Annotated in this window: 65 protein-coding genes (1 of these 65 running past the window's edge); 15 read left to right on the top strand and 50 right to left on the bottom strand. The window is 62.0% G+C overall.

The annotated features are described in order from the left end of the window. The 4 genes in view from HMPREF2896_RS02820 to glmS are tightly spaced (at most 31 nt apart) and all read right to left on the bottom strand, a layout consistent with a single transcriptional unit that may run on beyond the window. Positions 1-1,200 carry the 5' portion of an aspartate:alanine exchanger family transporter gene (locus tag HMPREF2896_RS02820; protein WP_070717530.1) on the bottom strand. Its footprint begins 393 nt before the window's first position, so 1,200 of the gene's 1,593 nt are visible here — the first part of the coding sequence; the start codon lies at positions 1,198-1,200; its stop codon lies beyond the left edge, outside the window. Between the two features lies 1 nt (position 1,201). Then, positions 1,202-1,666, bottom strand: coding sequence for a tRNA (adenosine(37)-N6)-threonylcarbamoyltransferase complex ATPase subunit type 1 TsaE (gene tsaE / locus HMPREF2896_RS02815; protein ID WP_070717528.1), 465 nt, complete (start codon positions 1,664-1,666; stop codon positions 1,202-1,204). Beyond that, a complete protein-coding gene (gene alr, locus HMPREF2896_RS02810; RefSeq protein WP_210388732.1) occupies positions 1,656-2,753 on the bottom strand; it encodes an alanine racemase in 1,098 nt (365 codons plus the stop codon). The genes tsaE and alr overlap by 11 nt, the downstream gene beginning before the upstream one ends. 31 nt (positions 2,754-2,784) lie before the next feature. Then, on the bottom strand, positions 2,785-4,656 hold the full coding sequence (glmS, locus tag HMPREF2896_RS02805) for a glutamine--fructose-6-phosphate transaminase (isomerizing) (protein WP_070710840.1): 1,872 nt from the start codon (positions 4,654-4,656) through the stop codon (positions 2,785-2,787). Between the two features lie 118 nt (positions 4,657-4,774). On the opposite strand from glmS, the gene HMPREF2896_RS02800 reads away from it, so the two are divergent. After that, positions 4,775-5,596, top strand: a complete 822-nt coding sequence (locus HMPREF2896_RS02800; RefSeq protein WP_070717526.1) for a dienelactone hydrolase family protein — start codon at positions 4,775-4,777, stop codon at positions 5,594-5,596. A gap of 70 nt (positions 5,597-5,666) precedes the next feature. Here the strand turns inward: HMPREF2896_RS02800 and HMPREF2896_RS12935 are convergent, their stop codons facing one another. From HMPREF2896_RS12935 to eccCa, 10 genes are all read right to left on the bottom strand, one after another. Beyond that, positions 5,667-5,885 carry a hypothetical protein gene (locus tag HMPREF2896_RS12935; RefSeq protein WP_070717524.1) on the bottom strand — a complete coding sequence of 73 codons (219 nt, stop codon included), beginning with the start codon at positions 5,883-5,885 and terminating at the stop codon, positions 5,667-5,669. A 357-nt stretch (positions 5,886-6,242) separates the two neighbouring features. Next, positions 6,243-7,910, bottom strand: coding sequence for a zinc metalloprotease (locus HMPREF2896_RS02785; protein ID WP_070717520.1), 1,668 nt, complete (start codon positions 7,908-7,910; stop codon positions 6,243-6,245). Next, on the bottom strand, positions 7,910-8,221 hold the full coding sequence (locus HMPREF2896_RS02780; RefSeq protein ID WP_070717518.1) for a hypothetical protein: 312 nt from the start codon (positions 8,219-8,221) through the stop codon (positions 7,910-7,912). The genes HMPREF2896_RS02785 and HMPREF2896_RS02780 overlap by 1 nt, the downstream gene beginning before the upstream one ends. A gap of 139 nt (positions 8,222-8,360) precedes the next feature. Next, complete coding sequence (gene glmM, locus HMPREF2896_RS02775; protein ID WP_070717514.1) at positions 8,361-9,704, bottom strand: phosphoglucosamine mutase; 1,344 nt, start codon at positions 9,702-9,704, stop codon at positions 8,361-8,363. A 172-nt stretch (positions 9,705-9,876) separates the two neighbouring features. Then, positions 9,877-10,413 carry a 30S ribosomal protein S9 gene (gene rpsI, locus HMPREF2896_RS02770; protein WP_070717509.1) on the bottom strand — a complete coding sequence of 179 codons (537 nt, stop codon included), beginning with the start codon at positions 10,411-10,413 and terminating at the stop codon, positions 9,877-9,879. Next, on the bottom strand, positions 10,413-10,856 hold the full coding sequence (rplM, locus tag HMPREF2896_RS02765; RefSeq protein ID WP_010189505.1) for a 50S ribosomal protein L13: 444 nt from the start codon (positions 10,854-10,856) through the stop codon (positions 10,413-10,415). Before rplM ends, rpsI begins: the two co-directional genes overlap by 1 nt. 435 nt (positions 10,857-11,291) lie before the next feature. Further along, complete coding sequence (locus HMPREF2896_RS02760; RefSeq protein WP_010189507.1) at positions 11,292-11,579, bottom strand: WXG100 family type VII secretion target; 288 nt, start codon at positions 11,577-11,579, stop codon at positions 11,292-11,294. A 70-nt stretch (positions 11,580-11,649) separates the two neighbouring features. Beyond that, the gene (locus HMPREF2896_RS02755) at positions 11,650-11,967 is read right to left on the bottom strand and encodes a WXG100 family type VII secretion target (RefSeq protein ID WP_010189512.1); all 318 of its coding nucleotides are present in this window, start codon (positions 11,965-11,967) and stop codon (positions 11,650-11,652) included. A gap of 179 nt (positions 11,968-12,146) precedes the next feature. Continuing rightward, positions 12,147-13,277, bottom strand: coding sequence for a type VII secretion-associated protein (locus HMPREF2896_RS02750; protein WP_070717506.1), 1,131 nt, complete (start codon positions 13,275-13,277; stop codon positions 12,147-12,149). After that, positions 13,274-17,002, bottom strand: a complete 3,729-nt coding sequence (gene eccCa, locus HMPREF2896_RS02745; protein ID WP_246823979.1) for a type VII secretion protein EccCa — start codon at positions 17,000-17,002, stop codon at positions 13,274-13,276. The genes HMPREF2896_RS02750 and eccCa overlap by 4 nt, the downstream gene beginning before the upstream one ends. Positions 17,003-17,131: 129 nt before the next feature. Between eccCa and eccD the strand changes: the two genes are divergently transcribed. Then, complete coding sequence (gene eccD / locus HMPREF2896_RS02740) at positions 17,132-18,463, top strand: type VII secretion integral membrane protein EccD (protein ID WP_070717502.1); 1,332 nt, start codon at positions 17,132-17,134, stop codon at positions 18,461-18,463. After that, positions 18,460-19,635 carry a S8 family serine peptidase gene (locus tag HMPREF2896_RS02735; protein WP_070717499.1) on the top strand — a complete coding sequence of 392 codons (1,176 nt, stop codon included), beginning with the start codon at positions 18,460-18,462 and terminating at the stop codon, positions 19,633-19,635. Before eccD ends, HMPREF2896_RS02735 begins: the two co-directional genes overlap by 4 nt. Here the strand turns inward: HMPREF2896_RS02735 and eccB are convergent. The 12 genes from eccB to secY form a co-directional block, all read right to left on the bottom strand. Continuing rightward, on the bottom strand, positions 19,595-20,854 hold the full coding sequence (gene eccB / locus HMPREF2896_RS02730; RefSeq protein ID WP_070717495.1) for a type VII secretion protein EccB: 1,260 nt from the start codon (positions 20,852-20,854) through the stop codon (positions 19,595-19,597). The two genes, HMPREF2896_RS02735 and eccB, sit on opposite strands and share 41 nt — an antisense overlap. Positions 20,855-20,908: 54 nt before the next feature. Next, complete coding sequence (gene truA, locus HMPREF2896_RS02725) at positions 20,909-21,769, bottom strand: tRNA pseudouridine(38-40) synthase TruA (protein WP_070446552.1); 861 nt, start codon at positions 21,767-21,769, stop codon at positions 20,909-20,911. A 212-nt stretch (positions 21,770-21,981) separates the two neighbouring features. Continuing rightward, positions 21,982-22,476, bottom strand: a complete 495-nt coding sequence (gene rplQ, locus HMPREF2896_RS02720) for a 50S ribosomal protein L17 (protein ID WP_070644439.1) — start codon at positions 22,474-22,476, stop codon at positions 21,982-21,984. Positions 22,477-22,554: 78 nt separating this feature from the next. Beyond that, positions 22,555-23,565: a DNA-directed RNA polymerase subunit alpha gene (locus HMPREF2896_RS02715; RefSeq protein ID WP_010189530.1), complete on the bottom strand. Its 1,011-nt coding sequence runs from the start codon at positions 23,563-23,565 to the stop codon at positions 22,555-22,557. A 69-nt stretch (positions 23,566-23,634) separates the two neighbouring features. Beyond that, positions 23,635-24,240 (bottom strand): 30S ribosomal protein S4, encoded by a 606-nt coding sequence (gene rpsD, locus HMPREF2896_RS02710; protein WP_010189536.1) that lies wholly within the window; start codon positions 24,238-24,240, stop codon positions 23,635-23,637. Positions 24,241-24,261: 21 nt separating this feature from the next. Next, complete coding sequence (gene rpsK, locus HMPREF2896_RS02705; RefSeq protein WP_010189540.1) at positions 24,262-24,666, bottom strand: 30S ribosomal protein S11; 405 nt, start codon at positions 24,664-24,666, stop codon at positions 24,262-24,264. Between the two features lie 3 nt (positions 24,667-24,669). Then, positions 24,670-25,038, bottom strand: coding sequence for a 30S ribosomal protein S13 (gene rpsM, locus HMPREF2896_RS02700; RefSeq protein ID WP_039673764.1), 369 nt, complete (start codon positions 25,036-25,038; stop codon positions 24,670-24,672). Between the two features lie 185 nt (positions 25,039-25,223). Next, positions 25,224-25,442, bottom strand: a complete 219-nt coding sequence (gene infA / locus HMPREF2896_RS02695) for a translation initiation factor IF-1 (protein WP_003854422.1) — start codon at positions 25,440-25,442, stop codon at positions 25,224-25,226. Positions 25,443-25,665: 223 nt separating this feature from the next. Next, the gene (locus HMPREF2896_RS02690) at positions 25,666-26,457 is read right to left on the bottom strand and encodes a L,D-transpeptidase (RefSeq protein ID WP_070710830.1); all 792 of its coding nucleotides are present in this window, start codon (positions 26,455-26,457) and stop codon (positions 25,666-25,668) included. A 52-nt stretch (positions 26,458-26,509) separates the two neighbouring features. Continuing rightward, positions 26,510-27,304 carry a type I methionyl aminopeptidase gene (gene map, locus HMPREF2896_RS02685; RefSeq protein WP_070446558.1) on the bottom strand — a complete coding sequence of 265 codons (795 nt, stop codon included), beginning with the start codon at positions 27,302-27,304 and terminating at the stop codon, positions 26,510-26,512. 15 nt (positions 27,305-27,319) lie between these two features. Beyond that, a complete protein-coding gene (locus HMPREF2896_RS02680; protein ID WP_070717491.1) occupies positions 27,320-27,865 on the bottom strand; it encodes an adenylate kinase in 546 nt (181 codons plus the stop codon). Further along, positions 27,865-29,190, bottom strand: a complete 1,326-nt coding sequence (secY, locus tag HMPREF2896_RS02675) for a preprotein translocase subunit SecY (protein WP_070446562.1) — start codon at positions 29,188-29,190, stop codon at positions 27,865-27,867. The genes HMPREF2896_RS02680 and secY overlap by 1 nt, the downstream gene beginning before the upstream one ends. Positions 29,191-29,570: 380 nt before the next feature. On the opposite strand from secY, the gene HMPREF2896_RS02670 reads away from it, so the two are divergent. Next, a complete protein-coding gene (locus HMPREF2896_RS02670) occupies positions 29,571-30,878 on the top strand; it encodes a class I SAM-dependent methyltransferase (RefSeq protein WP_070717490.1) in 1,308 nt (435 codons plus the stop codon). A gap of 17 nt (positions 30,879-30,895) precedes the next feature. After that, entirely contained in the window at positions 30,896-32,377 is a 1,482-nt protein-coding gene (locus tag HMPREF2896_RS02665) for an FAD-binding oxidoreductase (protein ID WP_070717487.1), read from the top strand. Between the two features lie 253 nt (positions 32,378-32,630). On the opposite strand, the gene rplO is transcribed toward HMPREF2896_RS02665, so the two are convergent. From rplO to rpsH, 6 genes are read right to left on the bottom strand one after another with little or no spacing between them, the layout of a single operon-like run. Then, positions 32,631-33,080 (bottom strand): 50S ribosomal protein L15, encoded by a 450-nt coding sequence (rplO, locus tag HMPREF2896_RS02660; protein ID WP_010189563.1) that lies wholly within the window; start codon positions 33,078-33,080, stop codon positions 32,631-32,633. Positions 33,081-33,083: 3 nt separating this feature from the next. Continuing rightward, positions 33,084-33,269: a 50S ribosomal protein L30 gene (gene rpmD, locus HMPREF2896_RS02655; RefSeq protein WP_010189565.1), complete on the bottom strand. Its 186-nt coding sequence runs from the start codon at positions 33,267-33,269 to the stop codon at positions 33,084-33,086. A 3-nt stretch (positions 33,270-33,272) separates the two neighbouring features. Next, positions 33,273-33,899: a 30S ribosomal protein S5 gene (gene rpsE, locus HMPREF2896_RS02650; RefSeq protein WP_010189568.1), complete on the bottom strand. Its 627-nt coding sequence runs from the start codon at positions 33,897-33,899 to the stop codon at positions 33,273-33,275. Between the two features lie 40 nt (positions 33,900-33,939). Beyond that, complete coding sequence (gene rplR / locus HMPREF2896_RS02645) at positions 33,940-34,341, bottom strand: 50S ribosomal protein L18 (RefSeq protein WP_070717484.1); 402 nt, start codon at positions 34,339-34,341, stop codon at positions 33,940-33,942. Between the two features lie 3 nt (positions 34,342-34,344). Beyond that, positions 34,345-34,881 carry a 50S ribosomal protein L6 gene (gene rplF, locus HMPREF2896_RS02640; RefSeq protein ID WP_010189572.1) on the bottom strand — a complete coding sequence of 179 codons (537 nt, stop codon included), beginning with the start codon at positions 34,879-34,881 and terminating at the stop codon, positions 34,345-34,347. A gap of 14 nt (positions 34,882-34,895) precedes the next feature. Beyond that, entirely contained in the window at positions 34,896-35,279 is a 384-nt protein-coding gene (rpsH, locus tag HMPREF2896_RS02635) for a 30S ribosomal protein S8 (RefSeq protein WP_010189573.1), read from the bottom strand. A gap of 311 nt (positions 35,280-35,590) precedes the next feature. On the opposite strand from rpsH, the gene HMPREF2896_RS02630 reads away from it, so the two are divergent. Both HMPREF2896_RS02630 and fdhD read left to right on the top strand, forming a co-directional pair. Continuing rightward, positions 35,591-35,839, top strand: a complete 249-nt coding sequence (locus tag HMPREF2896_RS02630) for a DUF6457 domain-containing protein (RefSeq protein ID WP_010189574.1) — start codon at positions 35,591-35,593, stop codon at positions 35,837-35,839. Then, complete coding sequence (gene fdhD, locus HMPREF2896_RS02625) at positions 35,836-36,687, top strand: formate dehydrogenase accessory sulfurtransferase FdhD (RefSeq protein WP_070710826.1); 852 nt, start codon at positions 35,836-35,838, stop codon at positions 36,685-36,687. Before HMPREF2896_RS02630 ends, fdhD begins: the two co-directional genes overlap by 4 nt. Here the strand turns inward: fdhD and HMPREF2896_RS02620 are convergent. The 6 genes from HMPREF2896_RS02620 to HMPREF2896_RS02595 all read right to left on the bottom strand — a co-directional run bounded on the left by HMPREF2896_RS02620 (position 36,656) and on the right by HMPREF2896_RS02595 (position 42,540). Next, on the bottom strand, positions 36,656-37,441 hold the full coding sequence (locus tag HMPREF2896_RS02620) for a formate/nitrite transporter family protein (protein ID WP_070710825.1): 786 nt from the start codon (positions 37,439-37,441) through the stop codon (positions 36,656-36,658). The genes fdhD and HMPREF2896_RS02620 overlap by 32 nt on opposite strands. Before the next feature lie 132 nt (positions 37,442-37,573). After that, positions 37,574-38,125, bottom strand: coding sequence for a 50S ribosomal protein L5 (rplE, locus tag HMPREF2896_RS02615; protein ID WP_010189579.1), 552 nt, complete (start codon positions 38,123-38,125; stop codon positions 37,574-37,576). Between the two features lies 1 nt (position 38,126). Continuing rightward, on the bottom strand, positions 38,127-38,441 hold the full coding sequence (gene rplX / locus HMPREF2896_RS02610; RefSeq protein WP_005527724.1) for a 50S ribosomal protein L24: 315 nt from the start codon (positions 38,439-38,441) through the stop codon (positions 38,127-38,129). Between the two features lie 4 nt (positions 38,442-38,445). After that, complete coding sequence (rplN, locus tag HMPREF2896_RS02605) at positions 38,446-38,814, bottom strand: 50S ribosomal protein L14 (RefSeq protein WP_070446572.1); 369 nt, start codon at positions 38,812-38,814, stop codon at positions 38,446-38,448. Positions 38,815-39,104: 290 nt separating this feature from the next. After that, a complete protein-coding gene (locus HMPREF2896_RS02600; RefSeq protein ID WP_070717481.1) occupies positions 39,105-41,111 on the bottom strand; it encodes a sucrose-specific PTS transporter subunit IIBC in 2,007 nt (668 codons plus the stop codon). A 112-nt stretch (positions 41,112-41,223) separates the two neighbouring features. Beyond that, positions 41,224-42,540 (bottom strand): glycoside hydrolase family 32 protein, encoded by a 1,317-nt coding sequence (locus HMPREF2896_RS02595; protein ID WP_070717478.1) that lies wholly within the window; start codon positions 42,538-42,540, stop codon positions 41,224-41,226. A 21-nt stretch (positions 42,541-42,561) separates the two neighbouring features. Here HMPREF2896_RS02595 and HMPREF2896_RS02590 point away from each other — a divergent pair, with 21 nt between their 5' ends. Beyond that, positions 42,562-43,431 (top strand): carbohydrate kinase family protein, encoded by an 870-nt coding sequence (locus tag HMPREF2896_RS02590; RefSeq protein WP_070717550.1) that lies wholly within the window; start codon positions 42,562-42,564, stop codon positions 43,429-43,431. After that, positions 43,428-43,820: a hypothetical protein gene (locus HMPREF2896_RS02585; RefSeq protein WP_070717476.1), complete on the top strand. Its 393-nt coding sequence runs from the start codon at positions 43,428-43,430 to the stop codon at positions 43,818-43,820. Before HMPREF2896_RS02590 ends, HMPREF2896_RS02585 begins: the two co-directional genes overlap by 4 nt. A gap of 54 nt (positions 43,821-43,874) precedes the next feature. Here HMPREF2896_RS02585 and HMPREF2896_RS02580 read toward each other — a convergent pair whose 3' ends face one another. The 12 genes from HMPREF2896_RS02580 to rpsJ form a co-directional block, all read right to left on the bottom strand. Continuing rightward, positions 43,875-44,597, bottom strand: coding sequence for a hypothetical protein (locus HMPREF2896_RS02580; protein ID WP_070717474.1), 723 nt, complete (start codon positions 44,595-44,597; stop codon positions 43,875-43,877). A gap of 188 nt (positions 44,598-44,785) precedes the next feature. After that, on the bottom strand, positions 44,786-45,067 hold the full coding sequence (gene rpsQ / locus HMPREF2896_RS02575; RefSeq protein WP_010189641.1) for a 30S ribosomal protein S17: 282 nt from the start codon (positions 45,065-45,067) through the stop codon (positions 44,786-44,788). A 2-nt stretch (positions 45,068-45,069) separates the two neighbouring features. Beyond that, on the bottom strand, positions 45,070-45,300 hold the full coding sequence (rpmC, locus tag HMPREF2896_RS02570) for a 50S ribosomal protein L29 (RefSeq protein WP_010189642.1): 231 nt from the start codon (positions 45,298-45,300) through the stop codon (positions 45,070-45,072). After that, complete coding sequence (rplP, locus tag HMPREF2896_RS02565) at positions 45,300-45,716, bottom strand: 50S ribosomal protein L16 (protein WP_010189643.1); 417 nt, start codon at positions 45,714-45,716, stop codon at positions 45,300-45,302. The genes rpmC and rplP overlap by 1 nt, the downstream gene beginning before the upstream one ends. 3 nt (positions 45,717-45,719) lie before the next feature. Continuing rightward, on the bottom strand, positions 45,720-46,466 hold the full coding sequence (rpsC, locus tag HMPREF2896_RS02560; RefSeq protein WP_070717470.1) for a 30S ribosomal protein S3: 747 nt from the start codon (positions 46,464-46,466) through the stop codon (positions 45,720-45,722). Beyond that, positions 46,466-46,828, bottom strand: a complete 363-nt coding sequence (gene rplV, locus HMPREF2896_RS02555) for a 50S ribosomal protein L22 (RefSeq protein ID WP_010189645.1) — start codon at positions 46,826-46,828, stop codon at positions 46,466-46,468. Before rplV ends, rpsC begins: the two co-directional genes overlap by 1 nt. A gap of 3 nt (positions 46,829-46,831) precedes the next feature. Then, the gene (gene rpsS / locus HMPREF2896_RS02550; RefSeq protein WP_010189646.1) at positions 46,832-47,110 is read right to left on the bottom strand and encodes a 30S ribosomal protein S19; all 279 of its coding nucleotides are present in this window, start codon (positions 47,108-47,110) and stop codon (positions 46,832-46,834) included. A gap of 13 nt (positions 47,111-47,123) precedes the next feature. Next, positions 47,124-47,960, bottom strand: coding sequence for a 50S ribosomal protein L2 (gene rplB, locus HMPREF2896_RS02545; protein WP_010189648.1), 837 nt, complete (start codon positions 47,958-47,960; stop codon positions 47,124-47,126). Positions 47,961-47,995: 35 nt separating this feature from the next. Beyond that, positions 47,996-48,298: a 50S ribosomal protein L23 gene (rplW, locus tag HMPREF2896_RS02540; protein ID WP_010189649.1), complete on the bottom strand. Its 303-nt coding sequence runs from the start codon at positions 48,296-48,298 to the stop codon at positions 47,996-47,998. Then, positions 48,298-48,960 (bottom strand): 50S ribosomal protein L4, encoded by a 663-nt coding sequence (rplD, locus tag HMPREF2896_RS02535; RefSeq protein ID WP_010189650.1) that lies wholly within the window; start codon positions 48,958-48,960, stop codon positions 48,298-48,300. Before rplD ends, rplW begins: the two co-directional genes overlap by 1 nt. Beyond that, a complete protein-coding gene (rplC, locus tag HMPREF2896_RS02530; protein WP_010189651.1) occupies positions 48,957-49,613 on the bottom strand; it encodes a 50S ribosomal protein L3 in 657 nt (218 codons plus the stop codon). The genes rplD and rplC overlap by 4 nt, the downstream gene beginning before the upstream one ends. 35 nt (positions 49,614-49,648) lie before the next feature. Continuing rightward, a complete protein-coding gene (gene rpsJ, locus HMPREF2896_RS02525) occupies positions 49,649-49,954 on the bottom strand; it encodes a 30S ribosomal protein S10 (protein WP_003848085.1) in 306 nt (101 codons plus the stop codon). Between the two features lie 648 nt (positions 49,955-50,602). Between rpsJ and HMPREF2896_RS02520 the strand changes: the two genes are divergently transcribed. The 6 genes from HMPREF2896_RS02520 to HMPREF2896_RS02495 are packed head-to-tail and all read left to right on the top strand — an operon-like array spanning position 50,603 to position 53,666. Then, a complete protein-coding gene (locus HMPREF2896_RS02520) occupies positions 50,603-51,100 on the top strand; it encodes an Asp23/Gls24 family envelope stress response protein (protein ID WP_070717467.1) in 498 nt (165 codons plus the stop codon). Position 51,101: 1 nt separating this feature from the next. Then, positions 51,102-51,407, top strand: coding sequence for a hypothetical protein (locus tag HMPREF2896_RS02515; RefSeq protein ID WP_070717463.1), 306 nt, complete (start codon positions 51,102-51,104; stop codon positions 51,405-51,407). A gap of 32 nt (positions 51,408-51,439) precedes the next feature. After that, positions 51,440-51,634 carry a hypothetical protein gene (locus tag HMPREF2896_RS02510; protein WP_010189668.1) on the top strand — a complete coding sequence of 65 codons (195 nt, stop codon included), beginning with the start codon at positions 51,440-51,442 and terminating at the stop codon, positions 51,632-51,634. Continuing rightward, positions 51,634-52,536 (top strand): Asp23/Gls24 family envelope stress response protein, encoded by a 903-nt coding sequence (locus HMPREF2896_RS02505; RefSeq protein ID WP_070717462.1) that lies wholly within the window; start codon positions 51,634-51,636, stop codon positions 52,534-52,536. Before HMPREF2896_RS02510 ends, HMPREF2896_RS02505 begins: the two co-directional genes overlap by 1 nt. After that, positions 52,529-53,107, top strand: a complete 579-nt coding sequence (locus tag HMPREF2896_RS02500; protein ID WP_070717459.1) for a DUF6286 domain-containing protein — start codon at positions 52,529-52,531, stop codon at positions 53,105-53,107. The genes HMPREF2896_RS02505 and HMPREF2896_RS02500 overlap by 8 nt, the downstream gene beginning before the upstream one ends. Beyond that, positions 53,100-53,666, top strand: coding sequence for an Asp23/Gls24 family envelope stress response protein (locus HMPREF2896_RS02495; protein ID WP_070717456.1), 567 nt, complete (start codon positions 53,100-53,102; stop codon positions 53,664-53,666). The genes HMPREF2896_RS02500 and HMPREF2896_RS02495 overlap by 8 nt, the downstream gene beginning before the upstream one ends. Positions 53,667-53,819 lie beyond the last annotated feature (153 nt).

Genomic DNA, 53,819 nt, shown 5'->3' with positions numbered 1-53,819 from the left:
CGAGCGGCCCAGCGCGCCCAGGATGAGGCCGACGACGATGGGGCCGCCACCGAAGCCGAAGGAGAGCGTCGTGCCACCCGGCAACGGAATCGGGATAGCGCCGAAGAGCAGACCAATGAAGAGACCGAGGGCAAAGGGGAAGAGATCAACGTTGCCGAGTTTGGCTTCGGAGTCGCCGAGGAAACGGCGGACGTCGTCAAGCCTGCCCGGCGCGGTGATAACGCGCACGCGGTCCGAGTAATGCAGGACGGTTTCCTCGTTCGGTACAACGTCCGAGTCACCGCGGCGCACGCGCGCGATGAGGAAGCCTTCCTTCACAGTGTCCAAGTCCTTGAGCTGATAGCCCGCAACACGTGGGCTGGACACGGTCAGGCGGCGGTAGACCAGGCCATCTTCCTCGTGGAGGTTGAGGTGGATCTCCTCACCCAATTGGGAAATCGCGCTATCCAGCGCTGGGGCCGTGCCGTTGAGCAAAAGCTCCATGCCGGCGCGCAGCGGCAGCTCCGGGTAGGCCAGGTTGTGGTTGTGGGGATTGTTGACGTGGCGGGTAGCGATGACGCGCTCGCCAGTCACCTCCTGCAGCTGACCTACCGTTGCGTCAAAGTCGCGGGTCAGGCGCACCGCCCGCCACTCCAGTGGCTCCGCAATCATGCCCTCGGCGCGGGCGTCCTCAACGTGGTTCACACGCAGGACTTTCGCACCAATGGCGGCCACCAGAATGGTGCCGATAATGCAGCCTGGGTAGGCCAGCGAATAACCCACCACCGGGGTGCTATCGCCGCCCAGCGCCTCGACGACCGCTGCCATACCCGGCGTCGAGCTCAGCGAACCTGCAAGGGTACCCACGCTGATCGCGGGGTCCAGATCAAAGAGGCGCATCGCCAGGGTTGTCAGCCCCGCCAGAATGAAGAAGAAGACGATGACCACCATGGACATCTTCCAGCCGCGCCGGCGGAAATCTTCGAAGAAGCTACGGCCGAAGTTCAGGCCGATGACGTAAACGAAGATGGCCAGGCCAAATTGGTACACGAACGCCGGGACCACGATGTCCGGGTTCGCTGCGGACAAGCCCAAGGCCACGAACATCGCAGCCGCGGCGCCGAGCGAGATGCCGAAGACATTGATCTTGCCCACGGCCAGTCCCACCGCCATGATGAGAAAGAGCGTCAGCAAGGGCTGTTCAGCAAGAAAAGCCAGCACGTTAATTCACCCATTTCCATGTAAATACGCGGACATCATCGTCCGAGTCGCGGTTAATTGTGATAGCGAGGTACGCATCAGACAGGCGCTCCATGAAGCCCCCACCCCACTCGGCAACGACCACGGCGTCCTCTATTTCGGTGTCCAAGTCTAGACTGTCCAGCTCCCCCAACGGATCATCCGAATGATCGAGCAGGCGGTAGGCATCCACGTGCACCAACGTCGGCCCGCCCACGCGGGGAGGGTGCTCGCGGGCGATGACGAAGGTCGGTGAGGTCACCCGCCCCTTCACCTGCATCCCGCGGGCAATGCCCTGCGTAAAGGTGGTTTTCCCGGCACCTAAGGGGCCGTCGAGGATAACTAGGTCTCCTGCTTCCAGCGCCGCGCCTAGCTCTTCACCAAATGCCTGGGCATCCTCTGGCGTGGCGGCCTCACGGCGTCCTTCGTGTGGAAAATCACTGCGCATCGCTAGCTCCTTCGCGGTATGTACGCTCGGTGCGCCCGGTGGGGCGGCACACCACTTCATAGTTGATGGTCCCGGCTGTCTCGGCCAATTCTGTAGCGCTCATACCGCCGCGCCCGAAGATAACGGCAGTGTCTCCGGCGCGCACGCCGTGAGGGCTCGCGCCGAGGTCGACGACGATCTGGTCCATGCAGACCCGCCCCACCTGCGGGTAGAGCTCGCCGCCAATACCTACCTGCAGCGCCCCCTGAAAGGCGCGCGGTAGGCCATCGGCATAGCCCACGCTGACGGTGGCGAGCTCGCGGTCGCTATCCGCGGTCCAGGTCAGGCCATAACACGTGGACTCCCCCGCCGAAATCGGCTTCACTGCGACGACGGAAGCCTCCCACGTCATGGCGGGTTCCAGCCCATGGTCGCGCCCGGCGACCGGTTCGAGCCCATACAGGGCCACACCGACGCGCACCTGTTCAAAACGCGCCGAGGGGCGAGTCAAGGCCGCGGGCGAGTTAGCCAGGTGGTTCAGCGGGCACTCCAGCCCCACCTCACGGGCAAGCGTTAGGGCCTGGCGGAACTCAGATTCCTGATGATCATTGTGCGGGTGCGCCGGCTCATCAGCGCAGGCGAAGTGGGACATGAGGCCGAGGACGGTGATGTGGGGGGCGTCGGCAAGCAGGCGGAAGGTCTCCTCCCACGCATGCTTGTCGACGCCCGATCGGTGCATCCCCGTCTCCACCATCACGAAGACTTCGGTGGGAGTCTCAGCAGCAATGAGTGCTTGGGCGTGCGCCAGCGAAGGGATACCGATCTGGATACCAGCGGCGAGGGCCGGGGCGATGTCCTCTGTTGGCTCCCACAGCCAAGCAGCGATGGGGAGGGTGTCAATGACCTTCCGCAGTGCGACAGCCTCGGCCAAGGTGGCCACCCCGAAGGCGTCTGCCCCAGCCTTCGCCATGACCGGTGCGCAGCGCTCGATGCCGTGGCCATAGGCATCCGCCTTGACCACGCACATGAGGCGGGCCGGAGCCACCGCCTCCTTCACGCGAGCAACATTGTGGGCAATAGCGTTGAGGTCAACGGTGGTTTTTAACATACCCACCATTGTGCCACTTGAGGGCTCAGCGCTATTCGACGGTCACGGACTTCGCCAGATTGCGCGGCTGGTCCACGTCATAGCCCTTGGCGGTGGCTACACCGCAGGCGAAAATCTGCAGCGGAACGGTAGCCAGCAGCGGCTGCATCAGCGTCGGCGCCTGCGGGATGCGGATGATGTGGTTGGCGTAGGCCTCGACTGCCTCGTCGCCCTCTTCCGCGATGACGATGGTGATAGCACCACGGGCGCGGATCTCCTGGATATTGGAGACAACCTTGGCATGCAGGGAATCGCGGCCACGCGGGGAAGGCACGATGACGAAGACCGGCTGCCCTTCCTCGATGAGCGCGATGGGGCCGTGCTTGAGCTCACCGGCGGCGAAGCCCTCCGCGTGCAGGTAGGCAATCTCCTTGAGCTTGAGCGCGCCCTCCAGCGCGACGGGGAAGCCGACGTGGCGGCCCAGGAAGAGCACCGACTTGGCGTTCTCCATAGCGTTGGCTAGGTCGTAGACCTGCTGCTCGTTGTCGATGATTGCCTGGACCTTTTCCGGCATGCCACGCAGGTCTTCGAGGACCGAGTTGACCTCATCGGAGAACATGTTGCCGCGCAGGCGCGCCAGGTAGAGGCCCAGCAGGTAGGTCGCGGTGATCTGCGCCAGGAAGGCCTTGGTGGAGGCCACGGCGATCTCCGGGCCGGCGTGGGTGTAGAGGGCGGCGTCGGACTCGCGCGGAATGGAGGAACCCTGGGTGTTGCAGATGGCAATCACCTTGGCGCCCTGCTGGCGGGCGTGGCGCACGGCCATGAGGGTATCCATGGTCTCGCCCGACTGGGACAGGGCCACGACCAGGGTCTTCTCGTTGACGATCGGATCGCGGTAGCGGAACTCATGGGCCAGCTCCACCTCGCACGGGATGCGGCACCAGTGCTCGATGGCGTAGCGCGCGACGTGGCCGGCGTAGGCGGCGGTGCCGCAGGCGATGACGATGATCTTGTCGATGGACTTGAGCACCGATTCCTCGATGCGGATCTCATCGAGGATCAGGTTGCCGGTCTCATCGAGGCGGCCCAGCAGGGTATCGCGCACGGCTGCTGGCTGGTCGTGGATTTCCTTCTCCATGAAGGAGTTAAAGCCGCCCTTTTCAGCAGCAGCGGCATCCCACTTGATCTCGAAAGGCTTGCCCTGGGCGGGGTTGCCCTCATAGTCGGTGATTTCGATGTCATCCGCGGTGATGGTCACGACCTGGTCGTTGTCCATCTCCACGGCAGACTTGGTGTAGTCGATGAAGCCGGAGACGTCCGAACCCAGGAAGTTCTCCCCCTCACCCAGGCCGATGACCAGCGGCGAATCGCGGCGCGCAGCCACGATGCGATCCGCCTGCTCGGCGTGAATAGCCAAGAGGGTGAACGCACCTTCCAGACGCTTGCCGGTCAGCTGCATAGCCTTGGTGAGGTCACCGCTGGCTTCGTTGTGGAACACATCTGCCAGAAGGGTGGCGGCTACCTCGGTGTCGGTCTCGGAGACGAAGTTATGTCCCTTGCCCTCCAGCTCGCTTTTAAGCTCAGCAAAGTTCTCGATGATGCCGTTGTGCACGACGGCGAGCTTGCCGCCATCCACCACGTGCGGGTGGGCGTTCAGATCGGTCGGGCCACCGTGAGTAGCCCAGCGGGTGTGGCCGATGCCCAGGACGGAATCCTTCAGTGGACGCGCAGCGATTTCGGCTTCCAGCGCAGCGACCTTTCCGGCCTTCTTGCGCCAGCCGATCTCACCATCGGCGTACATTGCGACGCCTGCTGAGTCATAGCCGCGATACTCCAGTCGGCGCAGGCCCTCCAGCACAACGTCTAACGCAAAGTACTCACGGCCATCGGTATTTCGGCCAATGTATCCAACGATTCCACACATGGGAAAAAATTTTACAGCATGATTTATCATGCCGAATCTCAAGGATCGCGTTTAATTCTCCCCCCACTGCCTTATAGTGTCCACCGCTTTACCTACTCTTTGCTCTATTCTGTAAAGCGTGTCTGCGAATTTGAAGAAGCATCTCGGTACGTTGTCCAAGCGCGGCCCGCACCGCGTTCTCGTCGGGGACCTGTCCTATGCAGGGCTGGAAGGCAAGGTCTACACCCCAGCTGAGGGTAAAGGTCTGCCTGCCGTGGCATTTGCCCACGACTGGACGAAAAGCGTTAAGGACTACCACGCCACCCTGCGCCACTTGGCCAGCTGGGGCATCGTAGTGGTTGCTCCCGATACAGAAACAGGCGTCTTTGCCAAGCACCGCAACTTGGCTGCCGACCTCGAATCGGCGTTGCAGATTGCCGCTGGTGTCCGGTTGGGTGCCGGAAAGATTTCGGTGTCCCCCTCCAAACTGGGTGTCTTTGGACACGGCATGGGCGGCGGCGTAGCCACCTTGGCCGCCGTGGATAACCCAAAGGTCCGCGCCGTCGCTGCCCTCTACCCCGCCGATACTTCCCCCTCTGCAGTTCAGGCCGCCCACGCTGTTAAGGCCCGCGGGCTCGTTATCGGCGCAGGCCAGGATGATATCTTCCGCGCCGGTAATCCCGCGAAGCTAGCCAACGCCTGGGGCGGCCCGGTGGCCTACCGTGAGATTGCTAAGGGCACGCAGTCCGGTTTCAGCGAGGATAAATTCTTCAAGTTGGCGCTTGGTTCCGGCTTCTTCCAAGGATCCGCCGTTGAGACAGCCCGCGGCCTAGTCACCGGCTTCTTGCTGTCCACCCTGGCTGGTGAGTCCAAGTATGACGCCTTTGCGGCTGCCGACGCCTCCGCCAAGGGCGTCGAGAGCTTCCTCGGCGAGGACCTCACCAAGCGCGCGGGTTTCTAGCGACGGGAAAGGTTTCGACGAGCTAGCACCGCAAGGCGCACGTGTGCTCCGACTAAAGCAGGACGATCGTTTATTCGTCCTGCTTTAGTCTTTTTAAGCGGGGAACTTCAAGGAGAAGCCAGGCGATAAGGCCAATTCCTGGGAGAAGCAGCTGCGCGGCCGTCCACAGCTTTATGTGGGCCATATCTCTGTCGCATTTAATCTCAATGCCAAGCACGACAAAAGCCACCAAGAGGTACAGCATGGGAAGAACTCCCCACAAGACGTCATAACGCCAAGGAACTGTCATGTGGTCTTCCCCCAAACCTTGGTTGATACGTGCAGTGGCTACTCACGCCACAGTAACACCGGGAGCTGCTGGCGCACAGAGGAATTTCCCGGTTTCCGTGTCACCCGCGCCTGAGCACTGATTGCACTTGGCCGCGCGGGCGGCCTCGCCCCTGCCTTTGGCTTTGACTGTGCGCTCCGCTCCTAGAAGCAGGGTTCCGCCGCTGCGCCTCTGTAGGCGATTGGGCTTGGGCGGCACGCTGCGCAGACTTTTCCAATTCGTCCTGTGCTTTAGCCATGGCTTTCTCAAATTCCAGCAGCCGTGCGGCTGTGCGCTCGCGGAATCCGCGTGCGAACTCATCAAAATCATTGTGCGGCATTACCACTGCCCTGCCTTTCGTGCGTGTACGGAGGAGGTTTCTGAACTTTCTTGCGGGGGCATTTCTGGCGTGGCCTCAGCCCCAGCGGCCGGACCTGGTACTGGCCCAGGTGCAGGTGCTGGCGCCGAAGCTGGCTGTGGCGCCGGTGCCTCCGCTGCCTGCATGTGCGCAAGTTTCTCTGGCGGTGCCTCTGGCTCAGGAACGTTGTTCAGCTCCGGAGGCGGCGGCGTAACACCGTTGTCAGGAGCAGGCTCTGGTGCAGGCGGTGGGCAGGGTTCGGGCTCTGGCTGCGGTTCTGGCTCGGGTACAGGCTCCGGTACGGGCTCCGGCTCCGGCAGATTCTCCACGAAGTCCATAGCTGCCTCAGCCAACAGACCCAGCCCCAGAATGGCAACGCCCACGCCAAGCAGGCCTAAGCTTCCACAGCAGGCTTCTTCAGGCTTGCACTCACCTGCTTCCGCACCGGGTGGCTGCTCTGACTCTTCGCAATCATCGCTTTCTAACGACTCTTCAGGACACTTGGCCTCCTCAGCCACCGGCTCCTCGTCCTCTGGGCAGTCCACCACCTCCTGCGGCACAGGCTCGATGGGAACGTCAACTCCTGCATCAGCGGGCTTCGTGGTTCCTAGTTCTCGCTGATGCTCACCGCAGTCACAGGTGTGTGCCGCTTTCTCTTCTGTGCAGCGGCACGGTGTGTGCTCCTCTTCTGGTGCCGTTGAAGCGGGCTCAGTCGGCACATGGCTCGGCTCAGACGGCGTCGCCGGCTGTGGCTTCTCTTCAACCGGTGGGCAGTCTTTTTCAGGCACCGTGGCGGGCTGGGTGGGCTCCGGCTTTTCTAGTGGTGCCACCGGTGTTTCTGGTTTCGGCTCTACAGGTTGCTGCGGTGCAGCTGGCGCCGAAGGCTGAGCTGGCTGTGTGGGCTGAGACGGTGTGGACGGGGCCGGAGCTGGTGACGGCTGGGCCGGTGCACAAGGTTCAGGCTCAGGTTGCGGGCACTCTTTCCGCTTCTCCTCACAGCCGCATTCGGGCTCTGGCGGGGTTTCCGGCAGCTCCCGCTCGCACACCTCGGTGCAGCGCCGTTCAAACTCGTCATAGCAATTCTCAATGGCGGTATCGCGGTCCCGGCACGTTTGCGTGATGGTGTCATTCGTCTGATCGATAAGCTCCCCACCAATGCGCGATATCACCGGGATGATGACCTTTCCCAGAGGGTGCCGCTGCAACAGCATGGTCAAGATGTTAATCAGTGGAATCACAGCAGAGATAAGCTCTGCCACCGCGGAATCAGAAACATCAACGACGTCTTCGATGGCATCCGAACACTGCTGCGCGGATTCCACCAAATCACCGGCTTCGTCCCTTTCCTTTTCGAAATCGTCTTGCACGCCGCGCAAATGATCCATGATCGCTCCCCCGGCCAGCGATAGAACCGTGCCGAGAAGGAATTCCCGCAACCCGTTACCACCGCGCCCTGGGCGGCGAGCACCCATCGCCGACGCAGTGTTCGTAACCAAGTCGCCTGGGTTAATCCCATCGACCGACCCCACCATGTCCCCCAACAAGCCAATAGGCGTGCTGGGCCCGGAATAGCCTCCTTGGCTTGCCGCTTGGAACTGGGACACCGCTTGTGAATAATCACCCAAGAGTGACTTGACCATCGTGGACATCAATTCACCCCTACTTCTTGGTCACCGAGTTGCCCGGCGAGGCCGCGGTCCACGTCCCCGAAAGCACGCAGTTGTTCGCGCGCGGCATCCGCTGTGGCCGATATGTTCTCTAACCGCCACGCACCGCGTTCATGGAGCCGGTTCAACAGGGCCTGAATCTGTGCGCCGTGCCCGCCGAAATCACGCCCCGCGGAGGATTGGGGAAAATTCGGCCTATCCCCGCGGTGCGCGTCACTTTGGGCACGGGTTTGGTCCACGACGGCGTCGAGAAGCCGCGTGGCTTCATCCTCATCAAAAAATACGTCGGGCATATGCGCCCTCCTTCTCGTCCACAACAAACAGTGATTCCTGCTTTTATTGGACTGAGAAACATCCCCTTTGGTTCCCACACCACCCCAAAAACACGAAACCCCAGGCCAGCAGCCTGGGGTTGTGGTGGAATGAGTAGAGCTACACTGCAGCAACGACGGCCGCAAGCTTGCCTGCGACCTTGCGCGCCTGCTCCTTTTCAGCAGCCTCCACCATGACGCGGAAGAGCTCCTCCGTGCCGGACGGGCGCAGCAGAACACGGCCGGTATCACCGAGCTCCGCCTCGGCAGCAGCGATAGCTTCCTTAACCTCAGGGGCGTTAAGGATGGCGGTCTTGTCGGAAACCGGCACGTTGATAAGCACCTGCGGCAGCACCGTCATCACGGAGGCCAGCTCCTTGAGGGACTTTCCGGACTTGGCCATGCGCGCCATGATGGACAAACCGGTTAGCGTGCCATCACCAGTGGTGCAATCATCCGGCAGCACCACGTGGCCGGACTGCTCACCGCCCAGAGAGAAGTCACCGCGATTGAGCTCTTCCAGCACGTAGCGGTCACCCACAGCGGTTTCCTTGACCTCGATGCCCTGCTCCTGCATGGCCAGCTTCAGGCCCAGGTTCGACATCACGGTGGCCACCAAGGTGTTGAAGCGAAGATCGTTTTCTTCCTTCATACCCACGGCGAGTATCGCCATGATCTGGTCACCGTCAACGACGTTGCCTTCGGCGTCCACGGCTAGGCAGCGGTCAGCGTCACCATCGTGCGCTAGGCCCAGATCGGCGCCGTGCTCGACGACGGCCTCCTGGGTCTTCTCAATGTGCGTCGAGCCGCAATCCTCATTGATGTTGAAGGCATTAGGCTTGTTGTGAATGGCAACGACCTCAGCACCCGCAGCCTCATAGGCCTGCGGTGCAACCTTGGAGGCAGCACCATTTGCAGTGTCGACGACCACCTTGATGCCGCTGAGATCCGTGGTAACAACCTCGGCCAAGTGCTTCAGGTAGCGCTCGCGGCCGTCGGGAGCCTCCGAAATAATGCGGCCAATCTTGGTCGCAGTCGGGCCATCTTCAGTGAGATTGTCCATAGCAGCCTGGATGCGGTCTTCCACCTCATCCGGCAACTTCTTGCCGCCCGCGGAGAAGAACTTGATGCCATTGTCTGGCATCGGGTTATGGGAAGCGGAGATCATCACGCCGAGATCTGCCCCAAAGTCATCGGTAAGGAACGCGATTGCCGGGGTAGGCAGCACGCCGACGCGCACGACGTCAACGCCTCGCGATGCCAGACCCGAGGCAATCGCCGCATCCAGCATCTCACCCGACACACGCGGGTCGCGCCCGATAATCGCGAGCGGGCGACGCTCATAAGATTCACGGTCTGAAGTAAGAACTTCCGCTGCCGCCTGGCCCAAGCGCAGCGCGAGAATCGGTGTGAGCTTCTTGTTCGCGAGGCCGCGAACTCCATCGGTTCCAAAAAGTCGAGTCATAGTTGTTCATTATGCCCGCTCCCCGTTGTGTGGCGCAGATCGGTCCACCTTTGGGGCTTGGTTATACCCCGCAACATAGCAGGAAACTCGCCCCACCCCTGCCATACACGGCGAAAGCCGCCGCCTCCACGAAAGGGAAGCAGCGGCTTTCGGAAAATGCAGTAAGCGAAGATTAACGCTTGGAGTACTGCGGGGCACGACGTGCCTTGTGCAGACCAGCCTTCTTGCGCTCCACGGCACGAGCATCACGGGTGAGCAGGCCAGCCTTCTTCAGGGCCTGGCGGTCAGCCGGGTTGTAGATGTTCAGTGCGCGGGCGATAGCCAGGCGCAGGGCGCCTGCCTGACCGGTCGGGCCACCACCGTTGACGGTGACCTTGATGTCGAACTGACCCTCGCGCTCGAGGATGGTCAGCGGCAGCAGGATGTCCTGCTGGTGCAGCTTGTTCGGGAAGTACTCGTCAAAGGCGCGGCCGTTGACGGAGATGTTGCCGGAACCAGCAACGAGGCGAACACGAGCGATGGCGCGCTTACGGCGACCAACGGTCTGGATCGGGCCCTCGTGGATAGCCGGGGCAGCGATCTCAACCTCAGCCTCGGTATCGGTTGCCAGGGAATCACCGATGGTGTTGGTGAACTCCTCGGTAGCGGCGGTTGCTGCAGCGATGTCGGCAGCGTCGGCTACATTGTTGTCGATGTTCTGCTCGGTCATTACTGTGCCACCTGCTTAAACTCAAAGGTTTCCGGCTTCTGGCCGGCGTACGGGTGCTCCTCGCCCACGAAAACGTGCAGCTTCTTGATGGAGGCGTTGGAAAGCTTGTTGTGCGGCATCATGCCCTTTACAGCTTCCTCGATAACGCGGACCGGGTTGGCGTCCAGGGACTGACCAAGGGTCATGGACTTCAGGCCGCCCGGGTAACCGGAGTGGCGGTAGCGCATCTCGCGCTCGCGCTTGTTGGAGGAAATGTGGATCTTGTCCGCATTCAGGATGATGATGTGGTCGCCGCAATCAACGTTCGGTGCGTACTGGGGCTTGTGCTTGCCGCGCAGCATGTCAGCCACGGTGGAAGCGAGCTTGCCCAGAACCACGTCGGTAGCGTCGATGACGTACCACTTGCGGGTGATGTCACCGCTCTTCGGGTGGAAAGTAGACAAAATGACTCCTTGAAAGTCTGTCTCGGAACTGCCGGCCATCGCTATGTAAGCCCCTACGCGGTACATACAGCGGCCGGTGGAGACCTGCAGCACGCGCGCACCCAAGTCAACAAGGGTGCGGACACATAGGTGCTTCACTTTAGTACGCAGCGGATCAAAAACCCAAAACGCCGATATCGCCCCTCACCAACGCCTCCATCCCTGCTAATTCGGGGTGGGGGTTCGAGACAGAAACGTTGATGAGAAGCGATACCGGCGCCTTTTGCTGAGTGAGCGGAGGGTGGTGTGGGTCAAGGTGGCGCGTCCAGCCCTTCCATTCTCTGCGCCACTCCCCTAGCCTCCGCGTCTTCCCCCCTCCCGCTCACTGCTCATGGTGGTGAATGGTCAGGCAGAAAGTGTCCGCACACCCAGCTCAAGACTCACAGTAGGAGTGGTTTAGCCCCAGCTAGCGGCAGCGCGACGGTTGACGTCGCTCATATTGTCATTGCCCTGGGAAACCGTGGTGGAGATGGTCGCTAGCACCGTGTTGAGCTCGGCGGCTGCCTTGTCCCATTTCGCCTGCGCCGCGTTATATGCGGCAGCGGAATCTCCCTCCCACGTCGATACCATCGGCTGCAGGGTGGATTTGAGGTCACCGAGGAGCCCGTTGATGCGGCCCGAGGTGGAGTTGATGTCGGCGGCGGCACCGGCGATGGCGCCAAACTGATACTTGATTCCAGACATTGCGTGTTCCTTATCTTCTGTGTTCGTGCGTGATTCAGCGTGTGCAGTAGTCAGTGAAAGCAGCTCGTGTTTAGAGGGCCAGGCCCGCGCCGCCAACGTTCTCGAAAGACTGGGCGTTATCAGCCTCGACCGAATCAAAGTTGCGGGCATTGTCCCTGATGTTCTCGCTGATGGCGGTCAGCGCCTCACGCAGCTGCTGCGCGGAGGAGTTGTAGCGCTGCATTAGGTTGTCAAAGGAAACCTGCGCGCGGCCTGCCCAGCTGCCACGGACGGAGTCCACAACACCCTGCAGGCGGGTGAGCTCCCCCTGTACCTCGTCGTTGGTGGAGTCGACGCGGCCAGCGGTGGCCACCATTACGTCGGCTTCTGTGCGGAACGTTTGAGTCATGTCCTTCTCTTTCTGTCTTGTTCCCTACCTTGGGGCGTATCCCTTATTCCTAGGGATTGGTGTGTGTTTCTTCCCCCCGAGAAGCACCCTGTGTCCTTCTCACCCTTATTGGACTGAGCTAGTAGCTCATCGGTTCCCGCTAATTTCCAGATTCTTTGAGATTCGCAGAACTTTCCCGCTTAGTCCTTCTTGACCAGCGATTCTGCCGCCATTCGGCAGGCAGCCTTCTGCACTACATTGGGCTCAAACTTGGTGTGGCAGCCCACGGACATCTGATGGCCCTTGTCTTCCCACATCATCCACGTCACCCGGGAGCCGTCGCCGGGGTCCTCGGTATACGTCAGCCGTCCAGAGTCCTCTACCGGATCACGGAGGGCAGGATCGGATTCGATCTGCTCTTTAATCTCTGTGAACAACACGTCGACAGGCACATTGAAAAGCGGATCAGCAGCCAGGAGGATGCGCAGGTTAGGGTCTTCACCGGCAGCGGTGACCAGACCATCCTCCACGCTGGTGCGGAATCCTTGAGGAAGCACCAGGGACATTCCCTCCACGTCGATGGCCTGCTGACCGGGTCGCAGCTGCCTGCTTCCGGTTTCCTCAGCTCCGGCCCCCTCGGCCGGGCCCTCGGGCTGTGCCTCCGTGTCGGGATTCGAGGCGGTGCCCGAAGTCCCGGAGGCGGCAGATGCTCCTTCAGCTGTCTGATCGGGAGTCGACGCTGCCACAGCCGCATCCTTGCGACCCACCGCCCACCACGACACCCCGGCCACTACGAGCACCATGACCGCGATTGCAATGTAGAAAGGATCGATACCTCCCAACAGCGCGGACCAGCGAGATTCCGCTGCACGGTGCGAACGCCTGCGGCGAACAGGCCGCGACAACTCGGTGGTCAGCGTTTTCTCATCATCACTGGGCTCCTGCTGTCCGCCCACCTCCGAGAGAACAGCATCCAGCGAGTTATTGACCGCACCAACCCCGGACGGCGGCAATGGTTCTGGTTCCTGCACGGTCGCACCCGCACCAGCGAGCTGACGGCGCAGAATACTCACGGCTTCGACACTGACCTCCGTTCCGGAGGGATCCGCCACCACATCAACGCTGATGTCCGGCCATTCCGCCCCGCAGACCTTTTCGGCTTGGTCGAGGACTGCCTCCAACGCCCAGCCTTCGGCGATTCCGGTGCCGGGCAGGTCATAGCGATAGATCGTCTCTGGGCCTTCATAGATCGTGGCGGCATCGAGCACCGTAATAGCTAGCGTGGTCTCGGGCGCGGTTGTCGGGGTTCGCAGTGCATGCGTCGTGGTCATTGGTTCTCTCCCTTGTTGCTTGTGGTCTGTGGTGAGGTATGTGAACTATCGGCGCTTGGCACATAGACCTGCGCCAAGCCTTGGGATACGCCGCGGACGACCCATTGGCCGCGGCCGGGCGGCAATGCCGTCGGTTTGACGCCGAAGATGGCGCCTTCGTCACGGTCGGCGTCGAGAAGCAGCAGCGCCGGCTGCAAGTCCCGCACCGCCGAGAGGAACTGCCCAAACATCGCGCGCCCAATGCCACCTGCTTTGCGCGCGAACACCAGGTGCAGCCCCACATCGCGGGCGTGCGGGAGGAGCTCCAGCAGAGGTGCTAGCGCTATCTCGCTGACGAGGTCGAGGTCATCGATGACAAGGTAAATATCTGGGCCCTGCCACCAGCTCCGCGCGGCGAGCTGGGCAGGGGTGACGTCGGCGCCAGGGAGGCGCTGCTCTAGGGTGCGCACTGTATCGAGAATGGCTTGGGTGGCCGCGCTTGCCGACGCCCCATAGGCCGCCACCATCTCCTCATCCAGCGTCCCCAAATGCGCGCGGCGCTCATCGATGACCACCAGGCGGGTTTCCTCCCGACTCAGCTGGCTGATTCCGGCGAGAATCACGCTGAGAAAATGCGATTTGCCGGAGCCTTGAGAGCCAATGCACACGAGGTGAGGCTGGACGCCCGGATCCCAGTCGAGGACCTCTAGGTCCGGACCACCAATGCCCCAGGCCACCCCGTCTGATGACGAACCATCTTCCGGCTCAGGCAATTCGGTGAGCACAGTGGGCAACATTTTCAGCGGTGGAACCGGAACAGCATCCGCATGCACGCCACAGATATGAGCGATATCCTGCGGTGAGGTCGCTGCAAAAAGGAGGTTTTCCCCTGCTAAAGTGATCCCTCGCCCAGGTGCTGCCGGCAACTTCTGCTGCGCCTTGCGGTCGATGAGGGAATCCATGGCTTCGCCCAAGCGCAGCTCAAGGCGGGCCGCGATGAGATCCCGAATCGACGGCCGCAAACTGGTCCACCGCGCCGCTGCAATCAAGACGTGAACGCGGGCGGAGGCACCGTCAGCAACCAACTGGGTAATCGGCTCAGCTAAGTCCTCAAAGTCTGCCCCGGAGGTGCCGATGTGGTGCCAGCCGTCCACGATCAAAAAGGTGTGGCGAGGTTCCGGGCGGCGCACGAGGCCGGCGACTTCATCGACGATGCGCCGCACCTTTTCCGGTTCCTCACGTCCGGCTACCCCAGCTACATGAGGCAGACGGTCCAACACCCGCAGCTGCCCGCCTCCTAGGTCGATGACATAAAAGCGCACCTGGTCCGGTGAATGCCACAGGGCCATACCGGAGGCGATGCTGCGCAGCGCCATCGACTTTCCTGACTGCGGTCCGCCGCACAGTGCGAGGTGCCCACCGCCCGTCGTGAAATCCACGAGCAGCGGGTCTTGACGCTGGTGATAAGGACGATCAATAAGCCCCACCTCCGCGCGTAGCCCGCCACCTGCGCTGAGTGAATCCGTGCGCAGAGCGGCAACGCTGGATAGCTCTACCACGGGCGGCAAGGGTGGCAACCAGATTCGCCTCGCTGACTGGCCGCGCTTGGAGGCTTCCTCCCGGGCGGCAGCCACCACTGTGTCCAAGAGTGTGCTCGAAGAATCCACGAGCTCCGTATAGTCCGCGTCCTCCTCCGCCGTACGATGCCCACTAAAAAGCTCTACGCGTGCCGAATGCCGCGTATGTTCGGTCACCTCATCACGCACTACCCGGCGCGTGACCGGGCCAGAAACATAAGAAGCCTGAAAGCGCGTGGGGGCATCGGCATCCGTTTTGAGGTAGCCGGCTCCCGGCTGGGCGGGGAGGTGATAAGCATCAGGCACACCGAGGACCTGGCGGGATTCCCCGGCGGAGAAAGTCTTCAACCCAATGCGATAAGACAGGTGCGAGTCCAATCCCCGCAAGCGCCCTTCCTCCAAGCGCTGGGAAGCGAGCAGCAGATGCACGTGCAGCGAGCGGCCGAGCCTTCCCACCGCGACGAAGAGTTCAGCGAAGTCCGGGTGCTGCCCCAACAGCTCCGAAAACTCATCCACCACAATGACCAACGCCGACAGCGGCCCGTGCTCCGCCACCGCGGCAGCGGAGGCGTTGAATTCGCCCACGTTGGCAAAATTTCCTGCCTTGCGCAGCAGCTCCTGGCGGCGATTCATCTCGCCGGAGATGGCATCGTACATTCGCTCCACCAGGGTGGATTCTTCTTCCAGGTTGGTAATCACGGCGGAGGTGTGCGGCAGTTCCTCACAGCCCAAGAAGGTGGCGCCACCTTTGAAGTCAACGAGCACAAGATTGAGTTCCTCCGGACTGTGCGTGGCGGCCAGCGCTACGACAAGCGTTCGAAGTAATTCCGATTTTCCGCTGCCTGTGGCACCAATGCATAACCCATGCGGCCCCATCCCGCCCTGCGCGGACTCCTTTAAGTCAAGCATCAGAGCGTGCCCGGACTCGTCGACACCGATGGGCACACACAGCCGCTCAGCAGGGCTGCGCCCCTGCCACATGCCGGAGGCTTGGAGCGCATCTACATCCCGGAAGCCCAGCAACGAGGGCACATCCGCATTGCGGCCGTGCCGAGGCGTGGACGCGACATCGCCACCGAAGGGGCGGTGATAGGGCGCGAGGGTGCGGGCAAAGAGGAGGGCCGTGGGGACGTCGACAAACGCGCAGCTTCCTAGCTCCTCCTCGCCCGCGGCAGTAACCACGGAGAGCGTGCTTTCCGCCCGCAGGTAGATGCCCTCTTCCTCGGCGCGCCGTCCCAGCGGCGAATGGGGTGTCACCCCCACGGCGATGGTGGTTGTGGGGCTATCCCCCGGCGCGTCACTGCGCAACGCACCAACGCTATGCCCTTGTTCCTCCGTCATGACGCAGATGCGAAACTGCGCCTGGTCAGGCTCCCTGGAATGCGGCAGCCACTTCAACCATCCCCATTCCGCACCGTGATACTCAATGCCCACGGTCTCCGGGCCATGCAGCACCGCCAGGTGTAACAGCAGCGCGCGGGCCACCCCAGCGGCGTCTTCACCGGCCAGGCCGACGACGCGAAAGGCCTGCAACTGGATGACCACCGGCATATCCGCGAGGGTTCCCACCGCACGCACGGTCTGGCGCAGGCTCACCGCGCACACCGGGTCGAGGTCTTCCGCCGCACCCGAATCCGGCACATTAATGGGAGTGCACAGGGCCATCGGCCCCGTCCCCACCCGCACTTCCAAGGCATCCGGGGCATCCGCCGTCCGCTCCCACAGCCGCGGGGTGGGAATCAGCGCGCCAAGCTGTTCGGAGTCAGGGTTGCGGTGTTCCTCGTGCGCGCGCTGAGCCGCCCCACGCTCTAGTGCTTCCTCCCGCAGTGCCTTGAGGTGGCGCAAGTAGGTCCGGCGGGTCTCATCCGGATCGTGCCCGCCTGCCTGTGGGTTAAACATCATGGCCATGCTGGCCAGCATCATGAGCGGGAACATGAGGCTCATGGGACTGATCCGTCGTGCATCCCCCGCTCCGAGAACCATGAGCGCCACCATGCCCAGCATGGCCGCGATCATCACCAGCGGCATGAGTAAGCGCACGAGCGGCACCGGTTGTGCGCGGGCTGCCTCCGGCACCGCCTCGGCATCAATGCTGCCCTGCGGCAACGGTGGTGCTGGCTCCCGATAGGCCGCCACCCCAGTGCCAACGACGCGTGTAGGTACGCGCATGTCAAAGTCCTTCCCCCCGAAGTACTCCACCGCCTCCTTAAGCGGTGGACAGCGTGCCACAAGTAAGCCACAATGTGAGGCAATGGGCAAGGGGTTGCCCAGAAAAATTTTTCGGGGGAGGTACTTTCCATGACTCGCGCACGTGCGCATTCCATTCACGTCACCGTCCGCATCCATGCAGGCCAGACCCGCAAAGAAGCAGATGTATCGCTACCGCTTTCTTCCAGCGTCGGGGAGGTGCTGGGAGAATTGCTCGTGCTTGTCGACGTCCCCCCGGCCCCCATCCTCTGGCGCGCCACCACCGCGGCGGGCAAAACCATATCGATGACCACGCCACTCGACCGCACCAGTTTGGAAGACGGCTCCGTCCTGGTGCTCAGCCCAGATGCGCCGACACCAGCGCCCATCGTGCGGGATGCCGCGGAGGCACTCGCTGCCGAGGCCTCGACCACGCAGCTGTCTGGTCTAGCCGGGGTCTGGGGCGTGGCAGGGCTTATCGCCGTCGGCGCCTTGCTCGCCGCCGCCCTATCTCCCTCGATTGGCTGCGCCGCCGCTGCACTCCTCGGCCTCGTGCTCGCGGCGTGGACCCGGCGCGGTTCTCTGCTTGCAACCGCCCACGTTGCTGCTGGTCTGGCGGGGGCGCTGTCCACTGGTTCACCTGTCGCTACTGGCCCAGCCGGAACCGTGATTCCGGCCGCACCACTCGTGGGTGCTGCGGCGGCCGTGGGTGCTGTGGCGGTGCTCTCCCACGTGGTGCGTATTGGCGGATTACGTGCTCGGGCAAGTGTCGCCACGTGGTGCCTGCTCGCGCTCGTCGGTGTGCTTGGCCCCGGCCCGTTACTTGCCTCCACTGTGGTCCTGCTAGCGGCCTCTCCCCTGCTGACCACGCGGCTTGCTGGCCTCCGAGTGCCGCAACTGCCCACCGCCGGGCAGGACTTGAGTATCTCGGATGAGGATCCCACGGATAACTCACTCAAAGCCCGGCACGCCGGGCAGGCCTACGAAGGTATAGCGGTGGGCTGCACGCTGGCGGGCATTCCTTCCCTCTTTCTCGTCGCGCTCAACGCTCACGCGGACGCAACCGTGGTTGCTTCCCAGGCATTATGCGTGAGCATCGCCGGAGCGGTCATCGTGCATGCGGCACGCCATGCCCGGCTCATTGCGGCGTGGGCACTGGGTATCTATGGCCTGGCCGCGGCTAGTGCCGCGGTGGCGGTACCTCTGCGCGAGTGGCAGCTGCTTAGTGCCCCGACTATGGGAACGTGGGTGCTCAGCGTGATCGTGGGTCTCATCGTGGTGGCCATGCTTTCAGTACCGGTGTGGGCAGGCAAACTACAGCAGATTGAGCCAACTACCATCGTGTGGTTCGAGCGCGCCGAGGCACTCGCGCTCGCCGCTTGCCTGCCGCTCGCCGCGCACCTGGCCGGGCTCTTCGAGTTCATTCGGGGGTTGGGCGCATGACAGCTCTAAGCAGAATCAGCGCTGCCAGCGCAGCCCTTGGCTCCGTCCTGGCTTGGGGTTCCTGCGTGTTGCCTGGGCCGGTAGCTGCTGCCCGCGAACCGGATACCGCCTGTGCAGTAGCCACACGGGCTCCGGCAGGACCACAGCCCTCGGCGCAGTACTCGGAGTATCGTACGCGGTTGCATTCCTTTGCCACGGGTGCCGGGGTGAAGGTCGCGGTCATCGACACTGGAGTGGCCGCCCACCCACAGCTGCACGTATCACCAGGAGCGGACTTCGTAACCCCGGAGGAACCAGACCCGCTGCGGGATTGTGACCTGCACGGAACGGTGGTGGCCGGCGTCATCGCAGGTAAGGAACTCGGCGTGGCTCCGGATGCGGAAATCTACTCCATCCGGCAGACCAGTTCGCATTACCGGGCTCCAGCAGCAGAGAGCAGTGAAGCTGAACGAGCTGGCTCCGGCACACTGGCCAGCCTGGCTGCCGCCATCGAGGATGCTGTTAACGCAGACGCAAAGGTCATCAACGTCTCCGTGGTCTCCTGCGTTCCGCAGGATGCCGCGGCAAGGGTGGACCGCGCTGGTGTGGATGCGGCGCTTCGCCGTGCAGAAGAGGCTGGGGCGGTGGTCGTGGCGGCGTCGGGAAACGCCACGGCTGGCGGCTGCGAAAAGGATGACGTGGTCTTTCCCGCGGAAGCCGAAACCGTCCTCGCGGTCGGCGCCTTAGCTACGCCGCATGACCTCGCGGAGTACTCCATCGCCGCGCCCCTCAGCGCGGAAGGAAGCGTCCCTCTTGCGCTTGAACCCGGCGGCGGCTGGGCCACGGGAAAAGGCGACGCTACCTTTCAAGGCACTTCCTTTGCTGCGCCGCTGGTCAGCGGTACTCTCGCTTTGCTGGTGCAGCGATACCCCGGGGACTCCCCGGCACAGCTGCGCCAGCGCATTATTGATTCGGCCGAACCCGGGCACGGGGTGGTGGATCCCCTCACTGCCGTGACCTATCGGCTCCCGAGCGATTCCCGTAGGGATCGCTCGATTGCGGTCGCACCAGCGGCGGCATCGAAAGACACGTCCTGGCCACAGGTGCGTTTGCTCCTCGGGGCCTTAGGCTTGCTCATCCTCGTGGCGGTTTTCAGTGCTCAGCCTTTAAGGCCTCCGCGCGGCTTAAGGTAGAGCCTTCCGGCAACAGGCGCAGGATCTCCCACGGCACCTGCTCCGGTTCCTCCACGCCCAGCGCGCTCAGCTCCGCGGCACCAGCCAGCTCGTGGCGTCTGCCAGTGGCGGACACCACGTGATAACCGTGCCCGCTATCCACGCCCACGCCAGCTTGGAGTCCGGCGAAACGGTGCGCGGGCGAATCTCCCGGTAGGTCCACCGTGGCCGCCACCGGCCGCAGCATGCCAGCACCCTGTTCGTGTGTCGCACACAACCAGCCTTGCTCGGGAGACAGGAAGTCCACGCGGGTGGTGGGCAGGTTGAAGGTCGGTGGGACGTCGCCCAGCGCGGCCACCTCTTGCGCCTGTGCGGGCAGGCGCTGAGCACCCACGCCGACGAGCATCTCCGCCTGGGTGGGGGTGATGGAGAAAACACCGTGCTCCGTGCGCGCCCACAACTGCTCGCCGGTGTCGAGGATCTCAGGCGGCGCGGCTGGAAAGCTCAGCGGCTCCAGCTCTGTGAAGGCGTTGAGCAATTCCTCGGGCATGGTCCACACAGCGGTTTCTGCAGTCATCCCCAACGCGCGGCGCAGGACCCTGCCCTGCGTGCTCGTAGCCTCAGGCAACACGACGCGCCCCTGGCCCGTCAGCAGCCACTGCGTTCCCGCGGATTCCACCACGGCGGCGTGCTCCGCATCGAAGGTAGGAACGGCATGGTGGGCCACCACGGTGACGATGCCGACGCGGCTGCTGGACTGCCAGTTCTCGCCTTGCGTAGATTCCTCCAAACAGGCCGACCAGCCTGACTCCTCCCCCATCGCCGTGCCCAGGAGGTTAGGCGCATCCGCAATTCCCAGCGGTGTGCCCAGGTTCACCTGCTCCAGGAAGCTTTCGCCGGCGGCCTGCGCTTCGACCGGTTCGTTGGCGATGAGTCGGGCCGAAGCCAGGTTGGTCACCGGATGATAGGTGCCATTCACTAGCGCTAAGAGCTGCCCCTCAGAAGAACGCACGACGGGCGCATCCCCTGGCTGCGGGTCCGGCTGCATCCACGCGATGAGCCCCGATCCGAGACTCAAAAAGGCCACGGCGGCCACCCCGCCAAGCAAGGCGCGACGCCGTCGCTTTAGCGGATCATGAATCATGCGGATATCCCCGAAGACCAAGCCGTGCTCGAGGCGACGCAGTAGAAACTTGTGCCCGGATACTTGGGCCTTGGTAGTAGGCAACGCGCGTGCCATGAGAATCCTCCCCGAATCAGTGCGCCACCCTCCCACGGCGCAGTGAGTTCTAGATTAACCCAACTCGGTATCCTCTGCAGCGCGACGGCTGCGGGTCATCTCCGCGCGCGCGGCTAACTGTTCCGCATCGGGATAGTCCACGCCGACGAGGCTCAAACCCGCTGCCGGGGCGAGGGGAATCTGGGAAGACCTGCTGGTCTCTTTGAGCATCTGGTCTGCGAAATCCACGTCACGGGAGCCTTCGCCCACCCGCAGGCAGCAGCCTACGAGACAGCGCACCATGGACCAGCAAAAAGCATCGGCGCTCACGTGCGCCTCATAAAGCTGCGGTTCGGCTGGCGTGGAGACATCCTTCCACTCAAATGCCAACAGCTCGCGGATGGTGGTTGCGTGCGGCTTGGCTTTGCAGAAGGCCACGAAATCGTTGAGGCCCACCAGCCTGTCGGCGGCTGCCTGCATCAGATCCAGGTCCACCGGCTTGAACCAGGTCGCGGTATCGCGCGCGCGGGTCGGCAGTGCCCCGCGCGGATGCGTCGTAATGCGGTAGACATAGTGGCGGCATAGCGCCGAAAAGCGCGCATCAAAATCGGGCGATACTTCGGTGCAGGCGTGTACACGGACGTCGACGGGCAGCAGCTTGGCCAGGCGCCTGACCAGTTTGGCAGGGTCACCATCGATGCTCCGTTGGCTCAGCGCCTCACGGGTGGTGTCGAAGTGAGCCACCTGACCGCTGGCATGAACGCCCGCGTCGGTGCGCCCGGCCACGGTGAGCTCCACGGGGTGGCGCAGCACCATGCTCAGCTTCTCCTCCACGGTCTGCTGCACCGTGCGAAGCCCACCTTTCTGCCGAGCCCAACCATGGAAGTCGGTGCCGTCATAGGCCAAGTCCAGTCGCAGGCGAACGCTTTCACTCATGGGGATTGATGATACCGTGCGCCCGAAGCGCCGTGCAGACTGCGTCGGTGGCCCGTTTTAACAAATAGTGGCCTAAAAACTGCAATTTTTGGACCCTTATTTGTTAAAACGGTACTTCATCCAGAGCACCTGCGCCGGGGCCCGTAAAAGACGACAAAGGCCCGCGTCCCACCACAGTGGTGAGCGCGGGCCCTATAAGACCTAAAGAAGAATTACTTCTCCTCGGTGGTCTCCTCTGCCTCAGCCTCGTCAGCCTTAGCGGACTCAGCCTCGGCCTCTTCAGCCTTAGCTTCCTCGGCCTGCTTGGAGGCAGCAGCGCGGGTAGCGCGGTTTGCCTCGGAGGTCACGGTCTCCTCGAGAACGAGGGAGATCTGGGACATCGGGGCGTTGTCGCCGGAGCGGTTCTCCAGCTTGATGATGCGGGTGTAGCCACCCTCACGGTTCTCGAACTTCGGTGCCAGCTCATCAAAGAGGTAAGCAACGACATCCTTGTGCGGGATGAGCTTGAGAACTGCGCGACGGTCAGCAACGGTGCCGGCCTTCGCCTTGGTGATGATCTTCTCGATGTACGGGCGAAGAACCTTCGCCTTGGCATCGGTGGTCTTGATTGCGCCGTGCTCGATCAGGCTCGCAGCCATGTTGCTCAGCAGGTGCTTCTGCTGGCTGGCGGAGCCGCCGAGACGCGGACCCTTCTTGGGGGTAGGCATGATGTACTCCTCGTGTGCGGATTAATTGAGCGCGCGACGGGGCGCAAAAGTCGCGCCGTCACGATTCAGTGGAATTCTTTACTCGGAATCGTCGGAAGCCGGGTCCTTGAAGTCACCGGTTTCTGCGTCGTAGCCTTCCAGCTGGGTCGGGTCGAAGTCCTCGGGAGTGTCCTTGAGGGCCAGGCCCAGGTTAGCCAGCTTGATCTTTACCTCATTGATCGACTTCTGACCGAAGTTGCGGATATCCAGCAGGTCCGACTCGGTGCACTCAGCGAGCTCACCAACGGTGTGGATCTCCTGACGCTTCAGGCAGTTGTAGGAGCGGACGGAGAAGTTCAGATCCTCGATCGGCATGCTGTAGGCGGCGATGTACTCCGTCTCCTGCGGGGACGGGCCAATCTCGATGCCCTCAGCAGCGGTGTTCAGCTCGCGAGCCAGGCCGAAGAGCTCGACCAGAGTGCCGCCGGCGGAAGCCAGGGCGTCGCGTGCGGAAATCGAGTTCTTGGTCTCGACGTCGATGATCAGCTTGTCAAAGTCAGTGCGCTGCTCAACACGAGTAGCTTCGACCTTGTAAGAGACCTTCAGCACCGGGGAGTAAATCTGGTCAACCGGAATGCGGCCGATTTCTCCCGAGGTAGCAGCAGCCGGGACGTAGCCACGGCCGCGCTCGACGACGAGTTCCATCTCCAGCTTGGCGGACTCATTCAGCGATGCAATGTGCAGATCCGAGTTGTGGATCTCCACGCCAGCCGGCGGCTGGATATCGCCTGCAGTGACCTCACCCGGGCCTTCCTTGCTCAGGTACATCACAACCGGCTCGTCGGAGTCGGAGGACAGAACCAAGCCCTTGACGTTCAGGATGATCTCGGAAACGTCTTCCTTCACACCGTTGATGGTGGTGAACTCGTGGAGCACACCGTCAATCTTGATGGAGGTTACTGCCGCGCCCGGGATGGACGAAAGCAGCGTGCGACGAAGCGAGTTGCCAAGGGTGTAACCGAAGCCCGGCTCGAGCGGCTCGATGACGAACTTAGAGCGGGACGAGTCGATGAATTCCTCGGTGAGCTGAGGACGCTGGGAAATAAGCATGGAGTTTCTCCTTGTCGGCGCCCGCTATATGACGCCGGTAGAAGGGGTAAAGATGAAAGTGTCGAAGGATTACTTCGAGTAAAGCTCGACGATGAGCTGCTCCTGCAGCGGGACGTCGATCTGAGCGCGCTCGGGCAGCTGGTGCACGAGGATGCGCAGGGTGTCCGGAACGACCTGCAGCCACGCCGGAACGTTGGCGTCTACCAGGCGGTCCTGAGCCTCTTCGAACCATTCCATCTTCTGGGAACGCTCACGAACATCGATGATGTCGTACTGCGTAACGCGGAAGGAAGGAACGTTGATCTTCTTGCCGTTCACGGTGAAGTGACCGTGAGAGACAAGCTGGCGAGCCTGGCGGCGGGTGTTGGCCAGACCGGCGCGGTAGATCACGTTGTCGAGACGGGACTCGAGCAGAACGACGAGGTTGTCACCGGTCTTGCCCGGGAGACGGTTAGCCTCGGCGTAGTAGCGGCGGAACTGACGCTCCAGCACACCGTAGGTGTACTTTGCCTTCTGCTTCTCCTGGAGCTGCAGCAGGTACTCAGATTCCTTGATGCGGTTGCGGCCAGCCTGTCCCGGAGGGTACGGGCGACGCTCAAATGCCATGTCGCCGCCGACCAGGTCGACGCGCAGACGGCGGGATACGCGGGTAGCGGGGCCAGTATAACGAGCCATTTTCTTACCTCTTCCTTTCCCTTAAACCTTGCGGCGCTTGGTCGGACGGCAGCCGTTGTGCGGCTGTGGGGTGGCATCCGTGATCGAGGAAACCTCGAGGCCTGCAGCCTGCAGGGAACGGATGGCGGTCTCGCGGCCGGAGCCCGGACCCTTGACGAAAACGTCAACCTTCTTCATACCGTGGTCCATGGCCTTGCGGGCCGCGTTCTCTGCAGCCATCTGCGCAGCGAACGGGGTGGACTTACGGGAACCCTTGAAGCCGACGTGGCCGGAGGATGCCCAGGAGATGACAGCACCGTGCGGGTCCGTGATGGACACGATGGTGTTGTTGAAGGTGGACTTGATGTATGCGTGGCCAGCGGCCACGTTCTTCTTTACGACGCGACGACCACCACGGCGCGCGCCGGAACGAGTCTTGGGTGGCATATTTTACTTCTTCTTTCCTGCGATCGTCTTCTTCGGGCCCTTGCGCGTACGAGCGTTGGTCTTGGTGCGCTGACCACGAACGGGCAGGCCACGACGGTGGCGGATGCCCTGGTAGCAACCGATTTCAATCTTGCGACGGATGTCAGCCTGAACCTGGCGGCGGAGGTCACCCTCTACCTTCCAGGTAGCTTCAATGACGTCACGCAGCGCCGACAGCTGATCGTCGTCGAGGTTGTCGGTGCGCAGGTCGGGAGAAATGCCGGTCTTTTCCAGCAGTTCCTTGGCACGGGAAGGCCCGATGCCGTAGATGTAGGTGAGAGCAACCTCCATACGCTTGTTGCGCGGGAGGTCAACACCAGCTAGACGTGCCATATGGCTAGTCCTTTCGGGTTGTTACGATGGTTTTCTCCTCATCCGTCCCCCGCCACGCATACGCTTCGCCCCGGACCGTGCCGGGGTACTGTGGGCATGCTTAGCAGCGTGGGCTCAGGCCATCGCAGCCTGAGGTGAAAAAGGACGCAGCTAGTGCGTCCCGTGGGTGAGGAGGCTTACAGTCTTTACTTGTAGCGGTAGACGATGCGTCCGCGGGTCAGGTCATAAGGAGACAGCTCCACAACAACGCGGTCCTCCGGGAGGATGCGGATGTAGTGCTGACGCATCTTGCCCGAGATATGGGCGAGTACCTTGTGTCCGTTGTCGAGTTCGACGCGGAACATTGCGTTGGGCAGGGGTTCGACGATGCGACCCTCAACCTCGATTGCGCCTTCCTTAGCCATAACCTCTACTTTTCTGGTGAAGTGCGTGCCACGCTTGGCGACGCCCCCACCTGCATGTTTGATGTCTACTGCCTGGTGCCTCCAGCAACCACTTTGGCCGCATACAGACACCAGCACTAAAGCATACGCTGCGAGAACGGGTTTTCCAAATACAGAAACCTCCCGTCACCACATGGTGCGGGAGGCTGATGCCATGTAGCGGTGACTCGCTCACCGCAACGTCTTAGTAGATGAAGACCTTCGAGCCCATCGGCACATCATTCCAGTAGCGCACCGCATCCTGATGGGTCAGGCGCACGCAGCCATTGGACTGGTATGCCGGGGAACCCTCATGGAAGGCGTGGCCATTGTTGGTGAAGTACATGGCGTAGGGCATCGGGGCGTTGCCGAACTCCCAGGAGATCTCGTCCTTGATCTTGCGGTTGATGTAGAAGGTACCAGCCGGGGTTTCCTCACCCGGCTTGCCGACAGACATGCCCTGAGCGACGTAGGTGACGTTGCCGTTGCCATCCTGCAGCCAGGTACGGCTCCCACCACGATCCACGCAGATGCGTGCATCTGCCGGGCAAGGACCAACGTCGAAGCGCTGTGCCTGACGCTCAGCCTCAGCCTTGCGGGCAGCTTCCTCAGCGGCAGCCTTCTCGCGGGCAATCTGCTCAGCGTGGGCGCGCTCTTCAGCTTCGCGAGCGGCGCGGATCTCAGCATTCTTCTGGTCAATCAGACCCGGGAAGATCAGCTCGATGGCACCATCGATAACTGGGCGGAGGGCGTCAGCCGCCTGCGGGTTAACGCTCTGGAGCGTCTCCAGCATCTGGTTGCGGCTATTCCACGCGTTCTCGCGGGTCTGGCCAGCGAACTCATCAAGCTGGGACTGAACGTCGGAAGACAGGGTGTCGATCGAAGGAACCGTCTGTGCGTTAGCGGCCGGAGCCACCGAGAGAGTGGCGGCTACCAGGCCAATTGCGGTGGCGCGACGTAGGGAACGGGCGCCAACTAGGGAGCGAATCTTAGACATGGCAAAAAGTATAAACCTTCCTTAGGCAAAATGCCTACCCAGGACACAAGTTTTAATATCGCTGAGTCAGGATGCGCGGACCATTCTCCGTGGCCGCCACCGTGTGCTCCCAGTGGGCAGATAGTGAACCGTCGAGCGTCACGACAGTCCAATCATCGTCGAGAACTTCATTGTCCTCGGTACCCAGGGTCAGCATCGGCTCAATGGCGAGGACGGAGCCCTCCTGAATAATCGGGCCACGTCCCGCCTTACCTTCATTAGCCAGGTAAGGCTCTTCGTGCATTTCACGGCCAATGCCGTGGCCACCGTAGCCATCGACGATGAATAGCTCCACGCCGAACTTATCCTCGGCGCGATAGGTAGCCTGCTCGAGGGCTGCGGAGACGTCGGTAAGCCGATTGCCGGGAACCATGGCCTTGAGGCCTTCGTGTAGGACCCATTCGGTGGCGTCGCTCAGCGCCTGTGCCTCAGGGCTGAGCTTGCCGACGCCAAACGTCCACGCACTATCCCCCACCCAGCCGTCTAGCGTGGCACCGCAGTCGATGGAGACGAGGTCTCCCTCGGCCAGGAGAAGGTCTTTGTGAGGAATACCATGGACAATCACGTCATTGACGGAGGCGCAAATAGACCCCGGAAAGCCGCCATAGCCCTTGAAGGTGGGCACGGCGCCGGCATCCCGAATGGTGTGCTCGGCTACTTCATCGAGTTCGAGCGTACTCACCCCCACTGCCGCAGCGGCCCGCACGGCTTGCAGAGCGCGGCCGACAACTTCTCCGGCCGCCTGCATGGCGTCGAGCTCGCCCGGCGTGCGGGCGGGAATGGTCTTGGTGCGTCGTCGAAAAGCCATGGCGAGGTTGGCAGATTACTTGCCCATAGCCTGAAGGGTGCGCTCGTTGATCTCCTCAACGCTTCCTTCAGCCTTAATGGAGATGATGGCATCGCCGTAGTGCTCAATGAGCGGGAAGGTCTCCTCGCGGTAGACACCTAGGCGGGTGCGAATGGTTTCCTCTGTGTCGTCCGCGCGGCCGCGAGCAAGCATGCGCCCGACAACGACATCCTCGGATACCTCAAAGTTCAGGACGCCATCGAGCTTCAGGCCCTTGTCGGCGAGTAGCTTCTCCAGGATGTCGGCCTGCTCCACGGTGCGCGGGAAGCCGTCGAGAAGGAAGCCGTCCTTGGCGTCATCCTGGTTGAGGCGGTCCTCCACCATGCGAGCCGTGACGTCGGTCGGCACCAGCTTGCCGGCATCAATGTAGGACTTGGCCTCTACGCCGAGCGGGGTGCCCTCACCAATGTTGGCGCGGAAGAGGTCACCGGTGGAGATGTGCGGAACGCCGAGCTTCTCGCTGAGGAGAGCGGCTTGGGTGCCCTTGCCGGCACCGGGAGGGCCAAGGAGTACGTAACGCATTACTTAAGCAGTCCTTCGTAGTTGGATTGTAGGAGCTGGGACTCGATTTGCTTGACCGTGGTCAGGGCCACCGAGACCATAATGAGGATGGCGGTACCACCGAAAGCGGAGGTACCAGCGGCACCAGCGCTGCCGATTCCAAGATCCAGGAGGATATTCGGCAAGACGGCGATAACCGCGAGGTAGATCGAGCCGACGAACAACAGACGGTTCATGACAAAGCCTAGGTACTCGGCGGTCGGTCGGCCCGGGCGAATGCCCGGGATAAATCCACCATACTTCTTCATGTTCTCAGCCTGCTCGGCCGGGTCATATTGAACCGAAACGTAGAAGTAGGAGAAGAAGATGGTGAGCACGAAGTACAGGACGATGTACTGCCAGGAGCTCGGCGACTGCAAGTGCGCGATGACATTGCGCTGCCACCAGTTATCAGACACGCCCGCGGAACCGGAGTTAACGATCTGGGTGATGAGCACCGGCATGTAGATCAGCGAGGAAGCGAAAATGACCGGGATAACGCCGGCCTGGTTGACCTTAAGCGGCAGGTAGGTGGAGGAACCACCGTACTGGCGGCGGCCCACCATGCGCTTGGCGTATTGCACCGGAATCCGGCGCTGGCCCTGCTCGATGAAGGTAATGCCCACGACGAGGAAGATGAGCCCGGCAAGAACCATGGCGAAGACCAGGCCGCCATTGTTCTGGAGGATGTTAACGCCGTCGGTAGGAAGGCGGGTAGCAATACCGGCGAAAATCATCAGCGACATACCGTTGCCGATGCCCTTCTCAGTAATCAGCTCACCCATCCACATCACAAGGATGGCGCCGGAGGTCATGGTGATAACGAGCACGATGAGGGTGAAGAAGTTGCGGTCCTCCGCCAGGACGCGCACACCTTGTCCTAGAAGCTGCTCGCGGTCCGCCAGAGCCACGATGCCCGAAGACTGCAGCAGCGCCAACGCCAGGGTGAGGTAGCGCGTGTACTGCGTCATTTTGGCCTGACCGGACTGTCCCTCCTTCTTCAACTGCTCGAAGTGGGGAATGACCACGGTCAGCAGCTGCACGATAATCGACGCCGTAATGTACGGCATGATGCCGATGGCGAAGATGGACAGCTGCAGGAGCGCACCACCGGAGAACAGGTTGATCACCGAATAGAGGTTGCCTGCTTCCTCCGTGAGGTCACGAAGCCGGCCGGCGATGGTGGCGTAATCAACGCCCGGCGACGGGATCTGTGCGCCAACGCGGTAGAGGATAATCAACACGAGCGTGAAGATGATCTTCTTACGCAGGTCGGCATCTTTGAAAGCCTGCAGAATGGCGGACACTACTAAATCCTCCTGGCCTACCGCGCTTGCTATGCGGTTCGAATTCGCCGCGCACGGGGGTGGATCTCATCTGTTCCCAAACTTTAAGAGTCTTTTTAAGGTCTCTCATAGGAACGGTTGAACACTTTTGACCCCATCACCCTACCAGCCTCGGCCTCATTCGCCACATTGAGCCCGCCCATGCCACGCCGCTGGGCTCCCTATAGTTTTCCCCCTTAGCGCCTTCTACAGATCGGGCCTGCCATGGACCCCGTTGCTTTAAGGCAATGTCCTTACAAGATTTTTACGTCTTTTCGACCTTTCCGGCGACGCCTGGAGTGTCTCGGAGTATGGCCGTTCTTGATCTGCCAGACACTGAACCGAAAGAAGTATGTAATTTTATGAGTAAGCGATTCACCCCAATGTCCGTGGCTGAGATCATCGATACCTTCGTTCCCAGCCCCAACCCCTTCCGCTGGGAGGCATTCGACGGTTCCTCTACCGGCCCGGCCGATGCGCAGTTCACCGTCAGGATTAACAACCTCCAGGGCTTGGCCTATATCGCTACTCACCCAGGGGACGTCGGGTTCGCCCGCGCCTATGTCACCGACGGCATCACGGTCGAAGGCGAACACCCGGCGCATCCCTATGGCATCTTCGACGCCTTGCATGCGATGTATGACAAGTTCTCCCGCCCGGACGCCAAGGCACTGGCCCGGGTAGCCCGCTCCTTAGCCTCGCTGGGTGCCTTCCAAATCCAGCCGGTCCCAGAGGTTGAGCGCGCTTCCTGGCTGCGCCGCAAGCTGCACGAAGGCCTGTCCAAGCATTCCAAGGAGCGCGATGCAGACGTCATCTCCGATCACTACGACGTGGGCAATGACTTCTACGAACTCTTCCTCGGCGATTCGATGACATATACCTGCGCCTACTACCCCTCCCCCGACGCCATGCTGGATGAGGCTCAGGAAAACAAGTACCGGCTCATCTTCGACAAGCTGCGCCTCAAGGAGGGCGACCGCCACCTGGACGTCGGCTGTGGCTGGGGCGGGATGGTGCGCTACGCCGCTAAGCGCGGTGTGAAGTCAGTCGGTGTGACCTTGTCCAAGGAACAGGCTGAATGGGGCCAAGCCAAGATTAAGGAGGAGGGCCTCGAGGACCTGGCGGAAATCCGCTTCCTGGATTACCGCGACGTCACCGAGGAAGGCTTCGATGCCATCTCCGCCATCGGGCTACTCGAGCATATCGGTGTCAAGAACTATCCCAGCTTCTTCAGCTTCCTTCACGGCAAGCTCAAGCCAGGTGGTGTGATGCTCAACCACTGCATCACCTACCCGGATAACCATAAAACGCCGAAGGGTGGGTTCATCGACCGCTATATCTTCCCCGACGGCGAGCTCTCCGGCTCCGGCACCATCACCAAGTGCATGCAGGATGCCGGATTCGAAGTTGTCCACACGGAATCCCTCCGCTTCGACTACATGCGCACGCTGCATGATTGGTGCGAGAACCTCAAGGAGAGTTGGGAAGAAGCCTGCTCGCTGGTGGGTCTGCCCACCGCGCGCCTGTGGGCCATCTATATGGCCGGCTCCGAGTGGGGCTTTGAGCACAACATCATCAACCTGTACCACTTCGTGGGCGTCAAACTGGGCGAAGCCGGCTCCCGCGCCGGCGTGCCAGAGCGCCGCTGGTGGGAAGATTCGCGCTTCTAAAGACTTAAGGGAGTTTTATGTTGACCGATCTCATCCGTAATCACCGCAGCGTTGACCCAGTAGAGATTCCGCCGGTGGGCTGGAAGGCGCACCGGGAGGGCGTCGATAAGCTCCTGCGTAGCTTCCACGCGGTGCCGAAGGATAAGCGTGTGCGTTTGGCCAAGAAAACCTCGAACCTGTTCCGCGGGCGCAGCGGTGAGCAAGCCGGGCTGGACGTCTCCGGTCTGGATGGGGTGATTGAGGTTGATCCCATTGCACAGACCGCCGAGGTTCAGGGCATGTGCACCTACGAGGACCTCGTCGACGCCACCCTGCCGCATGGGCTTATGCCCTTTGTGGTGCCGCAGCTCAAGACCATTACCCTGGGCGGCGCCGTGACGGGCATGGGCGTGGAGTCCACGAGCTTCCGCGATGGACTGCCGCATGAATCCGTCCTGGAGATGGACATACTGACCGGCACGGGGGATATTGTCACGTGCTCGCGCGAGGAGAACGTCGATCTCTTCCGCCTCTTCCCCAACTCCTATGGCTCCTTGGGCTATGCGGTGCGCCTGAAGATTGAGCTGCGCGCGGTCAAACCTTATGTGGAGCTGCGGGAGGTACGCTTTCACGACTTCGAGTCTTTGGCACACACGCTTGACGACGTCTCCCGCACCCACACCTATGACGATGTCGAAGTGCACGGCCTGGATGGCGTGGTCTTCTCGCCGGAGGAGTCATACCTCGTCATGGCCCGTTTTACGGATGAGGAGGGGCCGACCTCCGACTACACGCGCGACAAGATCTTCTACCGCAGCCTTCAGCACGCCCGCGGCATCCGCCGCGACCGCCTCACGGTGCGCGACTATATCTGGCGCTGGGACACGGACTGGTTCTGGTGCTCGCGCGCTTTCGGGGCGCAGAATCCGCGCGTGCGCAAGGTGTGGCCGCGGCAGCTGCGCCGCAGTTCCTTCTACTGGAAGCTCGTGCGCCTAGACCGCAAATACGAGCTGGAGTACAACTTCATCAAGAAGCCGAAGGGCCTGCCCCGCGCCGAGCGCGTGGTGCAGGACATCGAGGTCACACCGGACAATTTGCCGGAGTTCTTGGATTGGTTTTTCCAAGCCTCCGACATCCAACCAGTGTGGCTGTGCCCGATTCGGCTGCGCGAGGGCGTCGAAGACCTCGTTGACGCGGGCACGCTGGCCGCTGATTCCCCAGCTCCGTGGCCGCTGTACCCCCTGCGCCCGGGCCAGACCTGGATCAACGTGGGCTTTTGGTCAGGCGTGGAGGGCAATCACGTCGACCCCTCTGCCCCAGGCAATGGCGCCTTCAATCGCGTCATCGAAGCTAAAGTCAGCGAACTCGGCGGGCATAAATCGTTGTATTCGGAGGCATTCTACTCCCCCGAAGAATTTGCCAAGCTCTACGGCGGAAACCTCCCGGAGCGAATCAAGGCCGTCACCGATCCGGATGGCCGCTTCCCCAGCCTCTACGAGAAGACGGTCAACGAGGCCTAACGGCGCCGCATAAATTTCATGCCATAAGGTTTCTCCCAAAAGGCATTAATACCTTTTGAGAGATACCTTTTGCGGGCCTCTCCACGTAAACCCCCAGGTCAATACATAACGCACAAGCCATAAGGTACCCCTCAAAAGGTACTCATGCCTTCTGCACCCAGGGGCTACCCCGAAAACACCAGAAGCCCTCCCGAAGGCCACCGAAAGGTGGCGCCGCGGGAGGGCTATGGCTCTCACAGAGCCTGTAAGAGAATTACTTGGTTGCGGTGGCGGTGCCGCCAGCAGCCTCGATCTTCTCAACAGCAGACTTGGAGAACTTGTCAGCGGTGACGTTCAACTTAACGTTGATCTCACCGTTGCCCAGAACCTTGACCGGCTGGTTCTTGCGAACCAGGCCAGCAGCAACGATGTCCGCAACGGTGACGTCGCCACCGTTAGCGAAAGCCTCTGCGAGGTCAGCAACGTTGACTACCTGGTACTCAACGTGGTTCGGGTTCTTGAAGCCCTTAAGCTTCGGCAGACGCATGTGGATCGGCATCTGGCCACCCTCGAAAGCAGCTGGTACCTGCTTACGAGCTCCGGTGCCCTTGGTACCGCGACCAGCGGTCTTACCCTTGGATGCCTCACCGCGGCCGACGCGGGTCTTGGGCTTGTTGGATCCTGCGGCCGGGCGCAGGTCGTGGAGCTTGATGATATCAGCCATGGTTTACTCCCCTGCCACTTCTTCGACGGTGACCAGGTGACGCACCTTGTGAACCATACCGCGGATGATCGGGGTGTCCTGCTTCACAACAGAGTGTCCGATGCGCTTGAGACCAAGCGACTCCATGTTTGCGCGGTGGTTCGGCTTGGTGCCCACAAGGCCCTTTACCTGAGTAATCTTCAGAGCCATTGCTTATGCCTCCTGACCTGCGCGCTTGCGCAGCATCTGGGCCGGTGCGACCTCCTCGAGGGACTTGCCACGACGTGCGGCAACTTCCTCAGGGCGAACCAGCTGCTTGAGGCCGTCCACGGTAGCGCGGACGACGTTGAGAGCGTTGTCGGAGCCCAGGGACTTCGACAGGATGTCCTGCACGCCAGCGCACTCAAGCACCGGACGAGCAGCACCGCCGGCGATGACACCGGTACCCGGAGCGGCCGGCTTCATCATCACGATGCCAGCTGCGTCGCGACCCTCTACCGGGTGGGTAATGGTGCCAGCAATCATCGGGACGCGGAAGAAGTTCTTGCGAGCCTCTTCTGCACCCTTCTGGATTGCGGCCGGGACTTCCTTGGCCTTGCCGTAGCCGACGCCCACCATGCCCTGGCCGTCGCCGACGACGACGAGAGCGGTGAAGGACATGTTGCGGCCACCCTTAACGGTCTTAGCGACGCGGTTGATGGTCACAACGCGCTCGATGTACTTATCGCGCTCGTTGTCCTGGTGGTTGCGGCGGTCGTTACGACGGCCGTTGTTGCGACCCTTGCGGTCGTTGTTGTTCTCGGCGGAGCGTCCGCCGTCACGCTGTTCACGGTCCGACATTAGGCGTTCCTTCCGTTGATGTTTCCGTATGCCTTAATCATTAGAACTGCAGACCACCTTCGCGAGCGGCTTCGGCCAGCGCAGCAACGCGGCCGTGGTACTTGTAGCCTGCACGGTCGAAGACGACCTGCTCGATGCCAGCGGCCTTGGCGCGCTCAGCGATGAGCTGGCCGACCTTGGCTGCCTTGGCCTTCTTATCGCCCTCGAGTGCACGCACGTCGGCTTCCATGGAGGAAGCGGCAGCCAGGGTGTGGCCAGCCAGGTCGTCGATGACCTGAACGTGCATGTGGCGGGAGGAGCGGTGAACGACCAGACGCGGCGCCTCAGGGGTGCCGCGGAGGGTCTTACGGATGCGGAAGTGGCGGCGCGCGCGTGCTTCACGACGACGCGAGGAAATGTCCTTGCCAACCGGGGTGCGCTTTGCGTTTTCAGTGTTAGCCATTGCTTACTTACCCGTCTTTCCGACCTTGCGGCGGACCTGCTCGCCGTCGTAGCGAATACCCTTGCCCTTGTAAGGATCGTCCTTACGCAGGCGGCGGATGTACGCGGCGACCTGTCCAACCAGTTGCTTGTCAATACCAGATACGGAGAGCTTGGTTGCGCCATCCACAGCGAAGGTGATGCCCTCCGGAGCCTCGATGAGGATCGGGTGGGAGTAACCCAGAGAGAACTCCAGGTCCTTACCCTTCTGCTGGACACGGTAACCAACACCGAAGATTTCCATCTTCTTGGTGTAGCCCTCGGTCACGCCAACAACGGCGTTGTTGACCAGGGAGCGGGCCAGACCGTGCAGGGCGCGGTTCTTGCGGTCGTCATCCGGACGGGAGACCTTGATCTCGTCATCCTCGACGGCTGCGGTGATCGGCTCCGGCAGCTCAACCTCGAGGGTGCCCTTGGCACCCTTAACGTTGACAACCTGGCCATTGATGGTGATGTCGACGCCCTTCGGGACGGCGATAGGTGCTAGACCGATACGAGACATGTGTCAATCCTCCCTTACCAGACGTAGGCGAGAACTTCTCCGCCTACACCCTTCTCCTGAGCCTGACGGTCGGTAAGCAGACCCTGAGACGTGGAAATGATAGCCACGCCCAGGCCGCCCAGAACCTGCGGCAGTTCGGTGGACTTTGCGTACACACGCAGACCCGGCTTAGACACGCGACGCAGACCCGAGAGGGAACGCTCACGGTTGTTGTACTTAAGCTCGAGGGACAGCTCGTGGCCCTCGACGGAGTAGTCAGCGATGTAGCCTTCCTGCTTCAAGATCTCAGCGATGTTCGCCTTGAGCTTGGAGGTCGGCATCGACACGACGTCGTGGTGCGCATTAGATGCGTTGCGCACGCGCGACAGCATGTCGGCAATAGGATCAGTCATAGTCATATGAGTGACCTTTAACCTTTCTCGTTGCGGTTCCCACAAAAGCTCACCAAAGCGTTTTCCGTGTGATTTCGGGCTACTCACGCTCCCCGCGGTCAATACCACGAGGCGCTCGCCACCCTTTGATACAGACAACGGTCCGCTATCTACGGCGAGGGGCCTACAACAAAGTAGATGTGTTCAATTCTTCCGGCTTGGCACGTTTCCGCACCTCCTGCACTGTTTTCGCGGCACAGGAGTGGAAAAATGCAAGTCCGTCGGATTACTCTACCCGCTGACATGCAGTTTTCCAAAACGCGTTAGCATAGGAAGCCATGAGCGAAACACCTGATCCGATCCGCACCGCCCATCAGTGGCTGAAGGAGGCTGCCGAGCTGATCGGCGCCTCTCCCGAGGAGGCCACCGCTTTGATCAAAGAACTTCTCGATCTGACCAAAGACGTTGCGCATACCCAGTCCCGGCCCGCCGCTCCCCTAACCGCTTACCTGGTGGGGCTCGCGTCCAAGAACACCGATGAGGCCCGTGCACACATTGCCACCTTGAAGGAGGCCCTCAACCGATGAGCGGGCGCGTCAACGCCACATTCGCTGTGACCAAGGTGCGCCTCGATGAGAACGGCCACGTCACCCAAGTCGATACCCGTGGCGATTCCGTCGCCGGCGAGGAGCCGCTGGAGATCCGCGTCGGCGGGCAAACACTAACGACGACGATGCGCACCCCGGGACACGACGTCGAGCTGGCACATGGTTTCCTCCACTCCGAAGGACACATTGAGAAGGTCAGTGACGTCCGGGGGGCCCGCTACTGCGCCGGCGCCTCGGTGGATGGGCGCAATCCCTATAATCTGCTCGACGTGGAGCTGGCTAACCCCCACGCGCTCACGCTCGCCGATCTGCGTCTGACCACCACCACGTCCGCCTGCGGCGTGTGTGGCACCTCCTCCATCGAGGCACTCATGAAGCAGTCACGCTACGAGATTCCACAGGTGCCGGTGGATCCGGGGGTCGTCGCCAAGCTGCCCGAGGCCCTCAAGCGGGAGCAGAAGCAGTTCCGTAAAACCGGAGGTATTCACGCTGCCGGGGCCTTTACTCTCGACGGCGCTCCCGTCGTGGTGCGCGAGGACGTCGGGCGGCACAACGCCGCCGACAAGGTCATCGGCAACCTGCTCATGGAAGGAAAGCTGCCCGCCAGTGACCTCATTCTGGTCATGAGCTCGCGCGCCAGCTTCGAACTCGTCAACAAGGCCGCTATGGCCGGCTTCGGCATGCTTGTCGCGGTCTCCGCAGCCTCCTCCCTAGCCGTCACAACCGCCCGGGAGACGGGCATGGCGCTCGTCGGCTTTGCCCGCGGCGACCGATTCAACCTTTATTCGGGTCAACTTAGTCGCGATACGCTTCCGGGCCGGAGTTAAGCCACGCGTAGACCCCACCCATGAGGAAGCCACCGCCGATGAGGTTTCCCATCCACGCGATGGACCAGTTGGTGAGCACCGCGCCCAGGCTAAAGGCATCGGGCAGCGGGCTAGCACAGAAGACCGTCAGCATCATCAGACAGAAGTTCGCGATGACGTGCTCAAGGCTTAAGCCCACAAAGCACGCGATGATGGGAACGATGACGAAGAATTTGGACACCAGCTCCTTGGCCGAGATCGCCCCGATGATCGCCATGTTCACCACGAAGTTGGCAACGATGGCCTCGACGAAAAGACCGCCCGGGGTCTTCTCCAGCTTCCCCGCCGACATCGTGGCGATAAGGTGACCCGGGTCCATGTTTCCCAGCTTCGCGGACACCGACATGGCGGCGGCAAAAATCACTACGCCGACGAGGTTAAACAGCGTGGTCACCACGAGCAACCACAGCGCCTTTCCCCACCCCACCTGCTTCTTCACCGCGCCGTAGACCATGTACATCATGTTGCTGGTGGCCAAATCAGCACCCAAGATGACAATGGCGAACAGGCCGAGCCCGAAAAGCGCAGCGAAAACCAAGGAGCCCAAGCCAGCCGCGTGCTTTTCGACACCCATCCCCACTACGCCAGCGAATGCCGTGCCGATGGCTAGGTACGCGCCCGCCAGGGTAGCTCGCACGGCGAAACGGGCGAGGGATTCGTCGAGAAGCGTGAGCTTCTTCTTCACCGCAACGGCGGCGGCTTCGTTGAGAGACATCCAGTACCTCACTGGCTCGAGAAACGTTAAGGCACCCGATATCGTACTCCGTGTCAGGACGCGCGAAACCCCCGGCCTCCTTGCAGGGAGTACCGGGGGTCGTTCTCTATCTCAAAGAGAAAGTGTCGCCGCTTACTTGAACGGGAAGCCGAGCTCGCGCAGGAGCTTGCGGCCTTCCTCGTCGTTGGTAGCGGAGGTGACGACGGTGATGTCCATACCGCGCGGGCGGTCCACCTTGTCGATGTCGATCTCGTAGAACATGGTCTGCTCGCTGAGGCCGAAGGTGTAGTTGCCGTGGCCGTCGAACTGCTGGTCGGAGAGACCGCGGAAGTCGCGAATACGCGGCAGCGCGATGGTCAGCAGGCGGTCCAGGAACTCCCACATGCGGTCGCCACGCAGGGTAACGCGTGCGCCGATGGGCATGCCCTCACGGAGCTTGAAGTTAGCGATGGACTTCTTAGCGCGACGCACCTGCGGCTTCTGGCCGGTGATAGCGGTAAGGTCCTCGAGAGCGCCGTTGATCATCTTGGAGTCGCGGGCAGCGTCGCCCACACCCATGTTGACGACAACCTTGGTGACGCCCGGAATCTGCATCACGTTCTCGTACTTGAACTCTTCGTTCAGAGCCTTCTTGATTTCCTCGCGGTAGCGGGTCTTCAGACGCGGAGTGTAGTTCTCGCTCATTTTAGATGTCCTTCCCGTTGCTACGTGCGATGCGGACCTTCTTGCCGTTCTCGTCGAAACGGTAGCCCACGCGGGTCGGGTTGCCCTCGGAGTCAACGATCGCAACGTTGGACACGTGGATCGGAGCTTCCTGGGTAACGATTCCGCCGGACTCGGCGCCACGCTCGGTAGCGGAGTTAGCAACGTGCTTCTTGACGCGGTTAACGCCCTCAACGAGGACCTTGTCACGCTTCGGGTATGCCTCGATGACCTTGCCCTTCGCGCCCTTGTCCGGGCCCGAAATAACGATCACCATATCGCCCTTATGAATCTTCATAAGACTAGATCACCTCCGGTGCGAGAGAAACGATCTTCATGAAGCGCTTGTCACGAAGTTCGCGAGCAACCGGGCCGAAGATGCGGGTACCGCGCGGCTCGTTGTCACCCTTGAGAATAACTGCGGCGTTTTCATCGAATGCGATGTAGGAGCCGTCCGGGCGACGGGTCTCCTTCTTGGCGCGTACGATGACGGCCTTGACGATGTCGCCTTCCTTTACGTTGCCACCCGGGATGGCTTCCTTGACAGTGGCGACGACGATGTCACCAATGCCAGCGAAACGTCGAACGGAGCCGCCGAGAACGCGGATGACGAGGATCTCTCGTGCACCAGAGTTATCGGCGACGCGCAGACGCGATTCTTTCTGAATCACTATGGGTCTCCTGACCTGGATTAACGTGCGTCAAGATTTCCGTCCTTGACACACCTGGTCTACTTGCTTATGTGGCACAGGCTGTGCGACGAACTCGCTGTTCACAGCGGTCGAAGGGTCTCGGTGCGGCGATTCGGAAACGCATCGCGCTGCACCGACCGGCCATATGCAACCCATACATTCAAGCATGCCTTAGACTGTTTCCCCAAATTGCACGCCCCGCTGCTTCCCACAGCCCGGTTGCATGACGGAGCTCCCATGCGGCATCCCCCTCGCTCGCGCCTGCACTCCTAGGCCTTGGAGGCTGATGCGGTGGTTGTCGCATCAGCAGGTTCTGGTTTCGGGTCCACGGTAAGGAATGCATCGCCGAAGGAAATCTCCTCGCCCGTGACGAAGGCCGGCAGGACCGGGCCTGTCTTCTTCGAGTTGGACACGACGACCGGCGTGGTCACCGGGTAGTCGGCGGCCTTGATGGCTGCGATGTCGAACTCGCACAGCAGGTCACCAGCCTTCACCTCATCGCCCTTGGACACGTGCGAGGTGAAGTGCTCGCCCTTCAGGTTCACGGTGTCGAAGCCGATGTGCATGAGAATGTCCACGTTGTTGCCGTCAGCATCCTTGCCACGCACGGCATACGCGTGCTTGGAAGGAAAGGTGACGGTAACCTTGCCGTCAATCGGGGAGACGAGGCGCCCCTCGGTCGGCTCGATGGCCGCGCCCGCGCCCAGCTTTCCAGCGGCAAACATCGGGTCGGAGACCGACTCCAAGGCGATGGCCTTACCAGCCAGCGGGGAAGCCACGCGGTAGGCATTCGGGTCAGCGGTGGCGGCAGGAACCGCGCCACCCACGCCGGTGCCGGCAGCACCGACCTCATCGGGGTCGATGGAACCATTCTTCGCAATCAGGTAGCGGCCATATACAAAGGCCACGCCGAAGGAAAGGATCAAAGACGTAAAGGCGCAGATGAAGAACTGCGTGTAATCCTCGGGACGCATGGAGACGAAGCCGATGAAGCCGGCGGCACCGAGGGCGGTGGCTTTGACGTCGAGAAGCGCAATGAACGTCGAGGCCACTGCGGAAGCGCCCATGCCGATGTAGAAAGGCCAGCGCAAGCGCAAGTTCACACCGAAGATGGCAGGCTCGGTAATACCGAAGAGTGCGGAGACACCCGAGGCACCGGACAAGCCCTTGAGCTTCTCAGAGCGAGCAAGGAAGTAGACCGCCAAGGCCACGCCACCTTGGGCGATGTTAGCCATGGAGGCCACCGCGAAGATGAAGGAACCGCCCTCGTTCCACAACATCGTCTCAATCGGCGGGAAGGACTGGTGCAGGCCGGTAATGACGATCGGCGAGTAGAACAAACCGAAGATGAAGCCGCCCACCGGGCCGGCGAAGGTGTAGAGGTTGTTGAGCCCTGCGCCGAGCATGTCGCCGGCAGTACGCAGAACAGGACCGACCGCAATGAAGGTGATAAAGCCCGTCACCAGCAGCGTGAGCAGCGGGGTGAGCATGAAGTCCACCGTGCCCTTGAGGTGCTTGTGCAGGAACTTCTCAATCGTGGCCAGAATCCACGCGATGACCAGAATCGGCAGGATGGAACCCTGGTAGCCCGCCTGGGCCACGTCGAGGCCGAAGATGTTCCAGTAGGACATCTCGCCCGCCTCGATGGTCGCGGCCACTTGGTAGCCGTTCACTAGGTCCGGCATCACCATGGCCATGGCCATGCCGGCGCCGAGGAACTCATTGCCGCCGAAGCGCTTGGTGGCGGTGAAGCCCACCAGGATGGGCAGGAAGGCAAACGGCGCGGACGCCAGGAGGTTGATGAGCCCGGCGACATCCGCCATGGCAGGGAACATCTCAATGACGGACTGCTCGCCGAACAGGCCATTGGCTGTCAGCACGTTGTTGAGCGCCATGAGCAGACCGCCGCCGACCAGAATCGGGATGAGCGGTACGAAGATATCCGCGAGGACCTTTACCGCGCGGGAGAACCAGTTGCCGGAGTCGGCGGCAATGTCCTTGAGCTTGTCCGTGGACACCGCGATGTCCTTGGTGGTTATCTTGTTGAGCTGGTCGAAGACGATGTTGACATCGCCCGGTCCGACGATGACCTGGAACATGCCCCCGGCCTCAAAGATGCCCTTGAGGTCCGGATCATTTTCCAGCGCGGCCTTGTCGACCTTCTTGCTGTCCTTGAGCACCATCCGCAGGCGGGTGGCGCAGTGCGCCAGCGCCACGATGTTGTCTTCGCCGCCGATGGCTGAGAGTATTCGCGCCGCGACCTGTGAGTGATCCATTCCGGCGTGCCTCCTCGGAGAGTGAGATGAATTTAACAGTGTCACCTCTTATTAGACACGTCACTCAACATAAAGCCAAGCAATCGGGCGCAAATATAGGAAAGTTCACACCCTAACGGGCCTCCCAACCGCGCCAGCGAGCGTCGCTGGCACCAAAGACTGCCGACGCCCCCGCAATCCGCCCATCGCCCGCGAAGACTTCTACCGCGCAGCCATCCGCGATGAGCTCCACAGAACCCGCCGGGCAGGACACGACGCGCTCATCTTCACCAGAGTTAAGCCGCAGCTTTCCCTCGCCGTAGGTGACGCGGAAAGCGTCGGCACCGGAGTCGTCGATAAGCACATACGTTCCCTCGCCGGCCGTCAGCGTTGCTACAGAACCGAACCCCTCTCGTGCCGGCCCCGCCGGCACGGACCACAGCGGCGCCTGGCGCAACCAGCCATCCTCCAGCCACACGCGCCGCGGCAAGGTGAGCGTGTGGACCCAGCCTTTCGCAACCGTCGGGGTGTCATCCTGCGCGGGCAGCCCCATCCAGCCCAGCATGATGGCCTCGCCATCCTTTTCCACCAGCTGCGGCGCATAGAACTGGTGGCCATAGTCCAGCTCGCTGAAGCCGCGCTCGACGTGGAAAACCGTTCCCTCCAAGCGGCCCACGAGGTAGCCGCACTGGTCGGAGGAGGCATAGTGCGTGGTGCCGTCGGCAAGCACCGGCTCAAGACCTTGCGGGCAGATGACTAGGACGTCCTTGTCCTCCCCCGTCGCGCGGTCACACATAGTGACGAGGTTGGGGCATTCCCACATGTAGCCACCCGGCACCAGGTCCGGGCTGAGGCCCGGCTCAGCGCCCGAGGTATCAAAGGTGAGCGGACCTTGGAAGGACCACTGCGCCAGATCTGTAGAACGGTAGAGCACGGCGTGCCCCGTTTCATCCTCCGCCTGGGCGCCGAGCACCATGCGCCAGCCGTCCTTATCGCAGGTGATCTGGGGATCGCGAAAATGCCCCGTGAAGCCCTCCGCGGGCCCATTGATGAGTGGATTCGCGGGATCGTGCTCGTACAGGCCGCCCTCCGGACCACCCGCATCGACTGCGCGGACGCGGTTCTGCGAGGGAATCCGCACGCCTTCGCGCTTCAGGTTGCCGGTATAAAACAGCCAGACGTCCTCGCCGTCGACCACCGCACCACCCGAGTAACAACCGTGGGCGTCGTGCTCACGGATGGGGTACAGCGCGTCCGGGTAGTGCCGCCAGGGTTTCGCCTCGCTCAAGGAAGCCACGGCATGCCCCCAGCCCGTCTGCTTTGCCGCGTGGGGGAAGCAGGGGTCGTGCTGATAATAAACATGCAGGTTATCGCCGTCGATGAAAACTCCGTTGGGGTCGTTCAGGCGGCCGGAGGGCGGAGAGAGGTGGAAAAGCGGACGGTAGTTCATGCTCTCGATAGTATGGGGTCCATGGACATTATGGTGTGTGGCGAAGGCCTCGTTGACCTCGTACCACGGGGACGCGGACAGCTGGCGGACTTAACCCCGGCCTTGGGTGGCGGCCCCTTCAACGTAGCGGTCGCGGCGGGGCGTTTGGGTGCAAACGTGGGATTTCAGTCGCGTCTCTCGCGGGATGCATTCGGGCAGGCGCTGATTGAACGCCTTGCTGAAGAGGGCGTCGATACCTCGCTCGTGCAGCGCGGTGACGAGCCCACAACACTAGCGGTCTGCAATATCGGGGAGGACGGGTCGGCCACCTATTCTTTCTATACGGAGGGCACGGCGGACCGCCTGGTGGAGCCTGTGCTTGCCGACGTCCCCTGGGCCTGCTTCGGCACCGTCTCCCTCGCCTTGGAGCCTGGCGCATCCCGCTATGCCGCGCTGCTTCAGGAGCTTGCGGCACAGGGCACGAAAGTGGCCTTGGATCCCAACATCCGCCCCTTCTTCGCCACCCCGGCGCACCGTGAGTTCTTGCTGTCCTTGCTGCCGCACGTCACGCTGCTGAAGCTGAGTGAGGAAGAAGTTGAGTTCCTCGGTGAGGACGCGCTGGCACAAGTGCCTGTGGTCGTAACCACGCGTGGCGCGGAGGGGCTCAGTGTGCGCACAGATTCGGTATCGGTGCAGGTCCCGCCGGTCACGGTAGAGGTGGCGGACACCATCGGCGCGGGCGACACAGTCATGGCCGCGCTCTTGAGCCAGGTGGTGGAGCGGGATATTGATGCGCTGGGCGTCGAGGAGTGGCGGGAAATCCTGCGCTTTGCGGCGACGGCCGCAGCCATTACGGTGTCCCGCACGGGCGCGCAGCCGCCCACGCTTTCTGAGGTGGAGGAGCGCCTGTGAGTTATCCACTGCGCGCCGGCGTCCTGCACGGCCTGCTCTTCGTGCTGGTGGCCGTGGCCTTCATCCTGCCGGTGCTCTTCGGCGCTGCAGCACTACTACCGGTGCCGCTTGCGGCGTGGGCGTCGGTGGTGCTCGCCGCACTCACGCTTGTCGACGCCTCCTACCACGCCTTCTCCCCCTCCCAGCGCCCCACCCGCGGTTTACGAGCCCTGTCGGCGGTAGCCAGCGCTGCGCTCATCGCTGGCTGGTTGGTGTGGCTGCGGATTTATAACACCATCGACCTGGTGAGCGCCACGCCCTACCGTATCGGCACGTTCCTTCTCGCGGTAGGCGCGGTGTTGAGCGCGTTCTGTCTCGCCATTGCACTCACGCACCGGGGCACACGCTAGACTCTTGGAGGCTTCCGCCCCCGGGTTCGCCGCCCGATTCAGAGCACGCGTTCCCTAGAGGACTTCGTCTGGGGTGTAGTCCACGTACAGCGCACCCATAGGAACGCTCGTATCGCTTTGCCACCAGCCGCGGTCGGGTTCAAAGGGCAAGGTGACGTGCTTGCCCTCGTAGCCTGCCCACGCGCTTTTCTCGACGAGCCCAATGCAACTCTTGCCGGAAAAGGTCAACGTTTTCCGTGACGGGCTGCCACTCTTATATCCGCTCAAGGTGGTGGGCGCATCCAAGGCCAAGAACCAGACCTCTGTCGAGGCGTAATCGGACACGACAATGCCTGGCACGCCACCATCGAGGTCGCCTGCTTTGGCCTTGTGCACAGTGCCTGACACCGTGGTGGGAGCATCGGCAGGATTGCCCTCACTGGCAACGCGATCCTTCCGGTACTCGCACTTTTCGATGCCACTGGTGACGGAGGTGTCCGCCTCGGCATTGTTTCCATCGTTGGGTGCAGGTGTCTTCGTGACCTCGGCGGTGCCAGATTTACCGGCACCAGGCGAGTAGCCCGCCGGAAGCGTCGGTTTGGGTCCGGCAGCTTCGGTGCTGGGCTGGGGCTGCGCCGCCGACTCCGGTTTAGCTTGCGTAGGTGAAACGTCCGCGGCGGAGTCCACAGCCGGGGCGTCGGCAGCAACGGGGGCCGGCTCCTCTGCGGCGCAACCGACGAGGGCCGCTACGGAGGAAACGCAGACAAGGGTAAGCAGAGAGCGAGAGAACGCGGACATACGGCGTTAAACCTTTCAGGAGATGAACGGCCTAACCCTAGCACGTTCCTGCAGCGCAGCCGGATAAAATCGGAGAGCATTCCCCTAGCCAGCCTGTGCTGTGTTGCGCCGATTCAGCCCGGTAGGGGGCAGAAAAAATGACCCCCACGGTGAACGTAGGGGTCATTGATATCGAAGAGGGCTAGATATTACTTAGCCTTCTCAACGATCTCGACGAGACGGAAGTGCTTGTCCTTGGACAGCGGGCGAGTCTCGGCGATGAGAACGCGGTCGCCGATGCCGGCGGTCTCGTTCTCGTCGTGCGCCTTAACCTTCTTGTTAGTGCGCATAATCTTGCCGTAGAGGGCGTGCTGCTTGCGGTCCTCGAGCTCGACAACGATGGTCTTATTCATCTTGTCGGAGACAACGATGCCGGTGCGGGTCTTGCGAGCGCCCTTTTCCTTCTTAGTGTTCACGTTTGCCTCACTCATGATTAAGCCTCAGCTCCCGGAGCAACGGACAGGCCCAGCTCGCGCTCGCGCAGAACGGTGTAGATGCGGGCGATGTCGCGCTTAACCGTGCCGATGCGGCGGTTGTTGGTCAGCTGGCCGGTGGCCTTCTGGAAGCGAAGGTTGAAGAGCTCTTCCTTCGCATCCTTCAGGCGGTTCTCCAGCTCAGCGTTGTCGAGCTCACGGAACTCGTGGGCGGGGGTACCGGTAGCCATTAGAACTGGTCCTCCTTCTTGATGATGCGGACCTTGCACGGAAGCTTCTGGCCGGCGCGGCGCAGAGCCTCGATGGCGGTAGCTTCGTTCGGGTAGGTCATCTCGAAGAGGATGCGGCCCGGCTTAACGTTGGCAACCCACTTCTCGACGGGACCCTTACCGGAACCCATACGCACGCCGAGCGGCTTCTGGGTCAGCGGACGGTCCGGGAAGATGTTGATCCACACCTTGCCACCACGCTTGACGTGGCGGTTGATGGCAATACGTGCGGCCTCAATCTGGCGGTTGGTGATGTACGCCGGCTCAAGAGCCTGGATAGCGTAGTCACCGAAGTTGATGCGGTTACCGCCCTTGGACACACCCGAGCGGGTCGGGCGGTGCTGGCGACGGTACTTGACGCGCTTAGGAATCAGCATGGATTAGCCCTCCTGCTTCTGCTGTGCGCGCTGGCGACGCTGGCCACCACGACGCGAGCGACCGTTACGGTCACCGCGGCCGCGGCCCTGCGCCGGAGCGTTCTGTTCGGACTCGCGGACGCCACCGACAACGTCACCCTTGTAGATCCACACCTTGATGCCGATGCGGCCGAAGGTGGTGTGGGCCTCTGCGGTGCCGTAGTCGATTTCGGCGCGAAGGGTGTGCAGCGGAACGCGACCCTCGTGGTAGCGCTCAACGCGAGACATTTCTGCACCGCCCAGGCGGCCGGACAGCAGAATCTTGATGCCCTTGACCTGCGGCTGGCGCATAGCGGACTGAATAGCCTTGCGCATTGCACGACGGAATGCGACGCGGTTAACCAGCTGCTCCGCGATGGACTGTGCAACCAGGGTTGCGTTGGCGTCGACCTGCTTGACCTCGAGGATGTTGAGGGCAACCATCTTGCCCGTGAGCTTCTCCAGCTCACGACGGATGCGGTCAGCCTCAGCGCCGCGGCGGCCAATCACGATGCCCGGGCGGGCGGTGTGAATGTCCACGCGGACGCGGTCGCGGGTGCGCTCGATGACGACGTCGGCGATGCCGGCGCGGTCGAGGCCCTTCTCCAGGTACTCGCGGATCTTGATGTCTTCGGCTACGTAGTTTGCGTAGTCCTTATCGGCGTACCAGTGGGTCTTCCAGTCGGAAGTGATGCCCAAACGTAGGCCGTGAGGATGGATCTTCTGGCCCATTACTTGGCCCCTTCCTTCTGGCTCTCGACAACCACGGTGATGTGGCTGGTGCGCTTACGAATCATGAATGCGCGGCCCTGTGCGCGCGGCTGGAAACGACGCATGGTCGGCCCCTCGTTGGCATAAGCCTCGGAGATGACCAGGGTGCGCGGGTCCAGACCGAAGTTGTTCTCAGCGTTGGCAGCTGCGGATGCAACAACCTTGGCAACCGGCTCAGCGGCGCCCTGCGGAGCGTACTTCAGGATTGCAAGTGCCTCGGCTACGGACTTACCGCGGACCAAGTCGATGACGCGGCGTGCCTTCATCGGGGTAACGCGGACGTAGCGAGCCGTTGCGGATGCGGAGGTGATGGTGTCACTCATCGCTTATCGACGTCCCTTCTTGTCGTCCTTGACGTGACCCTTAAAGGTCTTGGTGGGTGCGAACTCACCGAGCTTGTGACCAACCATGGAGTCCTCGACGAACACCGGCACATGCTTGCGGCCGTCATGGACGGCGAAGGTGTGACCGATGAAGTCGGGCAGGATGGTGGAGCGGCGAGACCAGGTCTTGATGACCTGCTTGGTGCCGGCCTCGTTCTGAGCATCAACCTTGTTGAGGAGGTGCTCATCGACGAACGGGCCCTTCTTAAGGCTGCGTGGCATTGTTTACCTCCTCTTAGCGCTTCTTGTTCGGGCGACGACGGCGCACGATCATGTTGTTCGAGTAACGGTTCGGGTTGCGGGTGCGGCCTTCCTTGTGGCCCCACGGCGACACCGGGTGGCGACCACCCGAGGTCTTACCCTCACCACCACCGTGCGGGTGGTCAACCGGGTTCATAACGACACCGCGGACGGTCGGGCGGACGCCCTTCCAGCGCATACGGCCGGCCTTGCCCCAACGGATGTTCATCTGGTCAGCGTTGCCAACCTCACCGACGGTGGCGCGGCAACGGATGTCGACGCGACGGATCTCGGAGGACGGCATACGCAGGATGGCGTACTTGCCTTCCTTACCCAGCAGCTGGATGGAGGCACCAGCGGAGCGGGCCAGCTTAGCGCCAGCGCCCGGCTTGAGCTCCACAGCGTGGATGGTGGTACCGGTCGGGATGTTGCGCAGCGGCAGGTTGTTGCCAACCTTGATATCCGCGTTCGGACCAGCCTCGACGATGGTGCCCTGCTTCAGGCCCTTCGGGGCGATGATGTAGCGCTTCTCGCCATCTGCGTAGTGCAGGAGGGCGATGTTGGCGGTACGGTTCGGGTCGTACTCGATGTGTGCGACCTTTGCAGGGATGCCGTCCTTGTCGGTACGACGGAAGTCGATCAGACGGTAACGGCGCTTGTGGCCACCGCCGATGTGGCGGGTGGTGATGCGGCCGTAGTTGTTACGACCACCAGTCTTGCTCAGCGGGCGCAGCAGGGACTTCTCCGGGGTCGAGCGAGTGATTTCCTCGAACTCGGACACGGAGGATGCGCGGCGACCCGGAGTTGTCGGCTTGTACTTACGAATAGCCATAATTCTTCCTTTTCCTTTCGGCTCTTCGGTGGGGCTTAAGCGCCTGCGCCGAAGACGTCGATGGAGTCGCTGCCTTCACGGAGCGTCACGTAGGCGCGCTTGGTGGACTTACGCTGACCGTAGCCGGTGCGGGTGCGCTTGCGCTTGCCTGCACGGTTCACGGTGTTCACGGAAGCAACCTTCACGCCGAAGATCTGCTCGACGGCATCTTTAATCTGGGTCTTGTTGGAGTCCGTGGAGACGTAGAACGTGTAGACGTTCTGTTCCATCAGGCCGTAGGACTTCTCGGACACAACCGGTGCGATGATGACGTCGCGCGGGTTAGCGAGCTTAGCCATTACTTCTCCTCCTTAGCTTCCTCGGCGGCGCCGGTAGCGCGCTCGACGAAGGTGTGCAGAGCCTCAACGGAGAACACAACGTCGTCCGAGTAGAGGACGTCGTAGGTGTTCAGCTGGCCGGCGTCCAGGATCTGGACGTTCGGCAGGTTGTTGGCGCTGCGGCGAGCATTGATGTCCTCGCGGCCGATGACCAGAAGAACATTCTTGCGGTCGGTGAGGCGCTCGATGAAAGCCTTGGCCTGCTTGGTGGACGGGGTCTGGCCCGGGACGAGCTCCTCGATGACGTGGATGCGCTCGTTACGTGCACGGTCAGACAGTGCGCCGTAGAGAGCAGCCTTGATCATGCGCTTCGGGGTGCGCTGGGAGTAGTCACGCGGGACCGGGCCGTGCACGGTGCCACCACCGGTGTAGTGAGGCGCACGGATGGAGCCCTGGCGGGCGCGGCCGGTGCCCTTCTGACGGAACGGCTTGCGACCACCGCCGCGGACCTCGCCGCGAGTCTTGGTCTTGTGGGTACCCTGACGAGCAGCAGCGAGCTGTGCGTTGACTACCTGGTGCATCAAAGCAATGGATGCCTCGGTGTCAAAGAGCTCGGCCGGCAACTCAACGGTGCCGTTGGTCTTACCGTCAGCGGTCTGGACGTCTAGCTTGAGGTTGCTCATGCGTGTGCACCGCCCTTCACTGCGGTCTTAACGGTGACGAGGCCACCGCGCGCACCCGGGATAGCACCCTTGATGAGCAGCAGGTTGGACTCGGCATCAATCTTCTGAATCTTCAGGTTCTGGGTGGTCACGCGGTCCTGGCCCATGCGGCCAGCCATGCGCTTACCCTTGAAGACGCGGCCCGGGAACGAAGCGCCACCAATGCCACCAACGCGGCGGTGAGCAGCCTGGTTACCGTGGGCAGCGCCCTGGCCTGCGAAGCCGTGGCGCTTCATGGCGCCAGCGTAGCCGTGACCCTTGGTGGTGCCGGTAACGTCAACGAAGGACACGCCCTCGAAGATGTCCACCTTGACCTCCTGGCCGACCTCGTATGCGGAGGTGTCGTCCATGCGGATCTCAGCGACGTAACGGCGCGGGGTCACGCCAGCCTTCTTGAAGTGACCGGTTGCAGGCTTGTTGACCTTGCGCGGGTCCTTCTCGCCGAAGGCAATCTGGATGGCGTTGTAGCCATCGGTTTCTTTCGTACGGATCTGGGTAACCACGCACGGGCCAGCCTCGACGACGGTCACCGGCACAACGCGGTTCTCCTCGTCGAAGACCTGGGTCATGCCGAGCTTGGTGCCCAGAATTCCCTTGATCTCGTTTTCACTCATTGTTTGTTCTCCACCAAATACGTTGTGTCGATCGCTTACTGGATATTCACGTCGACGCTTGCCGGAAGGTCGATGCGCATGAGGGCGTCAACGGTCTTCGGGGTCGGGTCGAGAATGTCGATGAGGCGCTTGTGAGTGCGCATCTCGAAGTGCTCGCGAGAGTCCTTGTACTTGTGCGGAGAACGAATAACGGCGTATACGTTCTTCTCGGTTGGGAGCGGCACCGGGCCGACAACACGAGCACCCGTACGGGTAACGGTCTCGACGATCTTCTTAGCAGAAGCGTCGATGGCCTCGTGGTCGTAGGCCTTCAGCCGAATGCGGATTTTTTGTCCCGCCACGCTTATCCTCTTCCTCGCTTCCCCACTTTCACATTCCCGGCGTATCCGGGGCGTGAAGCGGTGGGAAATTGCTTCTCGATTTCTCTATAACGTTGTCCGGGCTGGAAGCCATGGCTCAACGCCAGTTGTCTGACTGTCATGACGACCACGAGAGCGACTTAAGGCAAAAGCCCAGAGTGCAGTGCTCGTGACGGGGTACAAGACCCGTAGTCAAAGTAAATAGGAAGAAGACTGGGGCGTTAGATCTCAATGATCCGCAACCAAAGTCTTATTCATATACTGCCGCTGTTTATTTGCCATGCCCCTTCTCCGGTCCATCTTCTCGGGATTGTCTCTGCTCAAGCGCGGACCTAGCCCGATCGGATGACCTTCGCGTGTAGCTCTAAAAGAACTCCACAACAAAGGTGTCATGTTCGCCTTACCAGCAACAACGCCCTACAAGCTGAAGCCTGTGGTTACGTCGCTGTGTTAAAGCAACCCCTGTATTTAAGCACGTAACCTCGCGTTTTCCAAACTTATGTAGAAACAGTGGGTAACATCACGTTTTGGCCAAGGATTGACTCTCCGCCGCCCCGCGGACCGCGTTCGCGGTTAAGCTCGTGACGTAGATACATACCTACATCAACTACACAATGAGAGGGATCCACCATGGCTGAAAACACCACCCCCAAGGACGTCGCCGAGCAGACCGCCCCGGCGAACGACGCCACCCCGGCCCCTGCCCCGGAGCGCAACAAGAACCTAGAGACCGATTTCGGCACCACCCGCATCGATGATGTCGTTGTGTCCAAGATCGCCGGCATCGCCGCCCGCGAGGTTTCCGGCGTCGCCGCCCTCGGCGGCGGTGGCGCCCGCATGATGGGCTCCATCCGCGAATCCTTCGGCGCTTCCGAGGACGTCCGCCAGGGCGTGAGCGTCGAGGTGAACAACGGCACCGCCTCCATCGATATCGCCATCATCGCCGAATACGGCGTGGCCATCCACGAGCTCGCCGAAGCCATTCGCCGCAACATCATGAATGCGGTCGAGCGCATGACCGGCCTGTCCGTCGACCGCGTCGACGTCGTCGTCCACGACGTCAAGCTACCGAAGGAAGAGGACGAGTCCGCCGAGGCAACCCCGGCGGTTACCCAGGGCCAGGCATAACGTGACCTCTGCCGAGCTCACCCTCCCCCTTGCCACGTCCATAGCGGCGGCGGTGACGGATCTGAGGGGCGTCGCCAAGCTCTCGCCCGGCCGATTCGGGGAGGTCGCGCTGCTCTTTCCCGGTGAGCGCGTGCACGGCATCCGCCGCCCCAGCCCGCAGGATGACACGCACCTGGAGCTGCACATTGTCGTTGATGTCAGCGCAGGCGTACCACTCGCCGAGCTTGGCGACGTCACCCGCACCACCGTCCGCGCCACCTGGCCCGCAGTGCGCCGCGTAGACGTGGTCTTCGACGACGCGATCTAAAAGGAACCGACATACAGAACTAAAGGAAAACCATGAAGAACTACACCTCCCTCGGCGTGATCGCCGGCTTGGTTCTGGCCTTTTTCATCTACCTCGGCGTGTGGTACGTCGCGCTCGCGGTCTTGCTTGCCGCGGTCGGCGGCGTCATCGGCGCGCATTTCGACGGCCGCATTGACCTCACCGCGGTGTGGAAGGGCGTGGTCGGCCAGGATAGAGGCCGAGGCTAGTGAGCACCGAATCAACCGGGGTCGCCCTCTTCGGGCGAACCCGCTTTTCCCTGCGCGCGATGGAGAAGGTCATTAACGCCGCCATTGCGAGCGTGCCGGGGACCGCGGCTGTCGACGCCAAATTAGCCGGCCTCGCCGGCCGCGCCTTTCCGCGCGTGATGGCGCAAATGGATCCGGATACGCAGATGGTGGCGGTGGATGTCGACATCGCTGTGTACTGGCCCTCCCCCGTCACCGAGGTGGCGAAGGCAGTCCGCACGGCAATCCGCGAGGCAGTCCGCGATTTCACAGGTTTTCGCACCACTCGCGTCAACGTAACGGTGGGCGGTGCGGTCCCAGGCGAGCGTACAACCGCGCTGGCGGTCGAGACACGCGCGCCACTGCCGGCGCAGATTCCGGCGATTGTTCCGGAGCGCGCTGTGAAGCCGGTGGACGTAAGCCAGCGCGCCGCGGTGCGCCAAGTGTCGGCCCCTGCGCCGGTCCCTGTACGCACGGTGAGGGTGCCGGAGGCGGTGCGGGTGAGGGGCGTCGGCAAGCCTGCGGACGTTAAGGTGCGCACGGAAGGTTTCGGCCCTGGCGAGAATCGCTACGACAAGCTGCGCCCCATCCACACGGCCGAACCGCAGCCGCTGCGCGCAGTCACGGATCCTGCGCCGGTACAGGTCCGCTCGGTGCCTGCGCCACGGGAGTTCGCGCTGCGCCACGTCGAAGTGCCCCGCCCGGTTGAACCGCGCGGCGTGGACCTTCCGCATACTTCTCCGCTTCGCGTCCCGCATGCCAAGCCGCTTCAGCTTCGCCCAATTGCGATTCGGCCCTCGGCCGAGTTCACACGCCAGGTAGACGTTCCACGTCCGGTGCCGCTGCGCGCCATCACCATCCGCGAAGGAGGTCAACATGAGTGAGAACTCGCTGCCCGCTGGCTTTGGCCAACGCCCGAAAGCCTCCCCACCGGCGCGGGGGTGGACCATCATCGTGGGCATCCTGCTGCTCGCGGCCGCCGTCATCGTGGGGCGTGAGGCCTGGGTGGCAGGTGCCAACGAGGGCGCAACCTCGTGGCTGCAGCCCTTCATCGACGTGATGTCCTCGCCGGAGATCCATACATGGATGCTTGTGGCCGGGGGCGTGGCGATCTTCGTCGGGTTGATTCTGTTGTGGGCGGCGTGTGCGCCGCGGAAGACAACGCACGTGCGGATTGGCTCCGAGGATGCGTCGATGTGGCTGCGCGCGGTGGATATTGCACGGGTGGCGTCGGCAACGGCGCGTCGGGTGCCGGGAACGACGGCGGCGCGGAGTCGGGCCAAGATCACCAAGGAGCGCTCCCGTATCACGGTCACGGCCACGGGCGATGCCGATGATGCGCAGCTTAAGGAGCGCGTGACTGAAGCGGTGACGGCGGCGCTGGCGGCTATCACGCCAGCGCCGGAGGTTACCGTGGTGATTGAGAATGAACAGGAGGACATCGCCAATGTCTAAGAAGCTTGCGGGTGTGGACCGCGCGATACTTGCGGTGTTGGGAATCCTGCTCATAGCTTTGGGCGTGTGGCCGATTCTCATCCACTTCGACGTGCCTTTCGCTACGTACTTGGCCTCGTGGGTGGACCACGACACGTGGGCGGGTCTGCCTGGGCAGTCTTGGTGGCCTTTTGCGCTGGGCTTGGCGACGATCATCTGTGCCCTCACCGGCCTGTGGCTGGTGATAAGCAACCTGCGCCATCATCGCTTTAATTCGATGCCCTCGGAGGAATCGAATGAGGAGGGTGCGATTAAGACGGAGATGCCCGCGATTGCAGGGGCGGTAGCGGATACTCTCGCTGACATTGAGGGCGTGGAGAAAGTATCGCGGCTGGTAGCCTACGACCGCTCGCGGCCGACGTTGCAGTATGAGGTGCTAGCGGATCCCGATACCCCGCTGCTGCGCATCAAGGATGCCATTGAGGTCAATGACCGCGACTTCCGCGCGGCCTTCCCGGACGTGGATGTGGATACGCGGTACAAGGTTCACTTCACGAAGGTCCGCAACGCTACCGTCTAGGCCGCCGCGCGCGGCGAGCGGGCTTACTCACCGCCTACGTTCGCCTTGCGGCACCTACTAACCTCGCATTCTCTTGCCTCCGCGGTTGGCGTTTTGCCCACCGGTAAGCAGGCGGTTTCTGCTTCCGGTTGCGGGGTTGCTGGTGCTGTTTTA

Source organism: Corynebacterium sp. HMSC069E04 (assembly GCF_001813175.1).
In the GTDB taxonomy this organism is placed as follows: Bacteria; Actinomycetota; Actinomycetes; order Mycobacteriales; family Mycobacteriaceae; genus Corynebacterium; species Corynebacterium aurimucosum.
The sequence above is the reverse complement of the archived record's forward strand: the minus strand, read 5'-3'. Positions and strand labels throughout refer to the sequence as shown.

Coding starts and splice junctions, on each gene's coding strand:
- HMPREF2896_RS02680 (WP_070717491.1), bottom strand. CDS start 27,865: ATGCGTTACGTACTCCTTGGCCCTCCCGGTGCCGGCAAGGGCACCCAA.
- glmS (WP_070710840.1), bottom strand. CDS start 4,656: ATGTGTGGAATCGTTGGATACATTGGCCGAAATACCGATGGCCGTGAG.
- rpsE (WP_010189568.1), bottom strand. CDS start 33,899: ATGTCGGACCGTGAACAGCGTGACGGCGGACGCTCCGCCGAGAACAAC.
- rpsC (WP_070717470.1), bottom strand. CDS start 46,466: ATGGGCCAGAAGATCCATCCTCACGGCCTACGTTTGGGCATCACTTCC.
- rpmD (WP_010189565.1), bottom strand. CDS start 33,269: ATGGCTCTGAAGATTACTCAGGTAAAGGGCCTTGTGGGCACCAAGCCG.
- rplQ (WP_070644439.1), bottom strand. CDS start 22,476: ATGCCTACCCCCAAGAAGGGTCCGCGTCTCGGCGGCTCCGCCAGCCAG.
- eccD (WP_070717502.1), top strand. CDS start 17,132: ATGACTCGCGCACGTGCGCATTCCATTCACGTCACCGTCCGCATCCAT.
- HMPREF2896_RS02510 (WP_010189668.1), top strand. CDS start 51,440: ATGAAGAACTACACCTCCCTCGGCGTGATCGCCGGCTTGGTTCTGGCC.
- HMPREF2896_RS02715 (WP_010189530.1), bottom strand. CDS start 23,565: ATGCTTATTTCCCAGCGTCCTCAGCTCACCGAGGAATTCATCGACTCG.
- rpsK (WP_010189540.1), bottom strand. CDS start 24,666: ATGCCACCCAAGACTCGTTCCGGCGCGCGCCGTGGTGGTCGTCGCGTC.
- HMPREF2896_RS02750 (WP_070717506.1), bottom strand. CDS start 13,277: ATGACCACGACGCATGCACTGCGAACCCCGACAACCGCGCCCGAGACC.
- HMPREF2896_RS02670 (WP_070717490.1), top strand. CDS start 29,571: ATGAGTAAGCGATTCACCCCAATGTCCGTGGCTGAGATCATCGATACC.
- HMPREF2896_RS02600 (WP_070717481.1), bottom strand. CDS start 41,111: ATGGATCACTCACAGGTCGCGGCGCGAATACTCTCAGCCATCGGCGGC.
- rplE (WP_010189579.1), bottom strand. CDS start 38,125: ATGAGCGAGAACTACACTCCGCGTCTGAAGACCCGCTACCGCGAGGAA.
- alr (WP_210388732.1), bottom strand. CDS start 2,753: ATGTTAAAAACCACCGTTGACCTCAACGCTATTGCCCACAATGTTGCT.
- rpsQ (WP_010189641.1), bottom strand. CDS start 45,067: ATGAGTGAGGCAAACGTGAACACTAAGAAGGAAAAGGGCGCTCGCAAG.
- fdhD (WP_070710826.1), top strand. CDS start 35,836: ATGAGCGGGCGCGTCAACGCCACATTCGCTGTGACCAAGGTGCGCCTC.
- rplP (WP_010189643.1), bottom strand. CDS start 45,716: ATGCTGATTCCTAAGCGCGTCAAGTACCGTCGCCAGCACCGCCCGACC.
- eccCa (WP_246823979.1), bottom strand. CDS start 17,002: ATGCGCGTACCTACACGCGTCGTTGGCACTGGGGTGGCGGCCTATCGG.
- HMPREF2896_RS02780 (WP_070717518.1), bottom strand. CDS start 8,221: ATGCCCGACGTATTTTTTGATGAGGATGAAGCCACGCGGCTTCTCGAC.
- HMPREF2896_RS02785 (WP_070717520.1), bottom strand. CDS start 7,910: ATGTCCACGATGGTCAAGTCACTCTTGGGTGATTATTCACAAGCGGTG.
- HMPREF2896_RS12935 (WP_070717524.1), bottom strand. CDS start 5,885: ATGACAGTTCCTTGGCGTTATGACGTCTTGTGGGGAGTTCTTCCCATG.
- HMPREF2896_RS02665 (WP_070717487.1), top strand. CDS start 30,896: ATGTTGACCGATCTCATCCGTAATCACCGCAGCGTTGACCCAGTAGAG.
- rplD (WP_010189650.1), bottom strand. CDS start 48,960: ATGAGCAACCTCAAGCTAGACGTCCAGACCGCTGACGGTAAGACCAAC.
- tsaE (WP_070717528.1), bottom strand. CDS start 1,666: ATGCGCAGTGATTTTCCACACGAAGGACGCCGTGAGGCCGCCACGCCA.
- glmM (WP_070717514.1), bottom strand. CDS start 9,704: ATGACTCGACTTTTTGGAACCGATGGAGTTCGCGGCCTCGCGAACAAG.
- HMPREF2896_RS02690 (WP_070710830.1), bottom strand. CDS start 26,457: ATGTCTAAGATTCGCTCCCTAGTTGGCGCCCGTTCCCTACGTCGCGCC.
- HMPREF2896_RS02580 (WP_070717474.1), bottom strand. CDS start 44,597: ATGTCCGCGTTCTCTCGCTCTCTGCTTACCCTTGTCTGCGTTTCCTCC.
- rpmC (WP_010189642.1), bottom strand. CDS start 45,300: ATGGCTACCGGTACCCCCGCCCACGAGTTCCGTGAGCTCGACAACGCT.
- rplC (WP_010189651.1), bottom strand. CDS start 49,613: ATGAGTGAAAACGAGATCAAGGGAATTCTGGGCACCAAGCTCGGCATG.
- HMPREF2896_RS02630 (WP_010189574.1), top strand. CDS start 35,591: ATGAGCGAAACACCTGATCCGATCCGCACCGCCCATCAGTGGCTGAAG.
- rplR (WP_070717484.1), bottom strand. CDS start 34,341: ATGGCTAACACTGAAAACGCAAAGCGCACCCCGGTTGGCAAGGACATT.
- map (WP_070446558.1), bottom strand. CDS start 27,304: ATGGCTTTTCGACGACGCACCAAGACCATTCCCGCCCGCACGCCGGGC.
- HMPREF2896_RS02500 (WP_070717459.1), top strand. CDS start 52,529: ATGAGTGAGAACTCGCTGCCCGCTGGCTTTGGCCAACGCCCGAAAGCC.
- rplV (WP_010189645.1), bottom strand. CDS start 46,828: ATGAGTGACACCATCACCTCCGCATCCGCAACGGCTCGCTACGTCCGC.
- rplF (WP_010189572.1), bottom strand. CDS start 34,881: ATGTCTCGTATCGGTCTAGCACCTATCGCCGTCCCGAAGGGCGTCGAC.
- truA (WP_070446552.1), bottom strand. CDS start 21,769: ATGAGTGAAAGCGTTCGCCTGCGACTGGACTTGGCCTATGACGGCACC.
- HMPREF2896_RS02735 (WP_070717499.1), top strand. CDS start 18,460: ATGACAGCTCTAAGCAGAATCAGCGCTGCCAGCGCAGCCCTTGGCTCC.
- rpsD (WP_010189536.1), bottom strand. CDS start 24,240: ATGGCTCGTTATACTGGCCCCGCTACCCGCGTATCCCGCCGTCTGCGC.
- rplW (WP_010189649.1), bottom strand. CDS start 48,298: ATGGCTAAGCTCGCTAACCCGCGCGACGTCATCATCGCACCGGTTGTG.
- rpsS (WP_010189646.1), bottom strand. CDS start 47,110: ATGCCACGCAGCCTTAAGAAGGGCCCGTTCGTCGATGAGCACCTCCTC.
- HMPREF2896_RS02590 (WP_070717550.1), top strand. CDS start 42,562: ATGGACATTATGGTGTGTGGCGAAGGCCTCGTTGACCTCGTACCACGG.
- HMPREF2896_RS02595 (WP_070717478.1), bottom strand. CDS start 42,540: ATGAACTACCGTCCGCTTTTCCACCTCTCTCCGCCCTCCGGCCGCCTG.
- rpsI (WP_070717509.1), bottom strand. CDS start 10,413: ATGACCGAGCAGAACATCGACAACAATGTAGCCGACGCTGCCGACATC.
- rpsH (WP_010189573.1), bottom strand. CDS start 35,279: ATGACTATGACTGATCCTATTGCCGACATGCTGTCGCGCGTGCGCAAC.
- rplX (WP_005527724.1), bottom strand. CDS start 38,441: ATGAAGATTCATAAGGGCGATATGGTGATCGTTATTTCGGGCCCGGAC.
- HMPREF2896_RS02760 (WP_010189507.1), bottom strand. CDS start 11,579: ATGTCTGGAATCAAGTATCAGTTTGGCGCCATCGCCGGTGCCGCCGCC.
- rplB (WP_010189648.1), bottom strand. CDS start 47,960: ATGGCTATTCGTAAGTACAAGCCGACAACTCCGGGTCGCCGCGCATCC.
- HMPREF2896_RS02620 (WP_070710825.1), bottom strand. CDS start 37,441: ATGTCTCTCAACGAAGCCGCCGCCGTTGCGGTGAAGAAGAAGCTCACG.
- infA (WP_003854422.1), bottom strand. CDS start 25,442: ATGGCTAAGGAAGGCGCAATCGAGGTTGAGGGTCGCATCGTCGAACCC.
- rplO (WP_010189563.1), bottom strand. CDS start 33,080: ATGGCTGATATCATCAAGCTCCACGACCTGCGCCCGGCCGCAGGATCC.
- eccB (WP_070717495.1), bottom strand. CDS start 20,854: ATGGCACGCGCGTTGCCTACTACCAAGGCCCAAGTATCCGGGCACAAG.
- rpsM (WP_039673764.1), bottom strand. CDS start 25,038: ATGGCACGTCTAGCTGGTGTTGACCTCCCGCGCAACAAGCGTATGGAG.
- HMPREF2896_RS02495 (WP_070717456.1), top strand. CDS start 53,100: ATGTCTAAGAAGCTTGCGGGTGTGGACCGCGCGATACTTGCGGTGTTG.
- HMPREF2896_RS02755 (WP_010189512.1), bottom strand. CDS start 11,967: ATGACTCAAACGTTCCGCACAGAAGCCGACGTAATGGTGGCCACCGCT.
- HMPREF2896_RS02520 (WP_070717467.1), top strand. CDS start 50,603: ATGGCTGAAAACACCACCCCCAAGGACGTCGCCGAGCAGACCGCCCCG.